Below are 54963 nucleotides of genomic sequence, written 5' to 3'. Positions count from 1 at the left end.
CGGTAGCCTGAGAAGATATCGGTGAAGTCCGGACCGAAGATCGTGCGGTAGAGAATGTTGAAGATGCGGTTGCCGAAAGCATGTCCATTGCGCCCCGCGTCGGAATGAACGCCGCGCCGCGTTCCGACTACCATGTCGGCGCGTTCGGTCAGCAGCGTGCGGATCAGCTCTTCGCCGTCTTCCGGCGCATAAGTGCCGTCGCCATCTGCCATCAGATAGATGTCGGCGTCGATATCGGCGAACATGCGGCGCACAACATGGCCCTTGCCCTGGCGCCGTTCGCGCACGACAGCGCCGCCGGCCAGCATCGCATGGAGCGCGGTGCCGTCTGTCGAATTGTTGTCGTAGACATGTATCTGTGCTTGCGGCAGCGCCGCTTTGAAGCCGCGAACCACCGCACCGATCGTGGCTGCTTCGTTGTAGCACGGAAGCAGGACAGCGATGTTTAGGGTTTTGGTCTGTGATCGTGTCATGATGCCACTTGCCATTCACAATTGGCGTGCAGTCTAAAACACCAGCGTTAATAAGACCCTATAACGCGGGAAGAGTCGGCAGCCATTCGGACGCTTTACACTTTCTTGATCTGCAAAAGCTAAAGTTCGCGCAGCTTAGGACGGGACAGCAGGAATGGCGAACGTCGCAGGAATGACCGGCAATTCAGCTTCTAAATCTTCGCCGCCTATCGTGTTGCTTGCCGCCATCCGCATGCTTCTCATGCGTCTATGGCCGTCGGTGTCGCTTTATAGCGCGGTGCTAATCGCGAGTATTTTGCCGGTGAAGCTGATCGGGACGAAAGACTATGTCGGTCCGGACAATGACGACGGCATGCGGCTCGTCGAAGTAAGGGATTTTCTTTCCGGACAGAGCTGGTTCGATTTGACGCAATACCGGCTGGGCGTTGATGGCACGCTGATGCACTGGTCGCGGCTGATCGATTTGCCGATCGCGGGGCTCATCAAGTTCTTCGGCTTGTTTCTGGCGGGCGAGCAGGCCGAGGCCGTGGCGCTCGCGATCTGGCCTGTCTCACTCGTTATCCCTCTCATGCTTGCGATGGCGAGTGCGGGCCGCCGCATCGGCGGCGTGCCTGCCATGCATATCTGTCTGGTGATGACCGCACTAGGCGTATGGACAAGCAACCGTTTCGTGCCCGGTGCGATCGATCATCACAACGTGCAGATCGGGCTTGTCGCGTTGATGACGGCAATGCTTCTCGATGAGGAGCACCGGGCCTGGAGCTATGTCGTTGCAGGCTTGACGGCGGCCCTGGCGGTGGCCATTGGTGTCGAGACCACACCTTTTGTCGCATCGGTTTGCCTTGTCGTCGCTCTTCATTGGGCTTGGGTGGGGGAAGCCTTTCAGAGGGCTGCCAAAGCATTCGGGCTGACGCTCACTCTGGCCGTCAGTATTCTGTTCTTCTCGACTATGCCGCCCCGCCTATATTCGACCGTAACCTGCGACAATTTTTCGCTTGGTTTTTACAGCCTCGCTGCGATCGGCGGTGGGATGCTTTCCGTTGCGGCTGTTTTCGCAAGCCGTACGTCGAGAAGAGGACGCTTCGCTGCACTTGGTGGTATCGGCATCGCTGTTGCAGCTTCAGCCATGGTGATCGCGCCCCAATGCCTGCATAATCCGCTTGACGATCTCGACCCAATGCTCGTTGAGCTGTGGCTGAACAATATTTCAGAAGCACGCTCGATTCTCGACATGATCCGCGACGAGCCTTTCGGCATCGGTGCCTTTTACGCAGTCGGTCTTTTGGGCATTGCTGTCAGCGCATTCCGAATCCTCTATCGCGACAGGGTGCGAATTCACGCCATACTGCTTTTCCTGCTCGTCCTCTGCTGGGCCATCGGCCTCATGCAGGTGCGCGGGGCACCCTTTGCAAACCTGATCGCTATCCTGCCGCTAGCGCTGCTGATTATCGACATCCGCCGTATATCGAACAGCGATCGCGAAAATGTCGCTGCCGCATTCTGTTACATCATGCTGGTGCTTGCCAGCGTACCTGCTGTTTGGGCCGTTGCAGGAGCCTTCATTGAGTTGCAGAGGCAAACGGAGGAAGACAAGAACGAAGCGAAAGACGAGGAAAACAAGCCTTCGTGTATCTCAAGAGAGGCTCTTGCGCCGCTGAATGCGATGCCTGTCGGCATGGTGGCGGCCTCATCTGAACTCGGCGTGCCGATCCTCCGCTTTACGAGCCAGCATGTTCTGACCGCACCTTATCATCGCAATCCCCGGGGTATGCTGACCGAAATGCATATCGGCCTTTCGGAACCGAAGGATGCAGAGGCCTTCCTGAGGGGGGCGGACGTTCGTGTTTTGGCTTTCTGTCCCGACGATTATCCGACAATGCAGTTTGCAAAACTGAAGCCGGAGGGTCTTTATTCTCAATTGGCGAGGGGCAATGTGCCGTCCTACCTCCAACCGCTTCCCAAGGCTGCGGGCGTTGGGGTGCAGTTCTTTCTCTTCAAACCGGAAAATTGAGCGCTAACCCGATGCTCTACTGATCTTTCCCTCTGCTTTCGCTAGAAAGGAAGGATGAGCAATGTCTTCGACACCGATTCGCCCACCAACCTGACTGAATATTCGGTCTCCGAACTTTCGGGATCGATCAAGCGCACGGTCGAAACCGCTTTCGACCAGGTCCGGGTGCGTGGCGAAATTTCCGGCTATCGCGGCCCGCATTCATCGGGGCATGCCTATTTCTCGCTGAAGGACGATCGCGCCCGTATCGACGCCGTCATCTGGAAAGGCACGTTCTCGCGGCTAAGGTTCCGGCCGGAAGAAGGCATGGAGGTGGTCGCCACCGGCAAGGTGACGACCTTCCCAGGCTCGTCGAAGTACCAGATCGTCATTGAAACGCTGGAGCCCGCGGGTGCGGGCGCGCTGATGGCGTTGATCGAGGAGCGCAAGCGCAGGCTTGGTGCTGAGGGTCTTTTCGACGCAGCGCGCAAGAGGCGGCTGCCGTTCATGCCGAGCGTCATCGGCGTCGTCACGTCGCCAACGGGCGCCGTTATTCGCGATATCCTGCACCGCATTTCCGATCGTTTTCCAGTCCATGTCATCGTCTGGCCAGTCAAGGTGCAAGGCGATGGTTCCGGCGAGGAGGTGGCCAATGCCATTCGCGGTTTCAACGGCTTCCAGGCGGGCGGCGAAATACCGAGGCCTGATGTGCTGATCGTCGCGCGTGGTGGCGGCAGCCTGGAAGATCTCTGGAGCTTCAATGACGAGATTGTCGTGCGCGCCGCTGCTGAAAGTGAAGTTCCGCTTATCTCGGCGGTTGGCCACGAAACCGATTGGACGCTGATCGACTATGCGGCCGATGTGCGTGCGCCGACGCCGACGGGGGCTGCAGAAATGGCCGTTCCCGTCAAAGCCGAACTGGACGCCCAGGTCTCTGCGCTTTCGGCCCGTCTGCAAGGCTGTATGAGCCGGCAGATGGATCACAGGCGGCAGTCCGTTCGGGCATTGATGCGAGCGCTGCCGTCGCTCGATCAGTTGTTGGCACTGCCGCGCCGGCGCTTTGATGAAGCGGCCGCAGGCCTCGGCCGCGGGCTGGAGCTCAACACCATCAACAAGCGTCGGAGTTTCGAGCGCACCGCATCGCATCTGAGGCCGGACGTTCTTTCGAACCGCATTGCCGAGCGCCGCCAGATGCTTGCCGAGCGGATGACGCGCGCCGAGCGCACGGTGGAGCGATCGATCGATCGCTCCAGGTCCCGTGTCGGGCGGGCCGATGCCGTCTTTGCGTCCTTGCCGACGCGACTGAAGACGCAGACGGCACGCATACGCGACCATCTGGCAAACTTGTCCCGTCACGCCGATACCGCTGTCCGCCATCAGTTGACACGGGCAAGGGGCGAGCTTTCGGCACAGGACCGCGTATTGCAGTCGCTCTCCTACAAGAACGTTCTGAACCGCGGTTATGCAGTGATCCGCGACGATGAAAACCGGCCGGTATCGCAAGCCGCGGCGCTTTCGGTCGGCGTGGGCATTTCGATCGAGTTTGCCGACGGCCGCGTCGGCGCCGTGACAACGGAAGGCGGTGCGCCACCGAGGAAACGGTTGGCAAGGCCTGACGAGCCGAGCATGCCGCCGAAGCAGGGTAGCCTGTTCTAGGAGGACCGATGCGTATCCTGCTTGTGCTCGCCCATCCGCTTAACGAGAGTTTTGCGGCCTCTGTTGCAAAGACTGCGCGTGAAGCTCTGGCGGAAGCTGGTCATTCGGTTGATCTGCTCGATCTCTACGCCGAGGATTTCGACCCTCGCCTCACGAAGGCCGAGCGCGGCGGCTACTTCGACATTCCCTATGACACCTCCGGCGTCTCAAAGATTGTGGAGCGGTTGAAGGCGGCCGATGGTTTGATCCTCGTCTTTCCCCAATGGTGGTTCAATTTCCCGGCGATCCTCAAGGGGTTCTTCGATCGGGTCTTCGCGCCCGGTGTTGCCTTCTCGCATGATGTGGCCGGCGGGCGGATCGTTCCGCAGTTGACAAATATTAAGCTGCTCTGGGCTCTGACGACGACAGGCTCGCCGTGGTGGCTGGTTCATCTCTCCATGGGCGATCCGGTGCGCCGGCTACTGAAGCGCGGCATTGCGAATTTCTGCTCTAAGGGCCTGAATTTTCGAATGCTCAGCCTGCACGACATGGATCGCGCGACGGCTGCCAAACGACAAGCTCATCTTGATCGCGTGCGCAAGGCGCTGAGCGCGATCTGACTATTCGAATTTCGCGAGGAACTTGCGCAGCAGCGCATCGAGAGCTGCCTTGTCTTCATCGCTGAGGTTTTCGATAAGCCGCTGCTGATTAGCGACATGGGCACCGACCGTGGCCTCGACGGCCGCAAAACCATTCTCCGTTAATGCAATCAGCACACTTCGCCGGTCGTCGGGGTTAAGTACGCGTTCGACGAAACCTGCTTTCTCGAGCTGGTCGATGCGGTTGGTCATCGTACCGGAGCTCACCATCGTCATCGCCAGCAGATCTCCAGGCGAGAGGCGATAGGGTTTTCCGGAACGCCGAAGCGTTGCCAGCACGTCGAAGGCGGATGACGAAAGCCCGTGCTGCAGCAGGACTTGCTCTACCTCGCGTCCGAGATGTGTCGTCAGTCGTTTCAGGCGCCCCAGGATAGCCATGGCCTCGACATCGAGGTCTGGCCGCTCACGTTGCCATTGGGAAAGGATTTTATCGACCCGGTCCATTGCTTCCTCATCCTTCATGAACAAGCGATAGCATGATATGTCTTGACGTCAAGATAAATGCTCCTATGGTGAATTTATCTTGAAATAGAGATTCTTGATATGAAGAAAAATAGCACATATGCAGCCGATGTCCTGACGACGGCCATTGCGCCCGCCATCTGGGGCAGCACCTACTTCGTAACGACGGCGTTCCTGCCTGCCGGCTATCCGCTGACTGTCGCAATGCTGCGCGCCTTGCCTGCCGGCCTCCTCTTGCTCGCCACCATCCGTCGCTTGCCGTTTGGTACCTGGTGGGGGAGGGTCTTCATCCTCGGCGCGCTGAATTTTTCGTTCTTCTGGGCGATGCTTTTCGTTTCCGCTTACCGGCTTCCAGGCGGTGTCGCCGCGACGGTAGGGGCTATTCAGCCTCTGATCGTTATCGCTTTATCGCGCCTCTTTCTTGGCAAGCCGATCAAGCTTCTCGTCGTGTTTGCCGGTTTGACCGGAATGGCTGGCGTCGCGCTGATGGTGTTAACACCCAAGGCTGCGCTCGATCCAGTTGGCGTTGCCGCCGGCCTCGCGGGCGCCGTATCAATGGCTTTCGGCACGGTGCTTTCGCGCCGTTGGACGCCGCCGGTTTCGAACCTCGCCTTCACGGCATGGCAACTGACGGCTGGTGGGCTTTTGCTTGTGCCCGTCGCGCTGATGTTCGAGCCGGCTCTTCCGATGCCGACAACTGCAAATGTGCTGGGCATGGCCTATCTCGGACTGATTGGTGCGGCCTTCACCTATGTCGTATGGCTCCGCGGCCTGTCGAAGATCGAACCAGCAGCGGCCGCGTCACTTGGCTTTTTGAGCCCGCTGGTTGCGACGTTTCTCGGTTGGCTGGCGCTTGGCCAGAGCTTGACGCCCGTGCAGCTCTTCGGTTTCCTGCTTGTGCTGGCGAGCGTCTGGATCAGCCAGAGAGCAATGGCGCCCGTCAGGCCCATTCTCCCTGCCGCATCACCGGAACCCGTGAGCCGTCCGGCTTGATGCCATCGATATCCACTTTGTCGGAACCGATCATCCAATCGATATGGATAAGGCTGGAATTTCCGCCCTGCGCCTTGATCTGGTCCTGGCTGAGCTTTGCGCCGTCGAGGAAGCACTTCGAGTAGCATTGTCCGAGCGCGATATGGCACGAGGCGTTTTCATCAAAAAGCGTATTGTAGAACAGGATACCGCTCGCCGAGATCGGTGAGGAATGCGGCACGAGCGCCACTTCGCCGAGGCGGCGGGCGCCGTCGTCGGTGTCGAGCACCTTGTTCAATACCTGCGCGCCACGCGAAGCCTTGGCCTCGACAATCCGGCCTTCTTCGAAACGAACCTGGATGTTGTCTATCAGCGTGCCCTGGTGGGAGAGCGGCTTGGTGCTTGAGACATGGCCCTCGACGCGCAGCGCGTGCGGCGTCGTGAAAACCTCCTCCGTCGGTATATTCGGGTTGCAGGTTACGCCGTTCTTGGCGACGGAGGCGCCGCCATGCCACTCATGACCGTCGGCAAGGCCAACAGTCAGATCGGTACCCGGTCCCTTGAAATGCAGTGCTGCGAAGCGCTGACCATTCAGCCAGGATGAGCGGGCGGCAAGGTTCGTATTGTGCTCCCTCCAGGCTGAGACCGGATCGTCGAGATCGACGCGCGAGGCGGCAAAGATTGCCTTTGCCAGTTTCGCGACCGCAATCGGCTCAGGATCGTCCGCAAACACGACCTTCGCCCAGGAGGGATTCGGATAGGCAACGATGTTCCAATTAATGTCGAAGTTCGAGATCTTTTCGAGTGCTGGTTTGTAGGCAGTGGAATTCGCCCGGTTCGCGCGGCCGACCTTGCCTGGATCCTGTTCGGAAAGCAGCATCGGATTGTCGCCGGCAATTGCAAGACGTGCCGCGCCGTTTTGATATGCCTTTGCCATACCTTCGTAGAGCCAGCCGGACGCACGGTCGAAGCCTTCGTCGGTGCCGTATTGATAGCGGGCAAGTGTCGTTTCTTCGTCGGAGTAGAAAGTCGTAACAAGGCCCGCGCCGGCCATGTAGGCGTGATTGGTGATCAAGCGAACCAGCGGCATTGCGACAATCGGCGCGGTCATTACCAGATCTTGACCCCTTTGAAGCTGCAGGCCGACCTTGACGGCGACCTCGGCGAGCTTTTCGAGCTTGATTGGATCGACGGAATTCTGACTCTGGGGCATGAACGTCATGGCCGGCTACCTCCTGAAATCTTCTCTCTGAAGATGCCAGACTTAGACCCCTTTTGGGCGAAAATGAAGTTCGCCAGCGTGAAAATGCAGGGCGGCAAGAGATTGCCCGATCTTAAGCAGCCGCCTGTTCAAGCAATGCCGACTGATGTTTCTCAAGGAACGCGACGAGACGCTCGTGATAATCGGTAGCGGCGGCTTGCCTAACGCTCGGCCGCTGCAAAAGAGTGCTTCGCCAACGCTTCACCTTTTCCAGGCCATCAAAGATGTGGCTGTCGCCGATTGTGTCGAAAACATCGAAATATCGGAAGATCGGTGCGAAGACGGCATCCACGAGGCTGAAACTTTTCCCGACGAAAAGTGGTCCGCCGGAAAGCTCGGTTTCGATGATAAGGAATTTCGATGCAAGGACCGTTCGTTTGGTCTCCAGCACCTTTCGGTCGCTAGTGGTTTCATACATCCACAGATCGGCCAGGATGGACGAGCCGAACTCCATCCATCCGCGATGTCGGGCGCGTGTCAGGGCATCTTGCGGATGAAGCCTCGGCCCGGGTTGCGTTTCGTCGATGTATTCGCATATTGCCGCACTTTCGAAAAGGACGACTTGCCGCCCGTCTTCCTCGATCAGCAAAAGCGGAACCTTGCCGAGCGGAGAAATCTTCAAGAACCAGTCCGGCTTGTCATCGAGATCGATGAAAACGCGTTCGAAGGCCGCACCCTTCTCACCAAGCGTAATCGCAGCACGCTGCACATAAGGGCACAGATGGTGCGAGATGAGGGTAAGCTTTTGCATGGCATATTCCCTTAAGAGGCCTTTGCAGGTGCAAGCGGTTGTGAAGGGCGAAGGGCGAAGGCGCCATCTCCGAGCATGGCCTGGGCAATCGAAAGCACGATCAGATAGAGCGGATATTCCCAGCCGCCGCCGGGCGCAGTAAAGACCCAGCCGTTCGCGCCATGCGCCCAGATGATTGCGCCGACAAGGGCCGGTACGAGCGCCAAGGCGGCGATGCGGCTCTGAATGCCGAGAACCAAGAGCGTCCCGCCGACCGCTTCGGCGGCAAAAGTGAGGTAGGCCAGCCAGCCCGGCAAGCCGATCGACGTAAAATATCCGGCGGTCCCCAGCAGTCCGAAGGTCATCAGTTTCAGGAGCATGCTGTGGGCGAGGTACATCGTGCCGAGGCTGATCCGCAGCAGGGCGGTTGCATAGAGGATGGATTTATCTGTGTCCATATTCGTCAATTTCCCGATGTTAGATGTAAATGCATATAATTTGTCTTGCTCCTTCGTCAAGATAAATGTAATTGCATCTATATGGGCAAAGAACTTCGATCCGAGACAATTACGCAGGTCTGGATCGCCATCATGCGTGCTCAGCAGCGGCTGCTGCGGGCCATCGAGAGTGACCTCAAGAAAGCCGGCCTGCCGCCGCTTGGCTGGTATGATGTGCTCTGGGAGTTGGCGCGCGCGGAGGAAGGCAAACTGCGCCCCTTCGAAATCGAAGAGCGGACGCTGCTTGCGCAATACAATCTCTCGCGGCTGATCGACCGGCTCGAACGCGAGGAGCTCGTGAGCCGCGAGACGTTTGCCGAAGACGGGCGCGGCCGATGGGTTGTAATTACCGAGGCAGGCCGGGCGCTTCGCGAACGCATGTGGACAGTTTATTCCAAAGCGATCGAGGTCCACGTCGGCTCGAGGCTTGACGAACCAGCCGCCACGGCGCTCATGAATCTGCTGGCGCGATTTTCCGCCTAAGCGATGAGCGAGGCAACTTTTGCATTCAGCGTCGTGAGCGCCTCCTTCGGCGCAAGGCGCACCTGCAGCCCGCGTTGACCGCCGTTCATGTAAACCAGAGGCTCAGTGAGCGTGGCCTCCTCCAGCGCCGTCGGAACGAGCTTTTTCTGGCCGAACGGGCTGATGCCGCCGACATGATATCCGGTCAGCCGCTCGGCATCGGCAGGCTTCATCATGTTTGCCGACTTGCCGGCGAAGGCGCTGGCAAGCTTCTTCATGCTGACTTCGCGATCGGAGGGCACGATGACACAGACTGGCTTACCGTCCACTTCCGCCATCAGCGTCTTCAGCACGCGATGCGGCTCCTCGCCGAGCGCTTCGGCGGCCTGGAGGCCGACGCGTTCGGCATTCGCATCATAATCGTAGCTATGCACCGTGAAAGTAACGCCGGCTTTGGCAAGAACCTGCGTGGCGCGCGTCGTCTTAGACATTATTTTTCGAATTCCGCCCCGTAGCTGTCAGGCTTGAAGCCGACCAACAGCTTGCCGCTTGCTTCCAGAACCGGCCGCTTGATCATCGATGGCTGGTCAAGCATCAGGGCGATCGCCTTTTCCCGCGTGAGGTTTTCGCGGTCGGCGTCCGGCAGTTTGCGGAAGGTCGTTCCCGCGCGGTTGAGCACGGTTTCCCATCCGGCTCTGTCGACCCATTGCTCCAGATGGGCGCGGTCGATACCCACGGCCTTGTAGTCGTGAAAATCATAGGCAACGCCATGCTCTTCCAGCCAGGCGCGCGCCTTCTTCATCGTGTCGCAGTTCTTGATACCATAAATGATGGCAGTCATATTAATCCTCGAGGGTTCCGGCTTTGCGGGCCACGCTGCTGGGCTGGCTGCAGGCGATCTTCATCAGGTCCGCGCGCCGCCGTACTAGGCGGTCGGAAACGCGGGTGACGACAAGGCCGGCTTGCGGCGCACGAACTTGGATGCTGCCGTCCGCCATGCCAGGACGAGTGATAATCGTTGCCAGCAGGTCGCCCTCGGCAACCACTTCACCGATGCTGCGATGAAAGAGGACCGTGCCGGACTCCGGCGAGCGGATCATCTCGATATTGTCCAGCGGCACGGCCGGACCGGCGAACATGCTTGGCGATACACTCCCGTCTCTGATGATCTCGCGTTCTGCGAGAAAGCGCCATAGCCCTTCGGCATCTGCTTTGGCCATATCCGGGTAGACATCGCGTTTGCCGCGAAGTTCCAAGGTGACGGAAAGCTTGCCGGGCAGACGGGTGCGCTTCTCGCCAGGCACTTCATATTTCCAGGCAAAGCTGATTGCCTCCTCGAAGGCCGAGCTCTCGCCATCGGAAAGGAGCACCGCGTCCATCGCCAAGGCGGCCGCAAGGTCGCTCGCCTCCGGCCAGAACGCCTCGTCGATATAGGCATATTGCAGGGACTCGTCGTCGCAATGCAGATCGAGCACGAGATCGGCGCCAAGCGCCATATGCATCAGCTGCCGCTTTAGCCGATCGACTGCCGGGTAACGATCGAGACCGTCGATCAGGTTGTCGCGGTCCCGCAGCGAAATCAGAGGGAAATCCCGGTTGAAATTGGTCCGCGAGCCGAGATCGAAACGGCCCTGAATCTCGCCGAAATGCGACTGTGCTGCACCAATCGGATTGGCCTGGGGCACGATTGTGATGTCGCCTGCAATGCTGTCGGCACTTTCTGCATCACGCAGCCTTATGCAGAGAAAATGCAGAAGTGCTGTGCCCGGGAGTTCGTCGGCATGGAGCGCCGCCTGGATGTAAACCTTCGGTGCGGCCGGGTCGTTGCCCTTGAACCGAAAAACCGGCAGACGCCACTCGATGCCGGGTGTGTCGCCCGGAATGATGATTTCGGAAATATCCACGCCACGTCACTCCGCAAATTCTGATTAAGCGAGCTTTATGCGAGTCCGGCGGGCAAGTGCAAGGCGGCAGGTGACGCACTTCGTTTGAAGCAAGAACATTGCGCTGAAAGGAAGTTTGACTTTGTCCGTGCTGGGCAGGGCCATTCAACCGCGTCGCGATCGTCTCGATTGTCTCCCGCAGAGTTCCAAGTCTAGCGCACCGAAGCTAAAACGCACGAACAAAATTAGAACATATGATCTTGCCAAGGCTGTGCGAAACGGCAAACTGTTGCAAGAAACGGGTTGAACTTGAGGTCCGGCCGCACGATTTTAGGGCGCAAGTGAAGCACGGAGGCGATGTCATGGCTGAGAAAGCGCACCAATATCTGATCTTCGAAACGGCTGGTGGTTTCTGCGGAATTGCCTGGAACGAGAACGGCATCACACGTTTCCAGCTCCCGACAAAAGCCGCGGACGCGACGGAGCGACTTCTGCTGCGCCGCCTTCCGGCGGCCGAATCGGGTCCACCGACGCCTGAGGTTACCGAGGCGATCGCTGCGGTAAAGCGTTACTTCAACGGCAAAGAAACAGATTTTTCAGGCGTAAAGGTCGATCTTGAAGGGCAGGATGCATTCTTCAAGAGCGTCTACGCTGCTGCGCGCCGCGTCGGCTGGGGCCGAACGACCACCTACGGCGCGTTGGCGAAGGAACTTGGCGCCGGCCCGGAAGCGGCTAAGGACGTGGGTCAGGCGATGGCAAAGAACCCGGTTGCCCTCATCATCCCGTGCCACCGGGTGCTTGCCGCAGGTGGCAAGATCGGCGGATTTTCGGCGCCGGGCGGCTCGAATTCCAAGCTCAGGATGCTGGAACTGGAAGGCGTTCGACTTGCACCGCCGCAGCCGACGCAGCAATCCATGGGATTTTAGTCAGTGGGGATGACAATCATTCCCACTCTATTATTTTGTACCTTAAGCAGTTGTTTTTATTGTTGAAAATTTCCTTCTCGACCCTTAGCGCCCTGAACGAGACCGTCAAAAATCCAGCGTTTTGATTTTACTGGTTTTGTGAAAGCGCGATGGCGACTTGGATCCGGCAGCGCCTGAAGCAGATCAACGCCCTGGTCAGCTCCCATTTCCTCGATATTTCAGCGAGATCGTCCAAGGTCGATTTCGCTGAGCCCGACCAAGGAGGCGGATGTTGTTTCCGCTGCCCTTTCCTCGAAAATACCGATCCTGTAGTGTTGCAGTAGCCGCCAAGGCAGAAACGTGGAGTTGCTAATGCCGGAACCCGAGCCCGTTGACTTGTTGGACGTGATCGCATTCATCCGAGTGGTGGAAACCGGAAGCATTGCAAATGCTGCCGCGCGCCTCGGCATCGTCAAATCTATCGTGAGCCGGCGCGTCAGCCGCCTCGAGGCTGTTCTTGGTGCTCAGTTGCTGACCCGCACCCCGAGGGGCACGAGGTTGACGGATATTGGTCGCGAATATCATGCGCATGCCGCCGCAGGCCTATCGCAACTGGAATCGGCGCAGGAGGTCGTCAGCAAGTCGACCAGCGAGATTTCTGGCCAGCTGCGAATTCAGGTTCCAGCCGCCTTTGGCGAGTTTCTGCTAGCGCCGCTACTGGCGGAATTCGCGCTTCTCTATCCGCTTATCCAGTTCGATGTTCGCTTTACCGATCGTCAGGTGGACATGGTCGCCGAGGCGTATGATCTTGCGATCTGGCCCGGCGCCGTTCCGGACTCGATTCTCATCACCCGCAAGTTTGCCAAGGTTCGCTGGGCAGTGGTTGCCAGCCCGGCCTATCTCGATGCGCGCGGACGCCCCACGATTCCCGCTGACCTGGCGGCGCACGACACCATTCTCTACGCGCTGGATCCCGGCCGTTGGCGCTTTCAGGGCCGCGAAGGCTGGGAGCACGTGCGCATGAACTCCCGGTTCTGCACTGATAACGGGCAGATGCTCCTGGCCGCTGCGCGCGCAGGTCTGGGGGTTGTACTTGCTCCAATGTTCATGGTCGAAGGCCCTTTGGAGCGAGGCGAGCTCGAAGCGGTCCTGCCCGATTTCCCGCACGAAGGGGGTGATCTGCAGATCTTCATGCCGCCTGCGCGCGCCGGTATCGCGCGTGTGCGGGCATTGGTGGATTTCCTCTACGAGAAGTTCGACCGGGAAATCTGAGTCGTTCGCCGGGTCAGGGCAATCTCCAGGCCGCCAGAACCAGCAGGGCACCACCAATCGCCATCGCGGCCAGTGCGGTAGTAACACCTCGGCCAGGGCGTGGCGGCTGCCAGCCACCATCACTCGATGCACCATGGGGGCCGCCCGCGGCCGCGGGTTGATCGACTGTGTTGGCGCTGCGCTCTTCCAATCGATCGCAGCGACCTTGAACCATCTCTATTGGGCCGATGCCCTGATGCTGCAGCGTTTGAACGGGAACCCACGCCCGGAGGAAACCATCAAGCACTCCCTAACCAGCCCAGCGGATTGGGACGACTTCAAAGACGCCGCGTTTGCAGCGGGACGTGGAAATCGAAGCGTGGGCAGCCCGATTGCTCGACGCGGATGGCGAAGTCGAAAGCTCTCTCAGCGGTCGGTCTCTTCAATCACCAGACCCCGCCGGGGCCAGATCCACGCGATGCTGACGGCAGCGGGTGCCAAACCGGAGGCAACGGACCTTTGAGTTCTGCCATAACTCGTCCGCTTTCCCTCGGGGGTTGTTGAGCTCCGCATTTTATGGTCCGTCTTCGCGTCACCTTATGGAACAGCTTGCGCCCCGCAGGGCGCTGCGTTGTCGTCTCCGGTTGCCGCCGCCAGCATCTCGATAGAACGTCTTGATGCGGACGATTATCTTCAGCTCTATCAATCCATAGGGATGCCCCTGTATGGGATGCGTCTGCGGATGCCCAGGGAAGAACTTTCGACGCTCCGGCGCAGCGGTTCCACGGCTCTCCACATCCTGCGGCTCGGCGGACGACCCGTCGGACTGTGCGAATTCGTGGGAAGGGCTTTCGTCGGGAAACCTGCAAAGCAGACGTCCGGCCCGACCTGACCTATCGATCAAGATCAGCCCGGAGTGGCCATTTCATCGAGCAGGCGCACGTTCCCCAGGCTGAACCGTCAGATAGCTGGTTGGAGTATGGCTGGTAACCACAGCCGGCCCCTCCGGTTCTCCTGGATCGTAAAACAGACGATTGACCGAGTCATAGAGCAGGAAATGGTCCCCATCGACGTGGACGACGGCCACACCTTGAATATCACTCCAATCGCTGGTTCTTATCGGCGCGCCGATAGGCCAGCCGAGCGACCTCAACACCCGGCAGACGTCATCCCACCGCGTATAATGGACTGACCTGTCGCCCCAATCCACCATGGCCGCGACCTGATCATAGGTCATGCCAGTGAGCATTTGCAGGACGCGAACCCCACAGCCGTCATCCCTTGGCAATTGTGAGTGAAAGGGAAATCGAACTTGGCCGGGCTGGCGCAGTGACATGGTTGAACTCCTTGAGATTCACCAATCTCAGCATATTGGGCAGCAAAGCAAGGTGCCAACGCCAACCTTTGCCCCTAGCTCAAGACGCTTCGGCGTATGTAGCGATAGGTCTGCTCTCTGGAGGCGCCGAGGCATCGAGGCGGGTCCGCCGCTGTGACTCGATTCCCAGCGCGACGGGCCGGTCCGCTCCTGAAAGACACGCGACCTACACTCCGTTCGACCACGCTTTGATGATGGTGCAAAGTGGAATGAGAGTGGAGAGCTAGTAGGTGGTAGTATCCAGTTAGCTCCCACTCTCCTATGTTTCAAGTCGTGGACCCGCGGGAGTGTGTTTAGGTCAGCGTGCCACCATCAACGGTCAAGATGGTTCCGGTGATTTGTCGGGCCGCACCAGATGCGAGGAATGCTACCGCAGCCGCGACATCCTCCGGCTCGCCGTACCGGCCGAGCGGTATTAGGGCACGCTGGAAATCTCCGAACTCGCCCTCGGCCGGGTTCATTTCCGTGTTGGTTGATCCCGGCTGAATGAGGTTGACAGTGATGTCACGGGGGCCAAGTTCTCGCGCCAGACCGCGGGTAAATGATTGAAGTGCCGATTTGGTCATTGAATAAACCGTCGATGGTCCGACAATGCGCTCTGCGCCTGCCGAGCCGATTGTGACGATCCGGCCACCTTTGCCAAGATACGGCATCGCGGCTTGCGATGCCAAGATCGGTGAGCGAGCGTTGACAGCAAAAAGGGCGTCGATCTCGGCGAGGGTGAAATCCGCCACATCCTTGTAGATCGCGATAGCCGCATTGTTCACCAATATGTCGAGGCCGCCCAACGCCTGCGCCGTCTCATCAACCGACCGCTTGACCGCATTGGGGTCCATGCTGTCAGCCTGGATAGCTAACGCCTTGCGCCCTTTGCCTTCGATCGTTGCGACAACTTGCGCTGCCCGATCAGCGGCGCGTTCGTACGTGATCGCTACGTCGGCACCTTTTTCGGCCAGTGCGATTGCGATCGCGGCTCCAATGCCGCGGGACGCGCCAGTCACAAGCGCACGTTTACCTGCTAGTTCACTCATAGATTTATTCCTTTCTTTATCGACAGGGGAAATGTTTCGCCCGGCCGCCTTGCGGCGGGCGTCCGAGCGGCCTGCCGCCGCACGATTATTTTCGGATTACGCGATCAGGACCGGCAGACCGCTCAAGCGGCGGTTGTCCATGTCGTCATGCGCGCGGGCTATCTCGTCGAACGGATAGCGGGCGGTTTCGAGATCACTGAAGATGCCTGAGCGCAGCGCATCCCATAGCTGAGAGGTGGCGATCTCGACTGTCGGTCCCCGGACGTATTGCGGGGCACCGCCGCTGCGGACATCAACGCCTCGTCGCACAACATCAGAGGCCGGCGCTGGCTGACCCGACGCGGCTCCGATCGCGGCAATCACACCACCATCTCGGACGCTTGACACGCCCAACGAGAAAGTCGCCCGGCCGACGAAATCATAAACGACGTCGACACCGTCAGGTGCGATCGCACGGATCTTGGCCGCGATATCTGGCTCGCCAGCGTGGAAGGCGTGGGTGGCACCGGCCGCGACCTTGTCGAGCTTATCCGGCGATCCGGCGACGCCAATCACTGTAGCACCCAGCGACTTCGCCCAGCGAGACAGGATAGCACCCACGCTTCCCGATGCCCCAAGTACCAGCACTGTGTCGGTGGATTTGAGATCGTGGAGACCACGCATCCCCATCCAGGCCGTCCCACCCTTCGCCAGGAAGGTCGCCGCAGTCTCGTTCGAGATATCGGCGGGCAGGCGGATGAGCGGCGCGGTCGGAATGATCCTCTCGGTGGCATATGCACCTTCCGAAAAGAAGTAAGCCACTCGGTCGCCGACCGACAGCCCCTCGACGCCGGATCCGACCTCGGTGATCGTCCCGGCTGCTTCGAAACCGGGAACCGCCGGCAACGCCATCGGATACTGGCCTTTTCGTATCATCGTATCGACAAAGTTGAGGCCGATCGCGTCCTGAATGAGCCTAACCTCGCCGGCTCGTGGCGCGCGCAGGTCTTTCTCGATGATTTGCAGGACGGAGGGGCCGCCGGTTGACTGCATTTGAATGAATTTTGACACGATATCGTCTCCGGGTTTCAGATGGCTGGCGGCGCATCCGATTGCAGACGGATGGAGCGCAGCGATGTTCAGTCGAACTTGACGAGGTTGAGAGCGGGCAGCGGGCCGCCCGGGAACTGAACCAGCTGGCTGCCGACCGCAAGCGCGCCGAGATCGATCCCGAAGAAGCCGATGCGATCAATGATGGCAGCAACCTCCGCCTTCGCCCTCATATCGTTGCCCGAATAAAACAGGACGCGCCTGCCGCCTTCCGAGTGGGGGTCGCCCGACAGTTGCTTTGGCGTCAGGTGGTTGAACGCCTTGACGACGCGCGCGCCTGGCACAAGGGCGGTGAAAATATCCGTAGAGGTGCGGCCGCCAAGGTCCGCCGGCCTGTAAAGCGGCGCTTCGATGGAGTTGTTGGCGTCGATTACGATCCTGTCGTCGAAGTTCAAACCGGCGAGCGCGCCAGGTATCTTTGACCACGGGACTGCCACGAGAACGATGTCTTGCGCCGCGGCCTCTTGCAGGCTTCCAGCCCGGATTGTGCTGCCGAGCTTCGAAACAAGCGTCGTGAGGCTTTCCGGTCCACGGCTGTTTGCGATCACGGCTTCGATTCCTGCCTTGCCGAGCGCCGTGGCAAATGCGCCCCCTATATTGCCGGCTCCGATAATTCCAACGGTCATGATCCAGTCCTTTGCGGTGCGGTGAGAATTGTATCCGCGACGGTCGGTTTTCCCGCTGCATCCTTGGCCTGATGCGGTTGGCGTTGCAGAAAACCCGTGCTGCTGTTGACTGGAATATGGCTGGCAAATACACGCAACATAAGTCATAGATGAATTGTTTCAGTTTCAATCAATGTTTGAAGGTGCTTATTGTGGAGACGCTGGCAAACCTAGAAGCGTTCGTTCGAAGCGCGGAAGCGAGCAGCTTTTCCGGGGCTGCTCGGCGTCTCTCGATCACACCGGCCGCAGTCAGCCGGAACGTTGCGATGCTGGAACGGAACCTCGGCATACGGCTGTTTCACCGCTCGACGCGGAAGTTGACCTTGACCGAGGCGGGGGAGTCCTTTCTGGCAAGCATCGGCGACAGCCTGAACCACCTTCAAGGGGCAATCGACGGGGCATCACAAACGAAGGGTGAGCCTGTCGGCGTTCTGAAGCTCAGCATGAGTTTAACGTTCGCTATGGGATACGTTCTTCCCGCACTGCCCGACTTTCTGGCCCGTTATCCGGGCATCAGACCTGACTGGCATTTCGACAGCCGTAAGGTCGATCTTATCGCCGAGGGTTTCGACGCCGCGATCGGCGGTGGTTTCGAACTCAATCCGGGCATCGTTTCCACGACGCTCGCACCGGTTCACGTTATCGCGGTCGCATCGCCTGGCTATTTCGCTGGACGGCGCCGGCCGACTAGCCCCGCCGATCTGGCCGATCATGCCGGAATACTGATGCGGTCCTCGAATTCGGGCCGGATTAGGCAATGGATGATGCGCGACGCCCAAGGGCGCGAAGAGCGCGCGCTGCTCAACGAAACGATCGTGATGAGCGACGCCGCGCCCATGGCGCAGGCGGCGATCGCGGGGTTGGGCATAGCATTGTTGGCCGTACCCGATGTGCTGCAGCATGTGGAAAGTGGTGCGCTCGAACGTATCCTTCCGAAGTGGTATGCCGATGCCGGATCTATCTCGCTCTACTATTCAGGCCGCGTGCTCCAACCGCTGAAAACCCGCGCTTTCATTGACTTCTACACTGAATATTTCCGTAGTGAGCGTCTTAGCGCCCGATTTGCAGGCAGCCTCAGATAGCGTCCACGCGTCCTTGTCATATTCTCCGAGAAAACGTGGCCCCTGGACCGCATCAAGTCTTCCATTATCAACAGATGCTTGAATATGATCCAAATGATATGCCGCTAATACTCTAGGAAAAAATGGACAAATATCATTCCACCGAAACGCTCGGCACGTAAATGGAGTGAGAAATGACTGAAGTGACCGCTTCTGGGTACCTTCCACTGAGCGGCAAGACCGCACTCGTTACCGGTGGATCGCGATCAATCGGCGCATCAATCGCCCAGCGTCTCGCAGCGGATGGTGCTCAGGTGGCCTTCACCTATCGCGGATCACCTGCGAAGGCTGAGGAAGTTGCTGTCGCCATCGAAAAAATGGGCGGGCGCGCGCTGGCCATCGCCGCTGATGCCCCTAATCCGGATGCAATACGCGCCGCTGTCGCCGCGACAGTCGATAAGTTCGGCGGCCTCGACATTCTGGTGAACAATGCCGGTATTGCCTTCGCGGGTCCGATCGACGAAATCGCATTTGATGACTATCAGGCAATGCTCGCAGTCAATGTAACAGGCGTTTTTGTTGCCACGCAGGAAGCCGTACGCCATATGAAGGATGGCGGCCGGATCATACAGATCGGCAGCTCAATCACGAAATATGCCGGGGTTCCTGGGCTGTCAGCATACGGCCTCACCAAGGGGGCAGTCGCCGGCTTCAACCGGAGCTTGGCTCATGACCTCGGCCCACGCGGCATCACAGTCAACACAGTTCATCCGGGCCCAACCGACACTGACATGAACCCTGTCGATGGCGAGTTTGCGGCTATGCAAGTCTCGCGCATCGCGGCGGGCCGCTATGGAAAGCCCCAGGAAATTGCGAGCGTTGTCGCATTCCTTGCAACTCCAGAAGCCTCCTTTGTAACGGGTGCCGACATCCGGGCTGATGGTGGTTTCACATCCTGAAATATGCCGGAGCGAAATCCAAAATTCGCTTCGACGCCCCAACGCCTCACCAACCAGTCAATGGCTCAACGCGGCTTTGATGGATACGGTTGCAATGCGCCGTCGGGTGGATCACGGCGCCGCGCCGCGCGGCTCACGCTGAGGCAGGTCTACCTCTATCCGGAGAAAATCCCTTGTCTGAAATAGCCAATTCAAACGAGCGCGATGGTCTCCCTAGAGCGCCGCCCGCTTCGTGGCTAGCCGTATTATCGATGGCGTTTGGAGCATTTGGGCTGGTGACTGCGGAATTTTTGCCGATCAGTCTGCTTACGCCGATAGCGACTGAACTGGGCGCTCCAAGGGTGTGGTTGGCCAGGCTATCACGGCTACAGCCGCGGTGGCTGCGATCGCCGGGCCATCTCTTATTTTAGTGTCAGGCAAGCTAGACCGCCAAAAGCTTGTCTTTGGCTTGACAGCGATGCTCATCATCTCCAACGTCCTCTCGGCCTATGCATCAAACATCTTAATACTCATCGCCGCTCGCGCGATGCTGGGTTTCGCTCTTGGAAGTTTCTGGTATCTCCCTCACCACAGTCTTTGCTGCACCGCTGGGCACTTTTCTTGGTGGCCTATGGGGGTGGCGCGCCACTTTTCTCGCCGCCTCCGGCATTGGCTTGGTTGCGCTGGCGATCCAGATACTAACCCTTCCTAAGCTGCCTCCCATGGCCGCGCCCGGCCTGAACTCCTTCAAAGCGGCGCTGTCGCGCCGTTCGGTGGCCATCGGTTTTGGAACGGCATTCCTCGTCGTGTCAGGGCACTTCGCCGGGTTCACCTTCATCCGCCCCTTTTTGGAGGAGGTCACGCGCCTCGACATTTCGACCGTCTCGCTCGCTCTCCTGGTCTTCGGCCTTGGCGGCTTCCTGGGAAATTTCGCCGGCGGGGTCATCGCCGAGCGCAATCCCGCCTGGGCCGTCGCCTTGTTCTCACTCCTGATAGCCAGTGCTGCATTTGCGCTCAGCCTTTTCGGCACGGTCGCGGGAGTTGCGTTCGTGCGACCGCTCTGTGGGGGGGTGCCTTCGGTGGTTTCCCCGTTGCGATCTCGATCTGGAATGCACGCGCAGCGCCTGATCACGCCGAAAGTGCCGGTGCGCTTCTGGCGTCGATTTTCCAGGTCGCGATAGCGACAGGCGCGGCAATTGGCGGTCTCATCATCGAGGGCCTCGGCTCGACTGGCGCAATCCTTTATACGGCTTCGGCGACCCTTACTGGCGCGATCGTCATCCTCGGGCTCAAGAGGCAGTAAGTGGAGAGGGTTATACGGCTCTCCAAAGCGCGAGCGCAGAATCAGGCCGGCCTTCCTTCGGCGACCTGTAGCAATACGTTTCGATCATCTCAGGACTCTGAACTCAGTCCATCCCCCTAGTCGATCAGTTGCACTTCTTCACGCATTTTTGGGTTCCTCGTTGCGCAACACTGGGTTCTCGAACCCCTATCTTGATCGAGGCCGGTTCGATCCGAGATGATTGGCGATGATGCCGAGGTGGCGCCGATCGCGGCGAACTCGGTCCCAAGTTACGAGAAGGACCAGAATTATGCTGCAGAGATCGATTGACCGCGTCACAAGCATACCTCCACTCGGCCCGGGCTTCGACGGCGAGCGGCACAAGGCCGCATTGGTGATCGCGCCCGGCGATCTTGCCTCGACCGATCCGTTCTTCCTGATGGCCGACGACAACATCACACTGGAGGGACGTTTCGGCGATGCACATCCCCATGCCGGCCTCGAAACCGTGACCTTCATGCTCAAAGGCACGATGGAGGATACCGGCGGCCGGCTGGAGGAAGGCGATGTGGAGTGGATGACGGCGGGCAGCGGCATCGTCCACTCGGAGAATGCGGTGGTCTCGACGGGGATGCGTCTGTTCCAGCTCTGGCTGATCCTGCCGGAGGCGAAGCGCAACATGCGCCCCCGGGTGCAGGTCCTGCGCCGTGCCGATATGCCGGTGCACGCTGAGCCGGGGGTCACGGCGATAGTCTACAGCGGCCAGCTGGAGGATGCGGCAGCGCCGACCTTGAACGCGGTACCTGTCACCTTGATCGACGTTCATATGGAAGCAGGAGCCGCCTTCGCGCCGCAACTGCCCGCCTCCTACAACGCCTTCATCGTCTTGATCGATGGCGAGGTGGAGGCTGGCGTCACCAGCGAGCAGCTGGCCACAGGCTCGGTGGGCTGGACCGCGCCGATGGGCGATGGCACGAGCTCGCTCACGATGCGCGCACGCGATCGCGGCGCGCGGGTGCTGCTTTACGCCGGGCAGCCACAGAGCATCGAGGTGGTAGCGCAAGGGCCGTTCATTGCGGGATCGGCGAGTGAACTCGCCGGCTACTATGCCGCTTACCGTCAGGGCAAGTTCCCTCATGCCGGCACGATGCGGCCGGTCGCCCACGCGTAGGAACGTTTCGTCGCGCCGCGATTGTCGTGCGGCACCCTCCAAGGAAAATGGTTATGGCCAGAAAAGTCGAAATGCAGTCAATCGGCACGCCCGCCGTTCTCAAGATCGTCGAGACGGACGTTGGACCACCCGGGACGGGTCAGGTGCGACTGGTCCAGGATGTGATCGGCATCAACTATGTCGACGTGATGGTGCGCACGGGGCTCTTCCCGATGCGCCTGCCCGCCACGCCGGGCTTCGAGGCGGCCGGCGTGATCGACGCTGTCGGACCGGGCGTGACGGGGTTCGAACGGGGCGACCGCGCCGCCTATTTCTTCTTCGAGGGAGCCTACGCCACCGCGTCACTGATACCCGTACAGAAGCCGGTCCGGCTGCCCCATGACATCTCCAACGAGGTCGCGGCAACGTTCCTGGCGAAGGGCCTGACCGCGTGGATGGGGCTTTATGCGCTGCACCGGCTCACCGCCGGCGACGTCATTCTCGTGCTCGGCGCATCGGGCAGTGTCGGTTCAATCCTTTCGCGTTGGGCGCGTACGCTCGGCGCGACGGTGATCGGCGTGGCCGGGTCACCTGAGAAGCTCGCCAAAGTCGAGGCGGGCGCGACCCACGCGTTTCTCGCAAGCGACCCGGAGCTGTCCACCAAGATCCGCGCGATCGCGCAGGCAGGTGTCGACGTGGTCTATGATTTTGTCGGGAAAGCGACCTTTCCATTGGGCGTTGCCGCCGTGCGCGATGGCGGCGTGATCGCAGCGATCGGCGCTGCGTCGGGGCAGCCTCCGGCAGTGACCGAGCAGATGGCGTCGCGCGGCATCCAGATCCGTGCCGGCGGAACCGCGCAGTATGTGCATGGCGGAACCGTCGCGGTCGCTACGGAACAGCTCTGGGATGCGGTCCGGGCAGATCTTTTCAGCGACCTCGAAGTCGTCCGCTATCGCTTCGACCAGATCGGTGGAGCGCACGCCGACATGGAGAGCCGGCGGCTGACGGGCCTTCCTGTCCTGACCGTCTGATGGGCAGCCCCATGCTTGTCGCTGATAGCACGTTCGATTATACATCCATATGATGGATTTACACGGCATTGACCTCAACCTGCTTGTGGCGCTCGACGCGTTGATCGCCGAGAGGAACGTCACGCGTGCCGGCCAGCGTATCGGACGCACGCAACCAGCGATGAGTGCCGCCCTCAATCGTCTAAGGGGATTGTTGCGGGACGAATTGTTCGTCAGGGGACCCAACGGCCTCCAGCCCACACCACGCGCGCTGGAGCTGGCGGAGCCGATCTCGCTGGCACTGCGTAACATTCAGCAAACGCTGGAATTCACGCAAGAGTTCGATCCATCTGCTGCGGCGATGACGTTCTCGCTGGGGCTCTCGGGGCATACCGAAAGCGTGGTTCTTCCGCCTCTGATCCGGATCCTCGCCGACCGGGCGCCGTCCGTTGACCTTCGGGTTCGCGACTATGGCAGCCGGGACGAGGCCACTCGCATGCTGGACGCCGGCGAGGTTGACATGGCGGTCGGACTTCCGCCGGTCGAGACCGGTCGAATCCTGAGCGCCCGTTTGTTTCAGGATCGCTTCGTTTGCATCCTGCGCAGGGACCATCCTGCGGCGAACCAGCCGCTCGACATGGAAGGGTTCCTGTCGCTGCCGCACATCCTGGTCTCGCCGGAAAACGAAGGGCTGGACGTGGCCGACGCCGCGCTCGCCACCAAAGGCCTGAAGCGCCGGGTCGCAGTCACGGTTCAGCATATGGCGAGCGCGCCGGAACTGGTCGCCGCTTCCGACATGGTGGCAACCGTTCTCGAGAGCGTCGTCAGGCGATCGGGTTGTTCGGAGCAACTCACGGTGCGGGACTTTCCGCTGCGGCTGAACCCCGTGCCGTTCGTCCTAAACTGGCATCGTCGCAATGACGCGCATCCGGCGCAGCGCTGGCTCCGCAGCTGCCTTTCCGGCGCCTTCCCGCACGTGTGGCAAGGCTCTGAACAGGTCTGCGCCGACCTCAGACAGCAATATTATTGAGGCAGGCCTCACGGCTAGTCATCCATGCGATGGATGATGATGCATATCAGATATCGATTTCAGGATATCGACCCCGCCCGTTTAAATGCCCGGCGACAGCGCCAATGAGCGCTCGAATATCAATGCTGGAGCATAATCATGACGGACAGGAAGTTTCGTGTCGGGATCATCGGCGCGGATACGCAGGCGAGCTGGGCTGGCGCATCACACGTCCCCGCGCTTGCGGCGCAGCCATCGCTGGCGCTGGCAGGCGTGGCGACACGCCGGGAAGATAGCGCGAGGGCTGCGGCCGAGGCGTTCGGCGCCGAACGCTGGTACGCGGATCCCTATGAGCTCATTCGGGATGAAAGCATCGACGTCGTAACCGTTGCCGTGAAGGTTCCGGCGCACCATGACCTGGTAATGGCGGCGCTGAAAGCGGGCAAGGCGGTCTATTCAGAGTCACCGCTCGGAGCGACCTTGTCGGAAACCGAGGCGATGGCGGCCGCGTCCAAGACGCTTCATACCGCGATCGGATTGCAGGGCCGCCACAATCCGGCTGTGCGCCGCGCCGCGGAACTGGTCGCTTCCGGCAAGCTTGGACGTCTGCTGTCGGCCCGCGTCGACGCGACGACATTCGGCTACGGGCCCCAGACGACGAGCAACTACGACTATTTCAACAAGGCCGCGTCGGGCGCGAGTTTCATGACGATCACGAGCGCCCATGTTCTCGATGTAATCGAAGCGGTTCTTGGCAACATCATCGAGGTCGACGCCCGCGTCGCGCTCCTCTGGCCGGAGATCGAGGTCGTCGATACCGGGGATATCTCGGCCCGCGAGATCCCGGATCATCTTGACCTGATCGCCAAGACCATGAGCGGAGCGCCGGTATCGGTCCAGGTGCTCGCCGGCGTTCCAGCCGAAGACGCGCGCTTCAGTTTCGAAATTCGTGGAACCGAGGGACGGTTGACCCTGACCGGCAATCACCTCGCCGGCGCACAGGTCGGCGATCTCAGGCTCACGGCGACCGTCGCGTTCACACCACCCGACACGCCGATCGCGACTGGTGTCGGCCCGACCGCCGCGGATTTTTGGGCCGGCGCCGCGATCAACGTCGGGGAAGTCTACGCCTCGCTCGCGCGTGACCTGATCGCGGGCACTTACAAGACGCCGGGGTTCGATCACGCGCTTCGCAACAGCCGCCTGGTTGCTGCGGTGGAGCGCGCGGCCCGGACGGGCGAGCGGCAGCGCGATCTCGGCTGACCTGATTTTCAAACGGGATCCGGCGTCACGTTCTACGGGCCGGGCCGTCAAGACAAGGAGATGTGGTATGCGGATGCGCAAGCTTGGCAGCAGCGGACTGTTCGTGTCCGAGCTCTGCTTCGGTGCGATGACCTTCGGGGGATCGGACGGTCTGTGGGGACAGGTCGGAAAACTGGGGCAGAACGATGCGGATGCGCTGATCGGCGCCGCGCTGGATGCGGGCGTCAACCTCTTCGATACGGCCAACATCTATGCGCATGGCCGGAGCGAGGAGATCCTGGGCCGATCGCTCAAAAATTTGGGCGTGGCGCGGGACGATGTGGTTGTCGCGACGAAGGTGGCGTCGCCCATGGGCGATGGACCGAACCGAGGCGGTGCGTCGCGGCTTCACATCCTGAGCGAGTGCCGCGCCAGTCTGCGCCGATTGGGGCTCAACCATATCGATCTCTACCAGATTCATGCCTTCGATCCGGCGACCCCGATGGAGGAAACGCTGGAGGCGCTCGACACCCTCGTTCGTACAGGCGATGTTCGCTACATCGGGCTGTCAAACTGGGCCGCCTGGCAGATCATGAAGGCCATCGGCATTACACGCGCGAGAAATCTGGCGCCGATCACCTCGCTGCAGGCTTATTACACGCTCGTCGGCCGGGACGTGGAGCGCGAGATCGTGCCGCTCCTCGCCTCCGAGCAGGTGGGCCTGATGGTATGGAGCCCGCTCGCCGGAGGCTATCTGACCGGAAAGTACGCCGACGGCGGAAATCCCGAAGGCGCACGGCAGACCGAACTCGACTTCCCCCCGATCGACCGCGTCCGGGGTGAGCCGCTGATCCGCGTCCTCAAGGACGTTGCCCACAAGCATGATCGCAGTCCCGCGCAGGTCGCGATCGCGTGGCTCCTCAAACAGCCGGTGGTGTCGACCGTAATCATCGGCGCCAAACGGGTCGAACAGTTGCGCGAGAACGTTCAGGCCACAGAGGTCCAGCTTGACCCGGACGACATGGCGCGTCTCGATTCCGTCAGCCGCCTGCCGGTCGAGTATCCGGGCTGGCTTCTGAATGCGCCGAGCAGTCGCGGCTCGTGATCCTTGCGGGTTACACGGCTGCCGTTCGCCTGGGTTCCTCAAACAGCAACCCCATGTTTCATGACTGCCAGCTACTGCAACGCGATCGAGACGATTATCTTCCTAACAACGCTCAACAACGCGCAACGCTCAACAAGGAGATATTCATGCCGGCAGTCCTCGTTCACGGTGTTCCTGACACTCATCGCCTTTGGGATCCCGTCCGCTCACATCTGGCGCGCACCGATATCGTCGCACTCGATCTCCCGGGCTTTGGCACGCCGCTGCCATCAGGCTTCGCCTCGACCAAGGAGGAGTATCTCGACTGGTTGATCAAGCAGGTCGAGCAGATCGGCGAACCCGTGGACCTGGTCGGCCATGACTGGGGCTGCCTGCTGACAGGGCGCCTCGCGTCGATCCGCCCCGATCTGGTGCGAACCTGGACCGGAATCAGCGGGCCCATCGATCCAGAATACCCATGGCACTATCTCGCCAAGATCTGGCAGACGCCAGGTGAAGGCGAGCAATGGATGAAGGACCTCGACCTCGAGGAATTTGCGGCGAAGCTCGTCGAGGCGCAGATGCCGCGAGATGCGGCGGATGAATCGGTTCGGCATCTCGATGCCACTATGCGGGCAAGCATTCTCGCACTTTACCGTTCCGCAATAGAGGTCGGCGCGGAGTGGAAGCCGGGTTTGAGCAGCATGACCGCGCCAGCGCTGGTGATCTGGGGCCTGGACGATCCGTTTTTGCCGCACCGCTTCGCCGACGAGCTGGGCAACGCCACTGGCGCGCGTGCCGTCGTGAAGCTGCGCAGCTCACATTGGCCGATGATAGAGCGTCCGGCCGATGTCGCGCGCGAACTCGAGGCCCATTGGACTCACGTTTAATTACCTGCGTTTGCGTTACTTGGGCTCAAACCCACGCAGCCGCAACGCGAACGGCAATGATTGGTCACCCGCTATGCGCCCAAGCATTTGTCCGGAAACGAAACCATGGTGAAGCAGCACGGCGAGCATTGCCCGGGTTGCACCAGACAGGAGCACGCCTACATGACAAATTCAGCAAACACCCGGATCGGCGTCGGCATCGTCGGCGCCAGTGCTGATCGAGGCTGGGGCGGAATTGCTCACGTCCCGGCGCTGCGGGCGCTCGATGCGTTCCAGATCCGCGCTGTCAGCACGACTCGTATGGAGAGTGCGAACGCGACCGCTAGCCGACTAGGCGCCGATCTTGCCTTTGACACACACCAGGCGCTGGTCCTGCGGCCGGAGGTCGACTTGGTGGTGGTTGCGGTTAAGGTGCCGGAGCACAAGCAGATCGTTTCCGACGCGCTCGCCGCGGGCAAGATGGTCTATTGCGAATGGCCGCTCGCGCGAAACCTATCGGAAGCGGAAGCGCTGGAGGGGTTTGCCCGCGAACGGCGGCTGCGAACGGCTATTGGGTTGCAGGGCGGCCTGCACCCGCCGATCCGCTATCTTCGCGACCTCGTCCGGCAGGGCGTGATCGGCATGCCGCTCAGTACGAGCATCCGAGCGCATTTGACCGACGCCATGTGGCTCGGCCGATATGACCCGCCGTTCGAGTACATGGCTCGCGCAGAGAATGGCGCCACGCTTCTAAGCATCATGCTCGGCCACGCGCTCCAACCGCTCGCGCACGTACTCGGCGCATTTGAGAGCCTGTCCGCCGTCGTCGCCAATCAGCGAGGCGACGGTGTCCGCCTCTCGGATGGCACGTCCCTCCCGAAGGACGCGCCGGACGAGATCGTCGTCGCCGGCGTTCTCGAAGGCGGGATCGTCACTTCGCTGCACTACAGTGCCGGGCAGTCCGCCGGCTCGGCGATGGTGTGGGAGATCCAAGGCACCGAAGGCAGTCTGCGCGTCGAGACGGCATCGGGCTACATCCACTTCGGCGATGTGACCATCACTTTGCGCCGCGGCAGCGAGCCTGTCCAGCGGCTACAGGTCCCGCCCGCATATGCGGCTCCCGACCTGCAACTCGACGCACCCGCGGCTGGTGTCGCCCGCCTCTACGCCCAGTTCGCCGCCGACCTCCGCGATGGAACCGCCGATGCGCCGGACTTCGCGGTCGCGCTCGATCGTCACCGGGTGCTCGAGGCGATCACACAGGCCGCTGAAACAGGTCATCGCCAGCATCTGTCCCATCCCGACCTAGCCAATTCCAATCTCTGAAAACCCGGGGAGTTTCCTGACCATACCCGTGCACCTCATGCACGAAAAAGTTCAGTCAATAACGCGGCTGCGGCGAAGATCGTCATCTCAGCTTTCCGTCGAAGCCCCCAGATACGTGTCAAATCAGGGAAAATGCGGCGTATCGGTATTAGAAAGCTACAACTCGGTGGCAAGAGGTGCTCTTCGCGGATTAAGGCGCACCTTCCCACGTTGCGGGAGCACTAGCATGAGGATACTTCTGGCCGAAGACGAGGTGGAGTTCGCCAAAGCAATGCGCGGCGCCCTCGAACGTGATCGCTTCGTGGCCGACTGGGTGACTAGCATTTCGCTTGCGAGAGAAGCATCCCGGTCGCAGGTGCACGAGCTCGTTTTGCTTGATCGCACTTTGCCTGACGGCGACGGCCTCAGCCTTATTCCACAGCTGCGGGTAGACAATCCGGGCGTGCCTATCATTGTGTTGAGCGCTCGCGGGGAACTGAGCGACCGCGTATCCGGGCTTGATGATGGCGCCGACGATTACCTGGTGAAGCCTTTCGACCTGGAGGAAATGCTTGCTCGCATCCGGGCCGTGCAGCGCCGCCCGAACGAACTTGCACCAGACGAGATCGTCGTCGGCGACCTCGTATTCGACATGGCCTTTGGCGAAGCACGGGTTCACGGAACGCAGTTGGTACTGCAAAGGCGTGAAGTTGCAGTGCTCACTGCGTTGATTCGGCGTCGCGGGCGCGTTGTCCTGCGCGAGTCCCTTGAGGAAGCAGTCTACGGCTTCGACGACGCTATCCAGTCGAACACACTCGATTCCCATATCTCACGCCTGCGTCGAAAACTCAGCGATTCGGGCGCTGGCGTCGAGATTCATACGGTCAGAGGGGTGGGTTATTTGCTCAGGGCAACGGATTGAAGCGCCGCCAGCCATCGTTGAAGACGCGCCTTGTTACCAGACAGCTGATCCTCCAGTTTCTGGCGGTCGCGGCTACCGCCATTGGCTTCATCATCTTTTTCGTCAATTCGGCTCTTGACGGGATGTATGTCGAGGAGGCCGTCGTAAAAGTCGCTGCAAACTCGATCGTCCGAGATGCGGCCGGAGCCCCAATAGTGGAAGTGACGCCCGAACTAGCGAACCTTCAAAAGGAATCGCCGGATCTCTGGTTCGCGGCCCGGTTTAGCGACGGCAGTGTGGTCGCCTTCGGCCAGGTGCCAGCGGAGTACTCTCCCCTCGTTCCCCACCTTGACAAGCTGTCTTCGGCAGACATGCGCGGGCAGTTCGATCCCTTTACCCTTTCCGCCCTCGTTCGACAGGAATCAGGCCCCGCAGGCGATATGAAGATCATTGCGCATGGTCGGGTCCAACCCTTCACGGCGCTCATCACAATAGCATCCAATCTCGTAGCCACTGCCATTTTCCTCGCTCTGGCTCTCGTCTCCATCGTCGCGACGCCAATGATCGTCAAGCGTGCCTTGGCCGGCGTCATAAAAACCGCGGAGGAAGCAGAGCGGATCGACACCGGGCGTCGCGGCATCCGCCTTTCGGAAGACAAGGTTCCACGGGAGATCGGCCCGCTTGTCCGCGCTGTCAATGAAGCTTTCGACCGTCTCGATGAGGGTTATGATCGTCAGCACCGCTTCATCGCGTCAGCCGCGCATGAACTGCGCACGCCGATAGCTATTTTGAGAATGAAGATAGACGCCGCGACCGAGAAGGGCCTGCGGTCGCTCTTGCCGGACGTCTCACGGCTTGCGACGCTGTCCGAGCAACTGCTCGATCTTCATCGGTTGGACAATGGCGCGCCGAGCGACCGGATCGACCTCGTTGCGCTCGCCCGCAGTGTCGTTGCGGATCTGGCACCGGTGTTGATCGCGTCGGGCAAGGCAATCGAGGTGATCGTTGAACAGCCCGGTTCGATTAGAGGCAACGCTGGGTCGATAGAACGCGCGCTCACAAATCTCATCCAGAATGCCGTCGAGCATGGCGGGAACGAGGTGATCGTGCGGGTCAACGGTACCTCTTTGGAGGTCGAGGATAACGGCGTTGGTATTCCGGGGGAGGAGCACGAACGGGTGCTTGAACCCTTTCATCGGCTGCGGCCGCGATCTTCCGGTACCGGCCTGGGTCTCAATCTGGTCAAGCAAGTCATCGATCATCATGGCGGCCGCATCACAATCGCAGAGGCCCCCAGGGGTGGGGCGATCGTACGATTAGAGTTCACTGCGGCGTCGTAACCGCGGCCGAGCCAATGTTGGCGCAATGTTTCCCTGCGCATCTACACGGACGCAGCGCGATGCCGGGCTGCCTGCATCCATACTCGCGGTCTTGCGCCTTTGCAGTGAGCTGCGACCGCGAGGCGCCGCCTTGTCATACTTGAGGTTGATAATGATCACAGATGATCAATGGCACCGACCCGGCTGGCCAGAAATACTGATTGGACTCGTCGCATATGCAGTGCTTCTTGTTTCGTTCGGCCTGCTGATGGGACTTCTGCCCAGCAACGATCCCGTTCTCCTAGGAGTTGTCGGCTCGACGGCAGGAGGTTTCGTCGGCGTCGGTGCTTTCGCCGCAGCATATAGCCTGCGGATACGGGTTCTGCGCTCGTTCGGGTTCCGACCGGTCTCACCTCGCTGGCTCATGATCGCGACTGGAGTCGGAATCATCGGATACGGTCTTAACCTGATCATACAGTTCACATATCAGGCGTGGTTCGGCAGCAATGATCCTCAAAGCATCCTGCATGCAGCGGCGCGTGGCGGCCCGCTCCCTTTTCTCTTATCATTTCTGGGCGGCGCCATTTTCACGCCCTTCGGCGAGGAAATCCTGTTCAGGGGCGTCGTTGCGAATGCGCTCAACCGCTACGGTGCGTTTGCCGGCGTCGTACTCAGCTCAATTATATTCGGTCTCGCGCACGGCGTCAGCGTGATCCTGCCCGTTGCGATCATGGTTGACCTTCTATCCGCCATCTTCTTCCGGGCGACGGGATCGGTTTGGCGCAGCATCGTCCTTCACTGCGTCTATAACGGGGTCAACAGCATCGCGTCGGCGTTTGGCTTCGCACCCATGCCGTAAATCGCCATAAACGCAGTCCGATCTGCTGAAACATGTCGTGCGCCAAAGGAGTGAAACAGAGCGAGGAAATCGTCGCGCCACCTGCGCCGGTTGTCATAAGACGCCCTTTACTCCTTGGGTGCGTAGGGCTCGATGTCCGCGGACCAATAGTGTCTGGCGATGTTTTGACTGTTTCGGATGACGTGGTAGGCAATATCCGGATCGCCTCCTTCAAAAGTGTCCGGATCTGCACCGCACATCAGGCAATACATTCGCTGATGAACTACGCCTGCAAAATATTCCAGCACCGGCGCGGCGTCTTCCTGATCGATTGCTCGCAAGTCTTCGGCAACCTGTTTGACCGCCTTTTCCAAAACCAGAGAGACCGCAGCAGCCAACGCCGTGTCCGCACGTTTGATGACGTCGACGGCTTTTCTTTCGGCGGGAGTGAGAACAGGGCAACTATTTTTCACCACTAACTCCGAGTTTTGATGATTTTGGTTGTGCAGCCACTACGCCTAGTCTGGTGAAGTGGTGAGGAGCGACAGGTAGCTTTTTGCTCTTTCGGTAAACTCGCGGTCGGTGTCAGAGAGGGACTCAAGCCTTGCATGGCGGGCGTCGATTGCCGCTTCGAGGCGATCTGTGATTTCCAGATCCGACGCACGGGCGTGATCGACCAGAGCGCGAACAACAGTTTGCAATGCGAAATTCTGTGCGGAGAGTGCCAGCTGCTGTCGTTCACTCTTGTCTCGTTCCATATCCTCCCGCCGGTCTTTTTTCTCCCGAAGTGCTGCCGAACTGCCGCGCACTCTCTCCCAGTGACGGGCGACGCTGCGGCCCATATAGAGGATTTTCCATGCCGTTTCTGGATCTCCTCCCGTGTTGGTTCTCAAGTCGGCCCCGCACAGGCGCAGGAACAGGTGGCGGAGGACGGCGTCCGCAAAATAGTCTTGTGGTGATCTGCCGACACCGAGCGACTGAAGTTCATGCCCTGCGGTCTGGGCGGCGCGCTCAATGGCTTCATCGACAGCGGCCATCAGGGTCTCATCTGCCTCCTGTAATAGGTGGGGTTCTTTCTGCATGCTATCCTCTAATGCTGTGCAGCCAGGCTCCCTGAGCAGTGGCTCACTTGCAAGAATATTCTGCCACTCACGACGACGGGAATAATTGCGGTCCCTTCTCGTCAGGCGTCCTCGACCGCTTGCCGTACAAGGCGTTCACCGACCTTCCGGCCCCGCCAAGTGAACCTTATCTTGAAACCTATACCATCCTGATAAATGGTTCCTGATGCACGACAATTCGCGCATGATAGGGGACACGGTCATAAAGATCGACGATGTCGTGGTTGATCAATCTTACGCATCCGGAAGAGACGCTCTTGCCGATAGACTGCCACTCGGGACTACCGTGTAGCCGATATAGAGTGTCGTGCCGGTTCTGGAAGATGTAGAGCGCCCGCGCGCCGAGCGGATTCATGATCCCGGGATCCATGCCGCCGTTCGCGACGGAATAGATTTCCAATTCCGGCTGACGAGCGATCATCTCTGCAGGAGGTTTCCATCGTGGCCACGGCTGGCGCCAGTGGATGATACCCTCGCCCTTCCAGGCAAACCCGTCTCGGCCTATGCCGACGCCGTACCGCATGGCCGTACCGCCCTCTTCAACGAGATATAAGAAACGGTTGGGCGTATCGACGACCACCGTGCCAACCTTTTCTCCCGTCGGGTCAGCAACACGCTGGCGATAATACTTCGGGTCCATATTCTGGTAGGGGATGGCAGGCACGAAGTGCCCTCCATCCTCGAATGCCGCATAACGAGCTTGAAGCTCAGGATCGGATGCAACTGGCGAAGGTGATTGAACTTGCTTCGCCAACATCATCTGCTCCGGAGTTGGGTTGTTCGTCGCGCAGCCGGAAAGAACGGCGGCGGCGGACATGGAGCCAAGGAGAAAGGTGCGGCGGGATATCTGATGGGTCACTAGCTGCATAGATAGTATTCACTGGTCTCTAACCGTTGCCCGAATGGCAACATCTCGAACCAGAAGAACAATTTCGCGGGAGTATTGTCTATCGTTTATCGAGTGATTGCGCGCATAACTGATTGTTATAAGACGCATCCCAAATCATCAGCGCTTTGGCTTATTCCTTCAATTTCTTTCAGACGCGGCATGACGAAATCGGTAAAGGCGCGCACCACAGGACGCATGAACTTGTTCGACGGGTAGGCAAGGAACGCCTCAGTCGGCTTCACTGCGTAGGCGGGAAGCACGCGCACAAGCCTGCCTTCGGCGATCAGGTCTGTTACGAGACACCATTGCACCTGTCCGATCCCTCGTCCTGCCAGAAGTGTGTTGAGAAGAACGTGAGCGTCATTCGTCCGGAAGACAGGTTTGACCGGAATTTCGATTGTCGGAGATCCGGATCGCATCAGCGGCAACATATTCTTGCCTGACAGGACGACGAAGGTCGAAATTATGCTGAGGCTTGATAACTGCTCCGGAGACCTCACCTCGCCGACGCGTTCGAGATAACCGGGAGCGGCAACGAGAATACGTTGCATCCAGCCGAAGCGCCGGGCAATGACCTCCTGAGCCTCTATCCGGCCATAGCGTAGGGTGAGATCAAAATTCTCGTAGATGAGATCGACGGTACGGTCGTCCAAGACAAGATCGACGGCAATTTTTGGATGCAGGTCCTGAAAATCCAGAAGGATGCCGTGGAGGTGCTTTGAACCGATACAGGATGGCGCGTGAATGCGGAGATTGCCCTCGATTTCGCCTACGTTCAATCGGATACCCTCGAGGGCGGCATCGATGGATGCGATCGCGCCGCGGCTTGCTTCGTAAAGCTCCAGACCGTGCGTGGTCGGGCGGATATTCTGGCGCGATCGCTCGAGAAGCCGTGCATTCAGATGTCGCTCGAGATTGAGAAGATGTTTTGTAACAGCGGGCTGCGAGATGCCGAGATCTCGCGCCGCGCCGGTCATGGAACCCTTCTCTACTGTTCTGATGAATGCCTTCAGGGCCGCGTTCAAATCCACTTATAACTCCTGGCTATCACATCGATAATGCCATAACTAAAATGCGAATGTGGCCACGCCGCGACTGATCGTGAGTTCAGAAGCCCGAATTTCGAGGCTCAAGGTCGGGGCCTTCAGGGATGAGCGGATTCTCCACTTCGAACTCAGTCGTGACGACCACTGCAACGTTCCCGAACGGTTGTCCGAAGGACGTATAACTAACGCGCCGCGCGCTGATTTTTCTCGGTTGTGTGCTTAGCGCCGGAAAGGCGCTTCCAAGCGGCGATCGGACTGCTCCCGGAGGATTTTCCAAACTCGGACAATGTTGCCGCAATCTTCTCCTGCTCTGTGGGGTTTCGGCTGGTCATGGCGGCCGCGGGGCGCCGCTGTGTCTCGCTCGCGTCGTCAACGAACCGCCAGCGCTCATTCTCGAAAGGAGATCAACAGAATGCTGCAACGCCCTTCCATTGACGATCGTCGGCCCGCGGTAGCCATCCTCTCCATCGCCCTCGTTGGCCTCGCTCTATCAGCGTGTGTGTCGACGGAAGAACGGCAGTACAGGGACGCGAATACCTGCCAGAGCTTTGGGGCACCCTACGGGTCCCGCGCTTATTCGAACTGCATGTTGGAACAACAGGCGCGGCGCGACAACGCGCAACGGGAGTCGCTCGAGCGGACCCGATTGACGCAAGAGATTGCGAGAGACGCTCAGGTTATGGCCGATCGCGCGCGCTGGGACCGCTGCAGGCGGGATCCTGATCGGCGCGAGTGCAGGCGATAGGAACAGTCGGCCGCTGATACTTCCGTACGCCGGCTCCGCGTCGCGGCGGCAGACGCTGTGGCGCCCGACAACAAGGCGTTTCCCATGAGATTGCTTATCCCGCGCCTTTCTTGGCGCTGATCTTCATCCAAGCGCGAGGCGCGGCGTTCGTTGCAAACGGGGCTGGTCGCCCTGTCGGCGACGGCATTGGCCATAGCTCTCCTGCCGGAAATTAGCACGGCATCCGAAAACAAGGGAAACACAATGACCTACCGGACGCGCCGGCCAAGTTACCGACAACATCCTCTATCCGCGTGCCCGCGCGCAACGCGGCCATGCCGGCGGCTTACGACCGTTGCCGCGACAAAGGCGCTAACATCATGTCCGACAAGCCGAACATCGCAGCCGCAAAGGGCTTCTTCGCCGCGCAACATTGCGGCGATCTTGATGACGCATTTGGCACCTACGCGCATCCGGATTTCCGCTTTGTGGTCTCCTGCGCGTGCAACGACGAACTGCGCGCCGCCATCCCCTGGGCTGGCTACGAGCATAGAGGCCGCGAAGGCTACCAACGCCTGACGGCACTTCTCTTCTCAGAATACGAACTGCTCGCTTACGAGACCACGCGATTTACCGATGCCGGTACGCAAGTCTTCGTTGAGGGCCATTTCCGTCTGCGCCACCGTGAGACCGCGAGGATCGCCGACAGCGACTTCCTCGCGCGATTTGAGATGCGCAACGGAAGATCGTCAGCGGCCAGATATACGAGAACACCGCAGCCGTTGCCGCCGCACGCTGCGCCGACTGAAGTCAATCTGATTCCAAACAACATGCTTTCCATGGAGCCATGACTCCGAAGAATGCACCTTGCGCTATGCGAAACCGCCGGAAAGACGCTCCTGATACTCTTCCGAGGGCGAGAAAACCCCGCCGATGTGCACGCTATAGCCCGATATTACCGCACACGTTCACGCCGGGCCTTCAATGCGGCAGATCTATCGCCTTCTATCTCCACAAGAGCAAAGAAGTGGAGATACGGAATGAGCGCCGCGCAGCATGTCGCCCGCAGGACAATTCGCCGGCAGCAGCTACGAGAGATCGTGCCGCTTGCCGACAGCACGATCTACGAGATGGAGCAGCGAGGAGAATTCCCGCAGCGCTTCTATCTCACCTCGCGCTGCGTCGTCTGGGACTTGGCAGAGGTCGAAGCCTGGCTCGACACTCGACGCGATGCCTCACGGGCTAACACCGTTAAGCGCGCTCCCAGTCCGGATGTGAGATTGCGCCGCTCGCGGCCCATCAAACACTAGGCTCGAGCTCAAGCAGTTCCATCGTGGCCGGGAGTAAAGTCGGAACATACTTTCGCCCCAAGACCCATGCGTCCACCAGATTAGACCACTCCTGCATCATATGCCGGCGCTGATGCTCGTACTCCGCCTTGTTGTAGACACCACGCGAGGATCGGCCGTCCTCGTGCGCCAGGCACTTCTCGATCCAGTCACTGTTGAAGCCGAGCTCATTCAATAAGGTCGAGCCTGTGCGTCGAAGATCGTGAACAGTGAAGGGTTCGAGTGGTAACCCCTCCTTTTTTGCTCTGACAACGACTGCGGTCGTAATCCGGTTGAACGTCGCCCGCGACATCGGCGCGTCAGCATCATATCGCGACGGAAGGACGTAGCGCGAATTGCCTGCGCAGGTTTTCAGCGCGATGAAGATGTCGACGGCCTGCTGTGACAGATAGACGTTGTGCGCCTTCGACCGCTTCATTCGCTCCTTGGGTATCGACCAGACGGCGTTCTCGAAATCGACTTCATCCCACGTCGCGTCTTGCAGCTCGCTTTTCCTGACCATCGTTAGGAGGAAGAGCTTCATTCCCAGCCGTATAGTCGGCAACGTCGGCACATGCTCGAGCTGACCGAGCATGACGCGGATCTCCGCAGGAGACAGCGAACGGTCTTTGGGAACGAACGTCGCAATTGACGCGGGCCCAACTTCGTCCGCCGGATTCGCGACCTTCTCGCCATGCAAGATCGCGAACGCGAAGATCAGCTTCACGATATCCCGCACATGGACGGCCGTGGCTGGAGCCCCGCGCTCTTTCACTTTCCCGCACATCATGCGGAGATCGTCAGGCGTGATCTCTGTCAGAAGCCTGTTTCGGAACGTTGGCAAGATGTCGCGCTCGTAGATCGAGCGCCGCATGGCGCGCGTGCTGTCCGCCATACGCGACTCCTGGAACCACTTCTCGCCGAACTCGCCGAACCGCTTCGCCTCCTTCAGCCGCCGCTTGTCGTGCTGCTTCTCTTGAGCAGGCGACCGGCCCTCAGAAATGACCCGCTTCGCATCGATCAGCTTCTCGCGAGCCCTGGCAAGCGAGAGGCCATCTGGGCCGTATCGGCCGAGCGTCAGCGTCTCGCGACGTCCGTTGAGGCGATAGTCGTACCGGAACACGATCGCCCCCGACGGCTGCACCACGACGTACATACCGTCACGATCGCTTACCTTGTACAATTTCTTCTGTGATCTCAGCGCCTTAATCGCAGTATCAGTTAGCATGAGTGCCTCCAAACCGTCTAAAAAAACCGAGGAGAGGCGCCGATTATACCGTCAGGCAAAAGCAGGCGATGCAGGAAGCAGGATTCCCGTTGTGAATCAGCCTGTTAACACCAAAAATAATACCGTCATCAGCTCTCTCAGCCGTGACGGTATAGAGAAATTCACGATCGAACAAGTTGGCCCGTACCGTCTGCTATACCGTCAAATCGGAGCGCTGCTCCTCGATAGACGGCGATAGATGACATCACAATTATCCTGATATTTTAATGCGTTATAGCGTATTTGAGCGTGCAAACGGATACTGTCGGAGGGGTAAAAATCATTCCCACTCGATCGTGCCAGGCGGCTTTGAAGTCACGTCGTAAACCACACGGTTGATGCCGCGCACTTCGTTGATAATGCGGGTGGCGGCGCGGCCGAGGAATTCCATGTCATAGTGATAGAAATCCGCCGTCATGCCGTCGACCGAGGTGACGGCGCGAAGCGCGCAGACGAATTCGTATGTGCGCCCGTCGCCCATGACGCCGACGGTCTGGACCGGAAGCAGCACCGCGAAGGCCTGCCAGATCGCATCATAGAGACCTGCTTTGCGGATTTCGTCGAGATAGATGGCATCGGCTTCGCGCAGGATGTCGAGCTTCTCGCGAGTGATGCCGCCCGGGCAGCGAATTGCGAGCCCCGGGCCCGGGAAGGGATGGCGGCCGATGAAGCTATCGGGCAGGCCGAGCTCCTTGCCGAGTGCGCGCACTTCGTCCTTGAAGAGCTCACGCAGCGGCTCGACGAGCTGCATGTTCATGCGCTCCGGCAATCCGCCGACATTGTGGTGCGACTTGATGGTAACCGATGGGCCACCGGTGAAGGATACGCTTTCGATCACATCCGGATAGAGAGTGCCCTGGCCCAGGAAATCGGCGCCGCCGAGCTTCTTGGCCTCTTCCTCGAAGGTCTCGATGAACAAGCGCCCGATGATCTTTCGCTTGGTCTCCGGATCGCTGACGCCTTCTAGTTCGCCGATGAACCTGTCCGAGGCATCGACATGCAGCAAGTGTAGATTGTAATGCTCGCGGAACATCGCGACGACGCTCGCTGCCTCGTCTTTGCGCATCAGGCCATGATCGACCAGGATGCAGGTGAGTTGGTCGCCGACGGCTTCATGAATTAGAAGAGCTGCCACCGAGCTGTCTACGCCGCCGGAAAGCGCGCAAATGACGCGCTTGTTGCCGACCTGCTGGCGGATTTGCTCGACCGCCTTCTGACGATAGGCCGACATCGACCAGTCGCCCTTGATACCGGCGATGTTGTGAATGAAGTTGCCGATAAGCTTCGCGCCGTCCGGGGTATGCACGACTTCCGGATGGAACTGCACGCCGTAATATTTGCGCTTTTCGTCGGCGATGAAGGCATATGGCGCGTTGGAGGAGGTCGCGACGACCTCGAAGCCTTCCGGCAGCGCCGTGACGCGGTCGCCGTGACTCATCCAGACCTGATGGCGCGAACCCTTCGACCACAGCCCTTCAAACAGCGGGCAATCCTTGTCGACGTCCAGGAAAGCGCGGCCGAATTCGCGGTGATGGCCGCTCTCGACCTTGCCGCCGAGCTGCATGCACATCGTCTGTTGGCCGTAGCAGATACCGAAGACCGGCAGGCCGCTGTCAAAGATGATCTGCGGCGCGCGGGGCGAACCTTCATCGACCGTCGAAGCCGGGCTGCCGGACAGGATTACGGCCTTCGGCTGAAGGCGCTTGAAGCCTTCTTCGGCGGACTGGAAGGGAACGATCTCGCAGTACACACCCGCCTCGCGCACGCGGCGTGCGATCAGCTGGGTCACCTGGCTGCCGAAATCGACGATGAGAACGCTGTCGGGATGTGCTGTCTGGGTCATGGCGAGCCTTTAATGAAAAGCACCCGTCCTGGCAATCCAGGAAATCGGCCGAGCCGGGATTTTATTGTCCTGATTGTCCCTGCTTTAGAGGGGTTCAGAACCAGAAAACACCATCCTCGAGCGCTGTGAATAGGCTATCGACGGCATAGGAGAGCTTGCGGTCTATCACGTGCAGATACTCTGTCCAGCCGGAAATATGCTGCAGTTCTTCAGCGCCGTCGGAGATTCCACGAAGGCCGATCAGCGGCAGCCGATAGCCTTGGCAGGCACGCAAAATCGCGAATGTTTCCATGTCCACCATGTCGGCAGCGATATTCCTGTAGGCCGACCCTGAAATGACGTTGCCACCGGTGGAAAGGCTGGCCTCTGGAATACCGGGAATGCGGAGCGGCAGGTCGATGACCGCTGGAAGATCGAGGAAGGGTGTGTGGCCCTTCTCGAATCCAAGCGGCGATGCATCCATGTCGCGATATGAAACGGAAGAAACCTGATAGACTTCTGTCTGCTCCAGCGTCGCGGAACCTGCCGAGCCGAGCGAGACGACAAGCTGCGGCAGGTCGTCGACCTGATCGAGCCTTGAAAGCGTCTTCGTCATCGCGACCGCCGCCTCGACCGGACCGACGCCCGTCATCAGCGGTTCGAAACGCGAGCGCAGGAAGGGGCCATATTCGGCTTCGGCCGCCATGACGAAGAGGATGGACTTGCCGGCGACCGGTTTCAGTTCGAATTTCATCCCGTAATTCCCTCTCTGCCGCGAACGACCATCATCGTTCCCGTCATGGAGGCGATCAGCTTGGCCGGTCCGTCGCCGATCGCATAGCCGCGCCCGTCGGCGACGATGATATTGGAGCCTGGCTTGGTGATCTCGCCGCGAAACAGGAATCGCTCGCCGCGGCCAGGTGACATCAGGTTGACCTTGAATTCGATCGTCAGGATCGAGGCATTGGCGTCGATGACACTGTAGGCGGCAAAGCCGCAGGCGCTGTCGAGAGCTGCCGAGATGATGCCGGCATGAAGAATGCCATGCTGTTGCGTGAGCTTGACGTCGAAGGGAAGTTCGATCTCCACCACGCCGTGCTCGACGCGCGTCAGCTCGGCGCCGATCGTTTCCATCGCCGCCTGGCGGGTAAAATTCTGACGGATCCGTTCGCGGAAGTCGCCGTTGTTCCTAACGCTCATACAGTTGTCCCCTTGCGACCGCGAAAGTGGCACGGCGCGCCGGTTTCGACAAGGATGAAAGGCAAGCAGTTCCGATATGCGATCGAGCCGGAGTGCCGCAAAGACGGTCCGCAGCATAAGCACCGGCTGAAGATCAAGCGCGCTCGCGTGATATCCTGACGATATGCTGATCCCATGCCACATTGCTGCGCGTCGCAAGGAACTCGCCGTCATAGGACGAGATCGCAAATCCGTGCCTGGCGGGCGCAATGCCGGCAGCGTCGGGGATGATGTCTTCGGCCAGTACCTTGCCGGAGTTGGCGTCGATGATCGCCGATGCACCCTTCGGCGACGTCACGCCGACGAGGGCGTCTTTGCGGTTGACGGCAATGGCGCCGACATAGTTGCCGAGCTGGCGGGTCGTTTTTTCCGGCAGATCGACGAATGCTAGTTCCTCGCCTTTGGCGAAGTGGCCCACGAGCGGCGGCAGGTCGTTACGGTGGCCCTCGTACTGGCATGCGAACCACACGCGGCCATTGGCGTCGATATCGACGTGACGGGTCGAGACCTGCGACCATTGCCGCGGCAGCACATGTTTTTCGACGAGCGTGCCATTGGACGCATCGATCAGCGTCAGCGATGGCTGCATGTTGCCGAGGTTGAGCTTCGTGCGGCCGTAATCCGGATGGGTCTCGATGCCGCCATTGGCGATGACAAGACAGCGGCCGTCATCCGAGACGATCATATCGTGCGGGCCGATGCCATAGGTCTGGAACTCGCCGATGCGGGCGAAGCGGTTTGTCGCGTCGTAGAGACCGACCATGCCGCGATTGCCGTCAAAATCGTTCTCACTGGCATAAAGCAACCGGCCATCCGGCGAAAAGGTACCATGTCCGTAGAAGTGGCGGCCTTCGGCGGAGGTTATAACGACCGGCTCACCCCTGTTCCAGGGATCGAAGATCATTGCATAGGTGCCGGGACGCCGAGCGAAGGCGACGGTCTTGCCGGTGCTTGGGCTGAAAGCCATGCCATGGGCACGTGCGGGGAGGGCGACCTGATCGACGATTTCGCCGCGTTCGGTCACGGTCGCGACCGCGAAGGAGCCGTCGGCGGCGCGGATGCCCGAGGCATAAACCGCATCCGCGCGCTCAAGTGCCAGCAGCCCGCGCGGCTGCAATGCGGCGAGAAAGCTCAGGCCTGCTGCCTTGACGAGACTGCGCCGGTCGATCGCGGCGCTCCGCCACATCGGCTCAGTCCCCGTCGGAGAAGGAGAAGCCGGCCGAAAGGCCGATCGCGCCGCCATATTCGTCGCTGATGCGGGTGATCAATTCACGGCTCGTCGCCAGAAATGCGTCGAGCTTGGCTTTCTCCGCATCACTGGTTGCCACGTCGATATCTGGATTGAGCTTCGGGGCGGTATCAAGCAGGGTCTTGAAGTTCTCCTCGATTGCATCAGCAACGGGTTTCTTGTCGGCAGGCAGGAGTTCCGCCATTCCGGCCTTCTGCCAGAGCGTGCGCAGTCCCTCGAGGTTTGCCGTCATCGATTTCCAGGTGTTTTTCGAGCGCCAATAGATAGCCATGCGCGGGCGCGGTGTCGTGTCCCGACCTTTGTAAAACAGCTCCAGCCGCTGATCGCGGACGGTTTCGACGCCGTGGACAAGAATGCCGAGAAGCGCCGTCACCGCTTCCTTGTTATCCATGAAATCTTCGCTTTGCGGACCGGGACGTTTCCAGCTTGCCTGCACGCCGTCCGGCTTTTCCCAAGCCGCAACGACTTCGCCTGCCTCGCGCTGGATATTGCCCGCGACAGCAGCGCCATATTGGCAGCGGAACCCGTTCCTTTGTTTGAGAAGCTCGTCTGAGCCGTCGCCGTAAAGTACGTATTCAAGCGCCGTCAGACCTTGCAAGGCGACACTCTTTTCCCCGATCGCGTCGACCGTTGCATCCTTCGGGTCGGCCTTGGCAAGCAGTGCCTGTACCTGTCTAAGACCGACGCCCTTTCGGTCAGGGAAGAAGAGGATGTGTTCGAAGAGATTGTCGTGCATCACCGGGCCGGTTTGCACGATCTCGATGATCGACCAATAGCGGATCGTATCGTCGAAAGCAGATTTGGCCTTGTCCAAAGTCTGCTGCGTGCCACCGTCGCAAAGGTCCTTCATCGCCGTCGTCAAGCGTGCCGTAGACTGTTGCATGTTGCGATAGCCGGGACGGATCACCTCGTCGACGGCGCGCGCCATCACGCCCGGCACCGCTTCCTCGTTCAGCCCCGTCGCAGTCGACGCAGTCTGTGCAGTTGCCGATGCCGCAAGCATGAATGAAAGCAGGAGAGGTTGCCAAAGGCGCATTACAGGGACTCCAGGAATCTGATCAGGGCCTCTCTATCGTCCTTCGGCAGAGAGGAGAACGCATCGCGGGCTTTCTCGGCTTCGCCGCCGTGCCAGAGGATCGCTTCGGTGAGATTTCTGGCGCGGCCGTCGTGGAGGAAAAAGCTGTGTCCGCTGACAGTCCGGGTCAGTCCTATACCCCATAGCGGGGGCGTACGCCATTCACGTCCGCTTGCGTTGCCAACTTGCTGGCCATCGGCAAGACTTTCGCCCATATCGTGCAGCAGGAAATCCGAATAAGGCCAGATAAGCTGAAAGGACTGGGCTTTTTCGGCGGCATCCCGACGCGTGACGAATTTGGGCACGTGGCAAGATATGCAGCCGGACTGATAGAAAAGTTCCTTGCCCCTCAGCGTGCCGGGAAAGCTTGCCTTTCGCCGCGCCGGTACGGCTAGATTCGCAGAATAGAAGGTCACGAGATCGAGGATAGGCCCGGGCGCCTCTTCATTGCCCAGGCGCTTTTGAACGCCGGTCGGCATTTTTTGGCATTTTATCTCGGCCCGCGTGCAATCCCCGTGTGCATCCGGACGATCGGGCGTCGATATGCCGATGTCGCTGGAGAAAGCGGCAGCGCTCTGGTCGCGCACAGTTGCATTCTGTGCCTTCCACCCGAAGCGGCCAAGGGTGACCGCGCCTGTGCGATGATCGCGCACGATGGCAGCCTTGCCTGAAATGCGGTTACCATCTTCGTCGTCCGGGTCGGCATGCGCGAGGATGTCGGCTGCTGGAATGGCTTCGATGAGGCCCAGCCCGATCATCGCCGGAGCGACGCGCGGCGATATCGTGGTCGCCGGATCGAGCGGGCCGTAGGCAAGATCCTTCACTTCGTAGGTCGGCGCGCGCAATGAGACAGTTTCTCCGCCGACAAGCGTAACGGTCCTTTCCGTATAGCGAATGGCCATCTTGCCTTCGGCGGCGAGACCGGGCACGGCAAGGTCCTGCAGCTGATGACCATAAGTGGGGTCTGGGAAATTGGCGGCGCTAGCATTTGCGATCGCCTCTCCTTCTTCCGGTGTCGCCGCTGCTCGTCCAAGGCGAAAGAACATCGATGTGGCGCTGACGCCGCCTTCCGGTGGCCTGCCGCGTCCGTCGTTGACGTGGCAGCTCATGCAGGAGCGCGCATTGAAGAGCGGTCCGAGGCCATCCGATGCCTGTGTCGAGGATGGCGCGGAAACCCAGAGCTTCTTGAAGAGTGCGTTGCCGAGCTTGAAGTTCTGCTCTGCCTCGAAGGGAATGTTTGCCGAGATATGCGAAAAGGAATCCTGCCTAATCGGATCGACCGATGTGGCGGCACCCGCCTGCATCGCCTCGTATGGCTCGGCTTTGGAAAAATCACTCGCCGGGCGCGTCACGGCCTCGACGCGCTTCAAATCGGCATCGGAAAGATCGCCACGTTTCGTCGGAAGATTAAAACCGGCGGCAAGAGCCACCGGAAGGCCGGCAAGCGTGGCGCAGAAAGCAGCGCAGAGAAAAACGCGACGAACCGGATTATGCGGCATTTCAGAGTTCGGGCCGCTTGGGTCTGCAAGCGGCCCGCCTTTTTGCTTATTGGAAGACAGCGTCAGGCTTATCCAAGCTGTCGGAACCTTCAAGCTGAACCGTGCCAAGATCGAGTGCGGCAATAACACGCTGGATCGACTTCGTTTGGTCAACCAGACCGTCGACGGCGGCTTGAACGGCGGCGTTGCCGTCTTTGTTGCCTTCGGCGATCATCTGGTCATACTTCTCGACCGTCTCGCCGCGTTTTGCCATGGCATGCATTGCGTCAAGCGTCGTCTTCAGCTTGCTTGCGACTTCGGTATCGAGTGCCTTGTCTTTCGCCGCAACGAGATCGTGCAGCGACGGGCCGGACAGCTTCGTTCCGTCGACGCGGGTGTATTGCCCGCTGTAAGCGGCGGCGATGCCGATCGCATCGTTGAGGTGCGAGTTATAGGTGTTGTCGGAGAAGCAATCATGCTCCTCTTCCGGATCGTGCAGCAACAAGCCGAGCTTCATGCGCTCGCCGGCGAGTTCGCCGTAGGAGAGCGAGCCCATGCCGGTCAGGATCGCGACGAGACCCGCCTTCGGATCGGCCTCGACATTCTTCGTCGCAGCACCGTCAGCCACCCAATTATCGGTCATTTCCTGCAGGTCGGAGACCAGCAGCGTGGATGCCGACTTCAGGTATTCGGCGCGGCGATCGCAATTGCCATGTGTGCAATTCTTGAGGTCGTAATCGGTTGCCGGGCGGCTGCCCGCCCCCGGGCCGGTTCCGTTCAGGTCTTGGCCCCAGAGCAGGAATTCGATGGCATGATAGCCGGTCGCGACATTGGCCTCGACGCCGCCTGCTTCCTGCAGCGTGCCGGACAGGAACTCCGGCGTCAGCTTGGAAGCGTCGATATCCTTGCCGTCGATCTTGATCGTCTTGTTGGCGATGACGTTTGCAACATAGAGCGCGTTCTCGTCGCTCTCCGCGCCGTAGGAGGCATCGACGTAATCGATCAGGCCTTCATCGAGCGGCCAAGCGTTGACCTTGCCTTCCCAGTCATCGACGATTGGATTGCCGAAGCGGTAGACTTCTGTCTGCTGATAAGGAACGCGGGCTGCAAGCCACGCATCCTTGGCAGCCTTCAGCGTTTCGTCGTTCGGCGTCTTCAAGAAGGCGTCAATGGCCTTGTCGAGCGCCTTTGCGGTGATCAGCGAGTCCTCGTATTTGGCATGCGCCACTTCGGCATAATGCTTCACGACGGCCGCAGCATCGGTGTCCGCGAGAGCCGGGCTGGATAGGGGTGCTATCGCCAGCGCCAATGCTGCGCAGATATTCTTGTTGAGCTTCATGGTCCTCTCCTATGACGGATGTCCGTCTGAAATCGCCCGAATCTCTTCGCGCAAAAGAAAACCAGTGTCAAACACTCTAGTTTGGAATGATTTTAAGAATAGAAGTTGTTTTAAAAGCGCTTGTTCAGAAGGGAATTTACTTGGAAAAGGGTAGAAAATTGACCCAATAGCGCAATTGTTCAATTTCTGATCTGGATCTTCGGCGCGAGCGCCATCACATCAGGCGCCTTAAGCTTTACGCTGCATCCGGCAGAAGAAGAAGCCGTCTGTATCAGTCGATGCCGGCGTCAGTGTAACCGTTTCACCGTCCGACGAACGCGGGCGCGGTGCATCCTTGCCGAATAGCTCGTTCCAGGCAGCCAGAGCGCTTTCGATGGAGAATGCCGGATTTTCCGCGGCGAAGCGTCGGACCTGTTGTTCGTTCTCCTGCGGCAGCACCGAACAAGTGACGTAGATCAGCTCGCCGCCGGGGCGCACGAAGGCGCTCGCCTGCTTCAAGGCATCCTGTTGCTGGCTCGTACGCTCGTCGAGGTTCTTTGCCGTCAGCCGCCATTTGGTATCGGGGCGGCGGCGCCAGGTGCCGGTGCCCGTGCAGGGGGCATCGACTAGCACCTTGTCGCAGCGAGCGCGCAGGCTCGAAAGCGCCTTTGCATCGTCATGCACTTGAACATTGCGCGTACCGGCGCGCTTCAGGCGTTCGATGATTGGCGCAAGGCGTTTGCGATCGGCGTCATAGGCATGGATCTGGCCTTTGTTGTGCATCGCTGCCGCCATGGCAAGCGTCTTGCCGCCGCCTCCGGCGCAATAGTCGAGCACCTGCTCTCCATCCCTCGGCAGCACCAGATCGGCAACGATCTGCGATCCTTCGTCCTGAACTTCGAACCAGCCTTTTTGAAAGGAAAGCTCGGCTGTGACGTTCGGAAGCCGTGAGGCACCCTCGCCTGCGGGAATGCGGATGCCATATCGGGCGATCTTCGCTTCATGAGCACCGGCTCTTTCAAGCGCTTTGACAGCTTTTTCACGGCTGGCCTTCAAAATGTTGGCGCGCAGGTCGAGCGTCGGCCGGGAAGCGAGCGCCTGTGCTTCGGCAAGCCAGCTATCACCGAATGCCGTCTCGAAGGAGCTTTGCACCCACTCGGGAATATCACCTTGGACGTGGACAGGCGCGGAGGAAAGAGCCCGGCCCTGGAATGCTGTAAGCGCAGCATCGGGCAGAGGAGGCGGCGCGAACCTATCGTCGGAGAGTTCAGCGGCAAGCGCCTCCGGGGCGAATCCCCACTGACGGAGCATGACGGCATAGGCGATCGCCAGCGGGCTGTCGTCGTCCATTAGGAACCCGTGTGAAAGCCGCATGCGCAGCGCATCATAAACGATGTTGCCGATTGCAGCGCGATCGCCGGAGCCGGCGAAACGATGCGCAAGGCCCCAATCCTTCAGCGCATCGGCGACAGGTCTCTTGCGCTGATCGATATCAGCAAGAACCGAAATCGCCCCCTCGAGGCGGCCGCCCAAACGCATTCACAAACTCCTGTTGCCACGGACGTGCGCACAATCCGCGGGAAGCGTGCCTGACGCTGCGGATCGTTTCACAAGTCTCAACCGCGTGGTAACCGCGATTGACGGCAAGAGCAAGCGCCGTCCGGCGCTGGTATCGGAAGCCTTAGCTGGCGGCGACGACTTCGTAGCAAACCTTGGCGGTACCGGAGCGGACCATGCCGATGTTCTGGGCGGCCGCCCGCGAGAGGTCGAGAACACGGCCGCGGATGAACGGGCCACGGTCATTGACGCGAACAATAACGCTGCGCCCATTGTTGCGGTTGGTGACTCTAAGCTTGGTGCCGAAGCGGAGCGAACGGTGAGCGGCAGTCAAAATGGCAGGATTCATACGTTCGCCGGAGGCTGTTTTGGAATGCAGTGCGTACCACGAAGCACCACCACATCCGGCTGCAGCAAATCCTTCGGCGGGAAGGATGAAAGAACTAGCTGCAATAGCTACGGCAGTGACTATAGAACGGCTGATATTCTTCAAAACGGATTATCCCTCAACTATTGAACTTGCGCCTTTACGGGCGGCGGGGCTTAAATCCGGCGAAAAGTGGCGAAAAAGTGCCGCTGATTATCACGGAATGTTACAGGCTGTAATATTTGCGAGTCTCGTGGAGTTCGCGTTGAAAAAGTGCAGCAGGCGAAAGAGTGGAAAAAATATAAGAAAATCAGGTAAAATTAGAACAATTTTTTCTGTTGCGCCGCACTGTCACGCTATGCTGCAAAAGTAACAAAAATAATTTTCCGATCATGCCACAATTGATGCCTCATTTGCGCAAATTTAGAGGCCGTTAACCATAATGCGGAGCGAAATTCAGATCGCGAGAACGCCAAAGTAGGAATTTTCTACTCATTTCGAATATGCCGAAATCGCCTGTTCGGATTAACCGCGCCAGCGTCCGCTCTGCCACAACTGCGCGAGCGACATCGGGTAATTCGGGAAGGAAAAGGTGTAACCCGCGGCTTTCAATTTGGCGTTTGAAACACGCTTGTTCTCGCCGTAGAAGGAGCGTGCCATCGGCGTCAGTTCCGCGGTTTCGAAGGGCTGTTCCGGAGGCGGCTCAACACCCATCAGCCCCGCTGCTTCGACAATGACATCCTGCGGCGGGCCGGGCAGGTCATCCGTCACGTTATATATGCCGCCAAGGGACCGGTCTGAGAGGTAGCGCGCCGACGCGCCGATATCCTCAACGCGGATGCGATTGAAAACCTGGTTCTTCTTGATCAGGCGGCGGGCCGTGCCCCTGTCTAGATTGACGAACGCATTCCGTCCAGGGCCGTAGATGCCCGCCAGCCGCAGTACCGCGACCGGAATACCGAGATCCTTGCCGAGCGCCAGCCACGCATCCTCTGCTTCGAGCCTTTCCTTCGATCGCCCGGAAACAGGAACGCAGACGGTCTCTTCGCTAACCCACTCACCTTGGTGGTCGCCGTAAACGCCAACGGTGGAAAGGTAGCCGATCCACTGAAGCGCCGGCATCATCTTGCCGAGCTGGCCGCCTGCGAGATTGATCAACGGGTCTCCGGCTTCCCGCGGAGCGATCGATTGGACGAGGTGTGTGACGCTTTCCATGGCGTCAAGCAAGGCGTCGCTGATTATCTCGCCATCGAAAATGAAGGCTTCGATACCTTGGCTGCGGAGGAGCTCAGCCTTGTCGGCCGATCTGGTTGTGCCGGAAATGCGGGCGCTTGCGGCTGAGAAAGCTTTGGCAATCGCCGTGCCGGAATAACCGCAGCCGAAAATCATCACATGCATCACACCACTCCCGCCAATTGCCATTCCGCAAGTACGCCGGCATCAATCTCATCCGGTCTTTGTGCCGCAAAGACGGCAAATTCGCCAGGCTCCATCAATCGCGAAAGCGCCCATATTGCCATGCCGCGAACAACCGGAGAAGCGTCAGTGGCCAGCCATCTGCATTGATCGACAAGGCTGTGATCACCGGAATTGCCGGCGGCGATCAATACATTGCGGATAAAGCGGGCTCTGCCGATGCGCTTGACCGGCGAGCCGCTGAAAAAGGACCGGAAAGCCGCGTCGTCCAGCGTCAGGAGAAAGGCAATCGACGGCTCTTTCAGGTCGTCGCGCGACTGCAACTTCATTTCGGATGCCGAGACGGCAAACTTGTTCCACGGACAGGCGGCAAGGCAGTCGTCGCAACCATAGATCCGGTTGCCGATCAGCGGCCGGAATTCGAAATCGATCGGACCTTTGTGCTCGATCGTCAGGTACGAGATGCAACGCCGTGCGTCGATCTGATAGGGCGCCGGAAATGCGTTGGTCGGACAGGCATCGAGGCAAGCGCGGCAAGAGCCGCAGTGATCGATCTCAGCGTCGTCCGTATTGAGATCGGCTGTCGTGAACATCGAGCCGAGGAAGAGCCAGGAACCGTGGCTGCGGCTGACCAGATTGGTATGTTTGCCCTGCCAGCCGAGACCTGCTGCCGCGGCGAGCGGCTTTTCCATCACTGGTGCAGTGTCGACAAAGACTTTGACGTCGGCCCCCGCCCGTGCTGCAAAGCGGGTGGCGATCTCCTTTAGCCGTCCCTTGATGACGTCATGATAGTCGCGATTGCGCGCATAGACGGAGATTGCCGCCTTGTCCGGCTTTTCAAGAATATGGCGTGGGTCTTCCCCGGGGCCGTAATTGAGGCCGAAGACGACGATGGATTTCACATCGCTCCACAGCGTGCGGGGATCGCCGCGGCGGTCGCGCGTTTCAGCCATCCATTCCATCGTGCCGTGGCGTCCGGCATCGATGAACTCGCCAAGCCGTTCCTTCGCTTCGGGTATCGAATCGGGCCGCGTGATGCGACAGAGCTCAAAGCCGAGCGTTGCCGCCTCGGCGCGAACAAAGGCGGTCAAATTGTCGCGGCGCTTGCGTTCTTTATCGTCTGCTATCCGTTCGGGCATCGAAAGCCCTCGTCAGAAATCCAGGTCTGCGTAGTGAGAGACCGGTGTCAGTCCACGCACTCGCTCGGTCAGCAGCGGGCGGAAGGACGGTCGTGATTTCATGCGCTGATACCAATCCTTGGCGATCGGCGATTCCGTCCAGTCGATCTCGCCGAGATAGTCGAGGATCGATAGCGAAGCGGCCGCAGCAAGGTCGGCATAGCTCATGCGATCTCCTGCCAGCCACTGCCGCGAACCGGCAAGCCAGGTCAGGTATTTCATATGCTGGCGGATGTTGGCGCGTGCCGTGCGCAGGATTTTCGAATCCGGTGCTCCGCCGCCCTGATCTGCGCTCATCTGCAGCTTATACACGCGCTCGCGCGCCAGGGGCCGAGTTACATCCGTCTCCATCTTCTGCATGAACCACTCACCGAGGCGGCGGATTTCCGCGCGTTGGAAGGGATCTTCGGCGAGAAGACGCCGGTCGCGCTTCAGCACGCCATGCGTTTCATCGAGATATTCCGAAATGACAGTCGCGCCGCAAAGAGCGCGCATGCTGTCGTCCACATAGACCGGCAAGGTACCGGCAGGATTGAGCGCCAGAAAGTCGCGCCGCTTTTCCCAGGTCTGCTCTTCAATGAGATCTGCCTGAAAGCCATACTCGCTCAGAATCAGCCGGACGAAGCGTGAAGCGGATGACATAGGATGATGATAAAGCGTCGGCATCGATACCCGATTTGTTGATTTCTCGCGGCATGCTCTGGTGCACTCATATTCATAGCGCCCTAGTCATGACTCATTCGTTGCAGCTATAGGAGCTTGGCCCCTTCAATACAAGCAAATCGGGCCTGGCCCCGCCTCACAAGGGATAAAACATGGCTGATATCTTTAGTGCACTCGTTCTAGGCCTTATTGAAGGCCTTACTGAATTCATACCGGTTTCCTCGACGGCCCATGTCCTGCTGGCAGGGCATTTCCTGGGCTTTCGGTCGCCGGGCAATACATTTGTCGTTCTCATCCAGCTCGGCGCGATCCTTGCGATTCTTCTCGTCTACTTCAAGCGGCTGTTGAGCCTGGCGCTTGCGTTGCCGCGCAGCGCGCGGGCGCGGCATTTCGTCCTTGCCGTACTCTTTGGTTTTCTGCCTGCAGCCGTTATCGGCGCAATTGCGCACGACTTCATCAAGAACGTGCTCTTCGAAACGCCGATGCTGATCTGCATCGTCCTCATTCTTGGCGGCCTCGTCCTCCTTGCCGTCGACAAGATCCAGTTCAAGCCGAAATATCACGATGTGACAGAGTTTTCCCTGCCGATGGCGCTGAAGATAGGTTTCTTCCAGTGCCTGGCAATGATCCCGGGAACATCCCGGTCGGGCGCCACGATCGTGGGCGCGTTGCTGATGGGTGCCGACAAGCGCTCTGCAGCCGAATTCTCGTTCTTTCTCGCCATGCCGACGATGGTCGGCGCCTTTACTTTGGATTTATACGAGAACCGCAATATGCTGAGCTTCGATGACGGAATGCTCATCGTCATCGGCTTCGTGGCGGCTTTCGTCTCGGCGCTCTTCGTTGTCCGCGCGCTGCTCGATTTCGTCTCGATCCGGGGCTATGCGCCCTTCGCCTGGTGGCGAATCTTCATTGGCGCGGCAGGCCTGATCGGCTTGACGTTGTTCGGCTGATTTTCAGATATTTGACATCGGAAGGCGGCTCCGGAGAGAGCCGGCCTTTGCCTCAGTGGTTGAGGGAGGCTGTGGAGCAGGGATCGATGCCATAAGCCGGCGCGCAGCCGCCCTTCACCGCTGCGACCGAGCCGGGCGCAATGAAGGAACCTGCGAGGATAACCAGTGCCGCACACGCAAAAAGAAGCGCGATTGACTTGCCCATCGAATAAAGCCTTTCAAGTCGATTTAGCGCGCCGCAAATGGCGCTGAGTCCGTTTCAGGACGCGCGGGGTGTTTAGTCAGTGGAATGGCAAATAGCAATAAACGTTGCTGCTAAATGTGGCGTTAATTTCACTAAATTTTTAATGCGTCTTTTATGCAACGCCGTCCCGGCTCGCGGCTATAGGAAGCACGCGAAGCTTGCTTCGGTTGCCTGAAAGAATCGAAAAGAAAAACGCCGTCGGTGAGCAAACACAGCGGCGTTCAACCGGTGGGATAATTTCTCAGGCCGCTTTTCCCGAACCGGTGTACTGACCATGCGGGCGGTAATGCACCAGATACGACGGCAGTACGGAGGTTAGCATTGTCGGCGTGACGCCGAGCGCCTTCAACGTGAGGCCATCCGTTTCGGCCTTCGTTGAAACGACATTGTCGCGCTTCAGCAGGCGAACCTGGTCGGCCGTGATCGGAGGCTTAACGAAGGGAATGAGCGAAGCGACGCTGCCGATCAGCGAAGCGATGCTGAAGGGAATGGAAACCAGCCGATTCTTGCGGGCGGTGATCTTCAACATGACCTGAAGACATTCGCGGAAGGTAAGCACTTCCGGACCGCCGAGTTCATAGATCGTCCCGCTCGCAGCCTTGCCTTCGACGGCGCGTGCCACGGCTTCTGCCACGTCCTCTACGTAGACCGGCTGCAGCTTCGTCTTGCCGCCACCGATGAGGGGAAGGACTGGCGAAAGGCGAGCCATCTCCGCGAATTTGTTGAAAAAACCGTCTTCCGGTCCGAAAACGATCGACGGACGGAAGATTATGGCGTCCTTCTTGGTCGAAAGGATTGCCGCCTCCGCGCGGCCCTTGGTGCGGGCATAGCTGGAATCCGAATTGGCGTCGGCGCCGATTGCCGAAATATGGATGAGCTTGGCACCGGATGCCCGGGCGGCTTCCGCCACGGCGCGCGCACCGAATTCCTGCACCGCATCAAAGGTGTTGCGGCCGGTCTCAAAGAGCACGCCGACACAGTTGATGACGAAGTCGGCACCCTCGACGGCACGATCGACCGAATTGCGGTAGCGCAGGTTCGCTTGGACAAAAGAAATCTGGCCGACATTGCCGAGCGGCTGCAGAAAACCTGCGAGATCGGGGCGGCGCACCGCGACGCGGATGCGATAGCCGCGCCTTGCGAGGGCGCGCACGATATGCCTGCCGAGAAAGCCAGAACCTCCGAACACGGTCACGAGCGGCGGCAGGTTGGCAAGGGTCATGGCAGGCTCCTCGAAAGGCTTGGATGGACGCGTTGATCGGCACTCGTATTAGCCGAAACCCGGCGCGACGGAAAGGTCCATCTTGCCTCAGCTTCGCAGATGCAAAGAGCGCTCAGATGCCTTCTACAACCACCATTTCCGCGTCGGCGGCTTCCTGGCGGATCTTGGCGGCAATTTGGTATTCCGGGGAGTTGTAGCAATCGACCGCGGCCTGCATGGACGGGAATTCGATGACGACGTTTCGGGCTCGCGACTTACCTTCAAGTTCGGTGATTGCACCCCCGCGGGCGAGGAAGTTTGCACCGTGTTTTTCAAAGGCAGGCTTAGCTGCCGCGACGTAATCCTTGTAGCGCTCGGGATCGCGAACATCGACGCGTGCAATCCAGTATCCTTTTGCCATGGTTTTTTCCTCCTGTTGACGCTTGCCCACGTCATCCAAATCGCTGATATGCTTAGTAAGTATCAGCCGCGTCATTCGCCAAGCGTCAGAGCGCGGCTTCCATCTCGGCAAGAATGGCGCGTGCCGCTTCCTTCGGATCGGGCGCCTTGACGATCGGGCGGGCGACGACGAGGTGGCTCGAGCCGGCCTTTAACGCATCGGCGGGCGTCATGACACGCTTCTGATCACCCTTTTCGCTACCTGCAGGGCGGATGCCTGGGGTGACGATCGCCATTCCAGGTCCGACGATTTTCCGAACGGCTGCGGATTCTTCCGCGGAGCAGACGACGCCGCCCATCCCGGCGAGCAGTGCCTGTTCGGCGCGGCGCAGCACCAGTGTATGCGGGTCGTATTCGTAACCTGCGGCGATCAGATCCTGTTCGTCCATCGAGGTAAGGACGGTCACGCCGAGCAGGCAGAGATCGGAACCCTTTGCGGCTTCGACGGCAGCCTTCATCGCCTTGGGATAGGCATGCAGCGTCAGCATGGACATACCCATCTTCACGATATTCTCGACGCCGGAAGCGACCGTGTTGTCGATATCGAGCAGCTTCATGTCGAGGAAGATCTTCTTGCCGCTCTGTGCGAGATCGCGTGCGAATTCCAGACCTCCGGCGAAGACGAGCTGATAGCCGATCTTGAAGAAGAGAATGTCGTCGCCGAGCGTCGAGACGATCTGTTCGGCCTCGCCAAGTGTCGGAACATCCAGCCCGACGATCAGCCGCTCGCGTGCATTCATCTCACATCCATCCGTCCCAGTTTTCCATGGGCGTCCAGTCGCATGATAAGCGCCGGTCTGCAAGGCTGAAACAATAGAGATTACCGCCGCCGGGCGGCTGATCGCGATCGCGCGCGATGGCGCGGCGCTCAAGATTGCATTTCAGCAGCGTGCCCACCCCGCCATGCCCGACAAAGGCGATCGGCTCGTTCGGATCGTGATCGGCGAGAACAGCTTCGAAGGCCGAAACGACGCGCTGCTGCGCATCGGCGGCACGCTCCCAGCCTCTGAAACTATCTTGC

The 54963-nt window shown here is 59.7% G+C and carries 58 protein-coding genes (2 of these 58 cut by a window edge); 24 read left to right on the top strand and 34 right to left on the bottom strand.

Translation table 11 applies throughout. The annotated features are described in order from the left end of the window. Nucleotides 1-473 carry the start of a glycosyltransferase gene (locus BLP23_RS06185; protein ID WP_092584301.1) on the bottom strand. 529 nt of this gene lie to the left of the window's left edge, so the window shows 473 of its 1002 coding nt (coding positions 1-473); the start codon lies at nt 471-473; its stop codon lies off the left edge, out of view. Nucleotides 474-645: 172 nt separating this feature from the next. Here BLP23_RS06185 and BLP23_RS06180 point away from each other — a divergent pair, with 172 nt between their 5' ends. From BLP23_RS06180 to BLP23_RS06170, 3 genes are read left to right on the top strand one after another with little or no spacing between them, the layout of a single operon-like run. Continuing rightward, on the top strand, nt 646-2484 hold the full coding sequence (locus tag BLP23_RS06180; protein ID WP_092584300.1) for a hypothetical protein: 1839 nt from the start codon (nt 646-648) through the stop codon (nt 2482-2484). Between the two features lie 54 nt (nt 2485-2538). Then, nucleotides 2539-4119, top strand: a complete 1581-nt coding sequence (gene xseA, locus BLP23_RS06175; RefSeq protein ID WP_092583958.1) for an exodeoxyribonuclease VII large subunit — start codon at nt 2539-2541, stop codon at nt 4117-4119. Between the two features lie 8 nt (nt 4120-4127). After that, nucleotides 4128-4718 carry an NAD(P)H-dependent oxidoreductase gene (locus BLP23_RS06170; protein ID WP_092583957.1) on the top strand — a complete coding sequence of 197 codons (591 nt, stop codon included), beginning with the start codon at nt 4128-4130 and terminating at the stop codon, nt 4716-4718. On the opposite strand, the gene BLP23_RS06165 is transcribed toward BLP23_RS06170, so the two are convergent. Next, entirely contained in the window at nt 4719-5201 is a 483-nt protein-coding gene (locus BLP23_RS06165) for a MarR family winged helix-turn-helix transcriptional regulator (RefSeq protein WP_092584299.1), read from the bottom strand. Between the two features lie 99 nt (nt 5202-5300). Here BLP23_RS06165 and BLP23_RS06160 point away from each other — a divergent pair, with 99 nt between their 5' ends. Beyond that, entirely contained in the window at nt 5301-6212 is a 912-nt protein-coding gene (locus tag BLP23_RS06160; RefSeq protein WP_092583956.1) for an EamA family transporter, read from the top strand. Here the strand turns inward: BLP23_RS06160 and BLP23_RS06155 are convergent. From BLP23_RS06155 to BLP23_RS06145, 3 genes are all read right to left on the bottom strand, one after another. Then, nucleotides 6160-7413, bottom strand: coding sequence for an aminopeptidase (locus tag BLP23_RS06155; protein WP_092583955.1), 1254 nt, complete (start codon nt 7411-7413; stop codon nt 6160-6162). The two genes, BLP23_RS06160 and BLP23_RS06155, sit on opposite strands and share 53 nt — an antisense overlap. A 112-nt stretch (nt 7414-7525) precedes the next feature. Then, complete coding sequence (locus BLP23_RS06150) at nt 7526-8203, bottom strand: glutathione S-transferase family protein (RefSeq protein WP_092583954.1); 678 nt, start codon at nt 8201-8203, stop codon at nt 7526-7528. Nucleotides 8204-8214: 11 nt separating this feature from the next. Beyond that, entirely contained in the window at nt 8215-8640 is a 426-nt protein-coding gene (locus BLP23_RS06145) for a DoxX family protein (protein WP_092583953.1), read from the bottom strand. An 81-nt stretch (nt 8641-8721) separates the two neighbouring features. Here BLP23_RS06145 and BLP23_RS06140 point away from each other — a divergent pair, with 81 nt between their 5' ends. Further along, nucleotides 8722-9162: a MarR family winged helix-turn-helix transcriptional regulator gene (locus BLP23_RS06140; protein ID WP_092583952.1), complete on the top strand. Its 441-nt coding sequence runs from the start codon at nt 8722-8724 to the stop codon at nt 9160-9162. Here the strand turns inward: BLP23_RS06140 and ybaK are convergent. From ybaK to BLP23_RS06125, 3 genes are read right to left on the bottom strand one after another with little or no spacing between them, the layout of a single operon-like run. Next, the gene (gene ybaK / locus BLP23_RS06135; protein WP_092583951.1) at nt 9159-9632 is read right to left on the bottom strand and encodes a Cys-tRNA(Pro) deacylase; all 474 of its coding nucleotides are present in this window, start codon (nt 9630-9632) and stop codon (nt 9159-9161) included. The genes BLP23_RS06140 and ybaK overlap by 4 nt on opposite strands. After that, nucleotides 9632-9982: an ArsC family reductase gene (locus BLP23_RS06130; protein ID WP_092583950.1), complete on the bottom strand. Its 351-nt coding sequence runs from the start codon at nt 9980-9982 to the stop codon at nt 9632-9634. The genes ybaK and BLP23_RS06130 overlap by 1 nt, the downstream gene beginning before the upstream one ends. Before the next feature lies 1 nt (nt 9983). Continuing rightward, a complete protein-coding gene (locus BLP23_RS06125) occupies nt 9984-11045 on the bottom strand; it encodes a M14 family metallopeptidase (protein ID WP_092583949.1) in 1062 nt (353 codons plus the stop codon). Nucleotides 11046-11386: 341 nt separating this feature from the next. On the opposite strand from BLP23_RS06125, the gene BLP23_RS06120 reads away from it, so the two are divergent. After that, nucleotides 11387-11950: a methylated-DNA--[protein]-cysteine S-methyltransferase gene (locus BLP23_RS06120; RefSeq protein ID WP_092583948.1), complete on the top strand. Its 564-nt coding sequence runs from the start codon at nt 11387-11389 to the stop codon at nt 11948-11950. A gap of 351 nt (nt 11951-12301) precedes the next feature. Then, nucleotides 12302-13201 carry a LysR family transcriptional regulator gene (locus BLP23_RS06115; protein WP_092583947.1) on the top strand — a complete coding sequence of 300 codons (900 nt, stop codon included), beginning with the start codon at nt 12302-12304 and terminating at the stop codon, nt 13199-13201. A gap of 904 nt (nt 13202-14105) precedes the next feature. Here the strand turns inward: BLP23_RS06115 and BLP23_RS33605 are convergent. The 4 genes from BLP23_RS33605 to BLP23_RS06090 form a co-directional block, all read right to left on the bottom strand. Next, nucleotides 14106-14516 carry a hypothetical protein gene (locus tag BLP23_RS33605; RefSeq protein ID WP_233426636.1) on the bottom strand — a complete coding sequence of 137 codons (411 nt, stop codon included), beginning with the start codon at nt 14514-14516 and terminating at the stop codon, nt 14106-14108. A gap of 332 nt (nt 14517-14848) precedes the next feature. After that, nucleotides 14849-15586 (bottom strand): SDR family NAD(P)-dependent oxidoreductase, encoded by a 738-nt coding sequence (locus tag BLP23_RS06100; RefSeq protein WP_092583946.1) that lies wholly within the window; start codon nt 15584-15586, stop codon nt 14849-14851. Between the two features lie 96 nt (nt 15587-15682). Next, a complete protein-coding gene (locus BLP23_RS06095) occupies nt 15683-16636 on the bottom strand; it encodes a zinc-binding dehydrogenase (RefSeq protein ID WP_233426635.1) in 954 nt (317 codons plus the stop codon). A gap of 68 nt (nt 16637-16704) precedes the next feature. Continuing rightward, nucleotides 16705-17301: an NADPH-dependent F420 reductase gene (locus BLP23_RS06090; protein ID WP_014989601.1), complete on the bottom strand. Its 597-nt coding sequence runs from the start codon at nt 17299-17301 to the stop codon at nt 16705-16707. A gap of 191 nt (nt 17302-17492) precedes the next feature. Between BLP23_RS06090 and BLP23_RS06085 the strand changes: the two genes are divergently transcribed. The 13 genes from BLP23_RS06085 (at nt 17493) to BLP23_RS06025 (ending at nt 31369) form a co-directional block, all read left to right on the top strand. Next, nucleotides 17493-18422, top strand: a complete 930-nt coding sequence (locus BLP23_RS06085; protein WP_014989602.1) for a LysR family transcriptional regulator — start codon at nt 17493-17495, stop codon at nt 18420-18422. 173 nt (nt 18423-18595) lie between these two features. Beyond that, on the top strand, nt 18596-19360 hold the full coding sequence (locus tag BLP23_RS06080; RefSeq protein WP_092583944.1) for a 3-oxoacyl-ACP reductase family protein: 765 nt from the start codon (nt 18596-18598) through the stop codon (nt 19358-19360). A gap of 542 nt (nt 19361-19902) precedes the next feature. Beyond that, nucleotides 19903-20520, top strand: coding sequence for an MFS transporter (locus BLP23_RS34330; protein WP_233426634.1), 618 nt, complete (start codon nt 19903-19905; stop codon nt 20518-20520). Nucleotides 20521-20931: 411 nt separating this feature from the next. Then, nucleotides 20932-21792, top strand: coding sequence for a pirin family protein (locus tag BLP23_RS06070; RefSeq protein ID WP_092583943.1), 861 nt, complete (start codon nt 20932-20934; stop codon nt 21790-21792). Nucleotides 21793-21845: 53 nt separating this feature from the next. Then, a complete protein-coding gene (locus BLP23_RS06065; RefSeq protein WP_233426633.1) occupies nt 21846-22802 on the top strand; it encodes a zinc-binding dehydrogenase in 957 nt (318 codons plus the stop codon). A gap of 49 nt (nt 22803-22851) precedes the next feature. Continuing rightward, a complete protein-coding gene (locus tag BLP23_RS06060; RefSeq protein WP_092583942.1) occupies nt 22852-23811 on the top strand; it encodes a LysR family transcriptional regulator in 960 nt (319 codons plus the stop codon). A gap of 138 nt (nt 23812-23949) precedes the next feature. After that, nucleotides 23950-25053 (top strand): Gfo/Idh/MocA family protein, encoded by a 1104-nt coding sequence (locus BLP23_RS06055; RefSeq protein WP_092583941.1) that lies wholly within the window; start codon nt 23950-23952, stop codon nt 25051-25053. 67 nt (nt 25054-25120) lie between these two features. Next, complete coding sequence (locus BLP23_RS06050) at nt 25121-26137, top strand: aldo/keto reductase (protein ID WP_092583940.1); 1017 nt, start codon at nt 25121-25123, stop codon at nt 26135-26137. 146 nt (nt 26138-26283) lie between these two features. Next, complete coding sequence (locus BLP23_RS06045; RefSeq protein WP_092583939.1) at nt 26284-27006, top strand: alpha/beta fold hydrolase; 723 nt, start codon at nt 26284-26286, stop codon at nt 27004-27006. A gap of 162 nt (nt 27007-27168) precedes the next feature. Next, nucleotides 27169-28311: a Gfo/Idh/MocA family protein gene (locus BLP23_RS06040; RefSeq protein WP_092584297.1), complete on the top strand. Its 1143-nt coding sequence runs from the start codon at nt 27169-27171 to the stop codon at nt 28309-28311. A gap of 226 nt (nt 28312-28537) precedes the next feature. Further along, nucleotides 28538-29212 (top strand): response regulator, encoded by a 675-nt coding sequence (locus BLP23_RS06035; protein ID WP_092583938.1) that lies wholly within the window; start codon nt 28538-28540, stop codon nt 29210-29212. Continuing rightward, nucleotides 29209-30531 carry a sensor histidine kinase gene (locus BLP23_RS06030; protein ID WP_092583937.1) on the top strand — a complete coding sequence of 441 codons (1323 nt, stop codon included), beginning with the start codon at nt 29209-29211 and terminating at the stop codon, nt 30529-30531. The genes BLP23_RS06035 and BLP23_RS06030 overlap by 4 nt, the downstream gene beginning before the upstream one ends. Nucleotides 30532-30682: 151 nt before the next feature. Beyond that, nucleotides 30683-31369 carry a CPBP family intramembrane glutamic endopeptidase gene (locus BLP23_RS06025; RefSeq protein WP_092583936.1) on the top strand — a complete coding sequence of 229 codons (687 nt, stop codon included), beginning with the start codon at nt 30683-30685 and terminating at the stop codon, nt 31367-31369. Between the two features lie 107 nt (nt 31370-31476). On the opposite strand, the gene BLP23_RS06020 is transcribed toward BLP23_RS06025, so the two are convergent. The 4 genes from BLP23_RS06020 to BLP23_RS06005 form a co-directional block, all read right to left on the bottom strand. Beyond that, nucleotides 31477-31821: a hypothetical protein gene (locus tag BLP23_RS06020; protein WP_092583935.1), complete on the bottom strand. Its 345-nt coding sequence runs from the start codon at nt 31819-31821 to the stop codon at nt 31477-31479. A gap of 45 nt (nt 31822-31866) precedes the next feature. Further along, a complete protein-coding gene (locus tag BLP23_RS06015; protein WP_233426632.1) occupies nt 31867-32430 on the bottom strand; it encodes a hypothetical protein in 564 nt (187 codons plus the stop codon). 178 nt (nt 32431-32608) lie between these two features. Further along, on the bottom strand, nt 32609-33337 hold the full coding sequence (locus BLP23_RS06010; protein ID WP_092583934.1) for a L,D-transpeptidase: 729 nt from the start codon (nt 33335-33337) through the stop codon (nt 32609-32611). A 116-nt stretch (nt 33338-33453) separates the two neighbouring features. Continuing rightward, complete coding sequence (locus BLP23_RS06005; protein ID WP_092583933.1) at nt 33454-34389, bottom strand: LysR family transcriptional regulator; 936 nt, start codon at nt 34387-34389, stop codon at nt 33454-33456. A 1119-nt stretch (nt 34390-35508) separates the two neighbouring features. Between BLP23_RS06005 and BLP23_RS05995 the strand changes: the two genes are divergently transcribed. Both BLP23_RS05995 and BLP23_RS05990 read left to right on the top strand, forming a co-directional pair. After that, entirely contained in the window at nt 35509-35979 is a 471-nt protein-coding gene (locus BLP23_RS05995; RefSeq protein WP_208603121.1) for a nuclear transport factor 2 family protein, read from the top strand. A gap of 189 nt (nt 35980-36168) precedes the next feature. Then, nucleotides 36169-36438 carry a helix-turn-helix transcriptional regulator gene (locus BLP23_RS05990; protein ID WP_092583931.1) on the top strand — a complete coding sequence of 90 codons (270 nt, stop codon included), beginning with the start codon at nt 36169-36171 and terminating at the stop codon, nt 36436-36438. On the opposite strand, the gene BLP23_RS05985 is transcribed toward BLP23_RS05990, so the two are convergent. From BLP23_RS05985 to BLP23_RS05940, 10 genes are all read right to left on the bottom strand, one after another. Next, the gene (locus BLP23_RS05985) at nt 36428-37684 is read right to left on the bottom strand and encodes a tyrosine-type recombinase/integrase (protein ID WP_092583930.1); all 1257 of its coding nucleotides are present in this window, start codon (nt 37682-37684) and stop codon (nt 36428-36430) included. The two genes, BLP23_RS05990 and BLP23_RS05985, sit on opposite strands and share 11 nt — an antisense overlap. A 319-nt stretch (nt 37685-38003) precedes the next feature. Then, a complete protein-coding gene (guaA, locus tag BLP23_RS05980; RefSeq protein WP_092583929.1) occupies nt 38004-39566 on the bottom strand; it encodes a glutamine-hydrolyzing GMP synthase in 1563 nt (520 codons plus the stop codon). 94 nt (nt 39567-39660) lie between these two features. Further along, on the bottom strand, nt 39661-40299 hold the full coding sequence (locus BLP23_RS05975; RefSeq protein WP_092583928.1) for a 5'-methylthioadenosine/S-adenosylhomocysteine nucleosidase: 639 nt from the start codon (nt 40297-40299) through the stop codon (nt 39661-39663). Beyond that, the gene (locus BLP23_RS05970) at nt 40296-40745 is read right to left on the bottom strand and encodes a PaaI family thioesterase (protein ID WP_092584296.1); all 450 of its coding nucleotides are present in this window, start codon (nt 40743-40745) and stop codon (nt 40296-40298) included. The genes BLP23_RS05975 and BLP23_RS05970 overlap by 4 nt, the downstream gene beginning before the upstream one ends. A gap of 133 nt (nt 40746-40878) precedes the next feature. Beyond that, nucleotides 40879-41970: a DUF1513 domain-containing protein gene (locus tag BLP23_RS05965; protein WP_092583927.1), complete on the bottom strand. Its 1092-nt coding sequence runs from the start codon at nt 41968-41970 to the stop codon at nt 40879-40881. A gap of 4 nt (nt 41971-41974) precedes the next feature. Next, nucleotides 41975-43069, bottom strand: coding sequence for an imelysin family protein (locus BLP23_RS05960; protein ID WP_092583926.1), 1095 nt, complete (start codon nt 43067-43069; stop codon nt 41975-41977). Continuing rightward, nucleotides 43069-44607 carry a di-heme oxidoreductase family protein gene (locus BLP23_RS05955; RefSeq protein ID WP_092583925.1) on the bottom strand — a complete coding sequence of 513 codons (1539 nt, stop codon included), beginning with the start codon at nt 44605-44607 and terminating at the stop codon, nt 43069-43071. The genes BLP23_RS05960 and BLP23_RS05955 overlap by 1 nt, the downstream gene beginning before the upstream one ends. Before the next feature lie 46 nt (nt 44608-44653). Beyond that, a complete protein-coding gene (locus tag BLP23_RS05950) occupies nt 44654-45925 on the bottom strand; it encodes an imelysin family protein (RefSeq protein ID WP_092583924.1) in 1272 nt (423 codons plus the stop codon). Between the two features lie 228 nt (nt 45926-46153). Further along, complete coding sequence (locus BLP23_RS05945) at nt 46154-47443, bottom strand: RsmB/NOP family class I SAM-dependent RNA methyltransferase (protein ID WP_092583923.1); 1290 nt, start codon at nt 47441-47443, stop codon at nt 46154-46156. Nucleotides 47444-47585: 142 nt separating this feature from the next. Next, nucleotides 47586-47954, bottom strand: coding sequence for a septal ring lytic transglycosylase RlpA family protein (locus tag BLP23_RS05940; RefSeq protein WP_092583922.1), 369 nt, complete (start codon nt 47952-47954; stop codon nt 47586-47588). On the opposite strand from BLP23_RS05940, the gene BLP23_RS33600 reads away from it, so the two are divergent. Next, the gene (locus BLP23_RS33600; protein WP_167363806.1) at nt 47896-48201 is read left to right on the top strand and encodes a hypothetical protein; all 306 of its coding nucleotides are present in this window, start codon (nt 47896-47898) and stop codon (nt 48199-48201) included. The two genes, BLP23_RS05940 and BLP23_RS33600, sit on opposite strands and share 59 nt — an antisense overlap. Nucleotides 48202-48353: 152 nt before the next feature. Here the strand turns inward: BLP23_RS33600 and BLP23_RS05935 are convergent, their stop codons facing one another. Genes BLP23_RS05935 through BLP23_RS05925 form a run of 3 tightly spaced genes read right to left on the bottom strand, consistent with a single transcriptional unit; the run spans nt 48354 to nt 51088 of the window. After that, entirely contained in the window at nt 48354-49226 is an 873-nt protein-coding gene (locus BLP23_RS05935) for an SDR family oxidoreductase (protein ID WP_092583921.1), read from the bottom strand. Next, the gene (gene queG, locus BLP23_RS05930; protein WP_092583920.1) at nt 49226-50383 is read right to left on the bottom strand and encodes a tRNA epoxyqueuosine(34) reductase QueG; all 1158 of its coding nucleotides are present in this window, start codon (nt 50381-50383) and stop codon (nt 49226-49228) included. The genes BLP23_RS05935 and queG overlap by 1 nt, the downstream gene beginning before the upstream one ends. A 12-nt stretch (nt 50384-50395) precedes the next feature. Then, nucleotides 50396-51088: a glutathione S-transferase family protein gene (locus tag BLP23_RS05925; protein ID WP_022713395.1), complete on the bottom strand. Its 693-nt coding sequence runs from the start codon at nt 51086-51088 to the stop codon at nt 50396-50398. A gap of 149 nt (nt 51089-51237) precedes the next feature. On the opposite strand from BLP23_RS05925, the gene BLP23_RS05920 reads away from it, so the two are divergent. Continuing rightward, the gene (locus BLP23_RS05920) at nt 51238-52038 is read left to right on the top strand and encodes an undecaprenyl-diphosphate phosphatase (RefSeq protein WP_092583919.1); all 801 of its coding nucleotides are present in this window, start codon (nt 51238-51240) and stop codon (nt 52036-52038) included. 52 nt (nt 52039-52090) lie between these two features. Here BLP23_RS05920 and BLP23_RS33595 read toward each other — a convergent pair whose 3' ends face one another. The 5 genes from BLP23_RS33595 to BLP23_RS05895 form a co-directional block, all read right to left on the bottom strand. Beyond that, nucleotides 52091-52243 (bottom strand): hypothetical protein, encoded by a 153-nt coding sequence (locus BLP23_RS33595; RefSeq protein ID WP_027510599.1) that lies wholly within the window; start codon nt 52241-52243, stop codon nt 52091-52093. 280 nt (nt 52244-52523) lie between these two features. Then, nucleotides 52524-53504, bottom strand: coding sequence for a complex I NDUFA9 subunit family protein (locus tag BLP23_RS05910; RefSeq protein ID WP_092583918.1), 981 nt, complete (start codon nt 53502-53504; stop codon nt 52524-52526). Between the two features lie 112 nt (nt 53505-53616). After that, nucleotides 53617-53904, bottom strand: coding sequence for a DUF1330 domain-containing protein (locus tag BLP23_RS05905; RefSeq protein WP_092584295.1), 288 nt, complete (start codon nt 53902-53904; stop codon nt 53617-53619). A gap of 85 nt (nt 53905-53989) precedes the next feature. After that, nucleotides 53990-54682 carry an orotidine-5'-phosphate decarboxylase gene (gene pyrF / locus BLP23_RS05900; protein WP_092583917.1) on the bottom strand — a complete coding sequence of 231 codons (693 nt, stop codon included), beginning with the start codon at nt 54680-54682 and terminating at the stop codon, nt 53990-53992. A 1-nt stretch (nt 54683) separates the two neighbouring features. Continuing rightward, on the bottom strand, nt 54684-54963 hold the 3' portion of the coding sequence (locus BLP23_RS05895; RefSeq protein ID WP_092583916.1) for a histidine phosphatase family protein. The gene runs 308 nt beyond the window's last position; the window shows 280 of its 588 coding nt (coding positions 309-588); the start codon falls outside the window, past its right edge — the gene reads right to left on this strand; it ends in the stop codon at nt 54684-54686.

It is taken from the genome of Rhizobium mongolense subsp. loessense (assembly GCF_900099775.1).
GTDB classification, from domain to species: domain Bacteria; phylum Pseudomonadota; class Alphaproteobacteria; order Rhizobiales; family Rhizobiaceae; genus Rhizobium; species Rhizobium loessense.
This window is presented reverse-complemented; position numbering and strand designations above follow the sequence as displayed.

Bases quoted from the DNA above. Each gene is read 5' to 3' on its own strand.
- BLP23_RS06180 (WP_092584300.1), top strand. From the start codon at position 646: ATGACCGGCAATTCAGCTTCTAAATCTTCGCCGCCTATCGTGTTGCTT.
- xseA (WP_092583958.1), top strand. From the start codon at position 2,539: ATGAGCAATGTCTTCGACACCGATTCGCCCACCAACCTGACTGAATAT.
- BLP23_RS06170 (WP_092583957.1), top strand. From the start codon at position 4,128: ATGCGTATCCTGCTTGTGCTCGCCCATCCGCTTAACGAGAGTTTTGCG.
- BLP23_RS06165 (WP_092584299.1), bottom strand. From the start codon at position 5,201: ATGGACCGGGTCGATAAAATCCTTTCCCAATGGCAACGTGAGCGGCCA.
- BLP23_RS06160 (WP_092583956.1), top strand. From the start codon at position 5,301: ATGAAGAAAAATAGCACATATGCAGCCGATGTCCTGACGACGGCCATT.
- BLP23_RS06155 (WP_092583955.1), bottom strand. From the start codon at position 7,413: ATGACGTTCATGCCCCAGAGTCAGAATTCCGTCGATCCAATCAAGCTC.
- BLP23_RS06150 (WP_092583954.1), bottom strand. From the start codon at position 8,203: ATGCAAAAGCTTACCCTCATCTCGCACCATCTGTGCCCTTATGTGCAG.
- BLP23_RS06145 (WP_092583953.1), bottom strand. From the start codon at position 8,640: ATGGACACAGATAAATCCATCCTCTATGCAACCGCCCTGCTGCGGATC.
- BLP23_RS06140 (WP_092583952.1), top strand. From the start codon at position 8,722: ATGGGCAAAGAACTTCGATCCGAGACAATTACGCAGGTCTGGATCGCC.
- ybaK (WP_092583951.1), bottom strand. From the start codon at position 9,632: ATGTCTAAGACGACGCGCGCCACGCAGGTTCTTGCCAAAGCCGGCGTT.
- BLP23_RS06130 (WP_092583950.1), bottom strand. From the start codon at position 9,982: ATGACTGCCATCATTTATGGTATCAAGAACTGCGACACGATGAAGAAG.
- BLP23_RS06120 (WP_092583948.1), top strand. From the start codon at position 11,387: ATGGCTGAGAAAGCGCACCAATATCTGATCTTCGAAACGGCTGGTGGT.
- BLP23_RS06115 (WP_092583947.1), top strand. From the start codon at position 12,302: ATGCCGGAACCCGAGCCCGTTGACTTGTTGGACGTGATCGCATTCATC.
- BLP23_RS33605 (WP_233426636.1), bottom strand. From the start codon at position 14,516: ATGTCACTGCGCCAGCCCGGCCAAGTTCGATTTCCCTTTCACTCACAA.
- BLP23_RS06100 (WP_092583946.1), bottom strand. From the start codon at position 15,586: ATGAGTGAACTAGCAGGTAAACGTGCGCTTGTGACTGGCGCGTCCCGC.
- BLP23_RS06090 (WP_014989601.1), bottom strand. From the start codon at position 17,301: ATGACCGTTGGAATTATCGGAGCCGGCAATATAGGGGGCGCATTTGCC.
- BLP23_RS06080 (WP_092583944.1), top strand. From the start codon at position 18,596: ATGACTGAAGTGACCGCTTCTGGGTACCTTCCACTGAGCGGCAAGACC.
- BLP23_RS06070 (WP_092583943.1), top strand. From the start codon at position 20,932: ATGCTGCAGAGATCGATTGACCGCGTCACAAGCATACCTCCACTCGGC.
- BLP23_RS06065 (WP_233426633.1), top strand. From the start codon at position 21,846: ATGGCCAGAAAAGTCGAAATGCAGTCAATCGGCACGCCCGCCGTTCTC.
- BLP23_RS06060 (WP_092583942.1), top strand. From the start codon at position 22,852: ATGATGGATTTACACGGCATTGACCTCAACCTGCTTGTGGCGCTCGAC.
- BLP23_RS06055 (WP_092583941.1), top strand. From the start codon at position 23,950: ATGACGGACAGGAAGTTTCGTGTCGGGATCATCGGCGCGGATACGCAG.
- BLP23_RS06050 (WP_092583940.1), top strand. From the start codon at position 25,121: ATGCGGATGCGCAAGCTTGGCAGCAGCGGACTGTTCGTGTCCGAGCTC.
- BLP23_RS06045 (WP_092583939.1), top strand. From the start codon at position 26,284: ATGCCGGCAGTCCTCGTTCACGGTGTTCCTGACACTCATCGCCTTTGG.
- BLP23_RS06040 (WP_092584297.1), top strand. From the start codon at position 27,169: ATGACAAATTCAGCAAACACCCGGATCGGCGTCGGCATCGTCGGCGCC.
- BLP23_RS06035 (WP_092583938.1), top strand. From the start codon at position 28,538: ATGAGGATACTTCTGGCCGAAGACGAGGTGGAGTTCGCCAAAGCAATG.
- BLP23_RS06025 (WP_092583936.1), top strand. From the start codon at position 30,683: ATGATCACAGATGATCAATGGCACCGACCCGGCTGGCCAGAAATACTG.
- BLP23_RS06015 (WP_233426632.1), bottom strand. From the start codon at position 32,430: ATGCAGAAAGAACCCCACCTATTACAGGAGGCAGATGAGACCCTGATG.
- BLP23_RS06010 (WP_092583934.1), bottom strand. From the start codon at position 33,337: ATGCAGCTAGTGACCCATCAGATATCCCGCCGCACCTTTCTCCTTGGC.
- BLP23_RS05995 (WP_208603121.1), top strand. From the start codon at position 35,509: ATGTCCGACAAGCCGAACATCGCAGCCGCAAAGGGCTTCTTCGCCGCG.
- BLP23_RS05990 (WP_092583931.1), top strand. From the start codon at position 36,169: ATGAGCGCCGCGCAGCATGTCGCCCGCAGGACAATTCGCCGGCAGCAG.
- BLP23_RS05985 (WP_092583930.1), bottom strand. From the start codon at position 37,684: ATGCTAACTGATACTGCGATTAAGGCGCTGAGATCACAGAAGAAATTG.
- guaA (WP_092583929.1), bottom strand. From the start codon at position 39,566: ATGACCCAGACAGCACATCCCGACAGCGTTCTCATCGTCGATTTCGGC.
- BLP23_RS05975 (WP_092583928.1), bottom strand. From the start codon at position 40,299: ATGAAATTCGAACTGAAACCGGTCGCCGGCAAGTCCATCCTCTTCGTC.
- BLP23_RS05970 (WP_092584296.1), bottom strand. From the start codon at position 40,745: ATGAGCGTTAGGAACAACGGCGACTTCCGCGAACGGATCCGTCAGAAT.
- BLP23_RS05965 (WP_092583927.1), bottom strand. From the start codon at position 41,970: ATGTGGCGGAGCGCCGCGATCGACCGGCGCAGTCTCGTCAAGGCAGCA.
- BLP23_RS05960 (WP_092583926.1), bottom strand. From the start codon at position 43,069: ATGCGCCTTTGGCAACCTCTCCTGCTTTCATTCATGCTTGCGGCATCG.
- BLP23_RS05955 (WP_092583925.1), bottom strand. From the start codon at position 44,607: ATGCCGCATAATCCGGTTCGTCGCGTTTTTCTCTGCGCTGCTTTCTGC.
- BLP23_RS05950 (WP_092583924.1), bottom strand. From the start codon at position 45,925: ATGAAGCTCAACAAGAATATCTGCGCAGCATTGGCGCTGGCGATAGCA.
- BLP23_RS05945 (WP_092583923.1), bottom strand. From the start codon at position 47,443: ATGCGTTTGGGCGGCCGCCTCGAGGGGGCGATTTCGGTTCTTGCTGAT.
- BLP23_RS33600 (WP_167363806.1), top strand. From the start codon at position 47,896: ATGAAAGAACTAGCTGCAATAGCTACGGCAGTGACTATAGAACGGCTG.
- BLP23_RS05935 (WP_092583921.1), bottom strand. From the start codon at position 49,226: ATGCATGTGATGATTTTCGGCTGCGGTTATTCCGGCACGGCGATTGCC.
- queG (WP_092583920.1), bottom strand. From the start codon at position 50,383: ATGCCCGAACGGATAGCAGACGATAAAGAACGCAAGCGCCGCGACAAT.
- BLP23_RS05925 (WP_022713395.1), bottom strand. From the start codon at position 51,088: ATGCCGACGCTTTATCATCATCCTATGTCATCCGCTTCACGCTTCGTC.
- BLP23_RS05920 (WP_092583919.1), top strand. From the start codon at position 51,238: ATGGCTGATATCTTTAGTGCACTCGTTCTAGGCCTTATTGAAGGCCTT.
- BLP23_RS33595 (WP_027510599.1), bottom strand. From the start codon at position 52,243: ATGGGCAAGTCAATCGCGCTTCTTTTTGCGTGTGCGGCACTGGTTATC.
- BLP23_RS05910 (WP_092583918.1), bottom strand. From the start codon at position 53,504: ATGACCCTTGCCAACCTGCCGCCGCTCGTGACCGTGTTCGGAGGTTCT.
- BLP23_RS05905 (WP_092584295.1), bottom strand. From the start codon at position 53,904: ATGGCAAAAGGATACTGGATTGCACGCGTCGATGTTCGCGATCCCGAG.
- pyrF (WP_092583917.1), bottom strand. From the start codon at position 54,682: ATGAATGCACGCGAGCGGCTGATCGTCGGGCTGGATGTTCCGACACTT.